Raw genomic sequence first — 56492 nt, forward strand, 5'->3', positions numbered from 1 at the left:
GCGCAAGGAGCGGTGGTTGCGCGGCTTGGCGGCGACGAGTTTGGTCTGATCATCGACGGCGTGCAGCCGGCGGCGGGCAAGGCCCTCGCCGAGCGGCTGATCGAGACGATGCAGACGGAATTTGTCATCGACCAGAAGATCATCCACATCGGCGTTACGGCCGGTGTTGCGCTGTTTCCGCATAACGGGAGCGTCCCCGCAGCGCTGTTGGCGAATGCCGACGTCGCCTTGTTCCGTGCGAAGGCGCAAGCCCGCGGTTCGGTTTGCGTGTTCGAGGCGGAGATGGACCAGCAGATCCGCGACCGGCGTGCGATGCATCACGAACTGTCGCAGGCCATCAAGAACGGCGAACTGACGTTGAACTATCAGCCGCTGGCCAAGATCGGCAAGGACGTGGTCGGATTCGAGGCGCTGGTGCGATGGAATCATCCGACCCGAGGCATGGTATCTCCGGGTGTGTTCATTCCGCTGGCCGAGGAGAGCGGCCTGATCGTCGAGATGGGGCAGTGGATTTTGCAGGCGGCCTGCAGGGAAGCTGCATCTTGGCCGCGGCCGCTGCAGATCGCGGTGAATCTCTCGCCGGTGCAGTTCCTGCACGGCGACCTGGTTTCGCTGGTTCACTCGATCCTGCTCGAGACCGGCCTGTCGCCGGGGCGTCTCGAGCTCGAGATCACCGAAGGTGTCCTGATCGGCGATTTCGATCGCAGCCTGGCGCTGCTGCGTCGGCTGAAGGCGCTTGGCGTGCGTATCGCGATGGACGATTTCGGCTCGGGCTATTCCTCGCTGTCCTATCTGCAGTCGTTTCCATTCGACAAGATCAAGATCGACCGCGAGTTCGTCATGAATCTCGGCCGCAATGCGCAGTCGGCGGCAATCATTCGCGCGGTCATTGGCCTCGGTCACGGTCTCGACGTGCCGATCGTCGCCGAGGGCGTCGAGACCCAGGAGCAGCTCGCCTTCCTCGCAAGCGAATCCTGCGACCAGGTTCAGGGATATTTCATCGGCAAGCCGGCGCCGATCCAGCAGTATGCCGAGCTCGTCGGGCACAGCCGTGGTACAGGCGGCATACGCCGGATCAGCTGACACCGGTGCCGCCCCGGCGCCACTCCTGTGCCTGTCTACAGCGCATGCCGGACCGTTGCGTTGCGCAGCCGGCGGAAAGCATCGAGCAGCCGACAAGTTTGCCGGGCAAATCCTGTGGCCGCGCCGGTCGATGCGGTTGAGTGGCCGTTTATTCGCCGCTACCAATTGGCCGCGGCAGCAGCTGTCGTTGCCGTGCGGGACAGACAAGAATGGTTCAGGATTTGCCCTCGGCGGAGGCGCCGGCTGCAGACAAATCCGGCGGTGAAGACAAGCCGCTGTTGCGCATTGCGTCGGTGAGCAAGCGGTTCGGCGGCGTGCGCGCCGTCGACGACCTGTCCCTCGATATCCGCTCCGGCGAATTCTTCGCGCTGCTGGGGCCGTCGGGGTGCGGCAAGAGCACCCTGTTGCGGATGCTCGCCGGTTTCGAAACGCCCGACGCAGGCCGCATCCTTCTTGATGGCGCCGACATCGTAGCCGTCCCGCCGCATCAGCGGCCGATCAACATGATGTTTCAGAACTACGCGCTGTTCCCGCATCTCGACGTTGCGGGCAACATCGCCTTCGGTCTGAAGAGGGCGGGCATGCGGCGTGCCGACATCGGGACCCGTGTCGCCGAAATGCTGGCGTTGACGCAGCTGCAAGGGCTTGAGCGACGGCGGCCGGACCAGTTGTCCGGCGGCCAGCGCCAGCGCGTGGCGCTCGCACGCTCGTTGGCGCTTCGCCCGCGCATGCTGCTGCTCGACGAGCCGCTCGCTGCCCTCGACCGCAAGCTTCGCGCAAGCACGCAGGCAGAGCTGCAGGAGGTGCAGCGCAGGCTCGGCACCACCTTCATCATCGTCACGCACGATCAGGACGAGGCGATGACCGTGGCCGACCGCATTGGCGTGATGAACGGTGGCCGCCTCATCCAGGTTGCGAGCCCGCGCGAGCTCTATGAGACGCCGAATTCGTCCTGGGTCGCAAGCTTCGTCGGCGACGTCAATTTTATCGACGGTCTCGTAGTATCGCAGAAGGGCAGTCTTCTCACGCTGCGGACCGAGGAGGCCGGCACCGTCATCGTGACCAGCACGATCCGGCCGGTCGCCGGCATGACGGTGCAGATCGCGATCCGGCCGGAGAAGATCCGGATCTCGTCCGAGACCGCGTCGGGCGAAATCGCCAACGCGTTGCGCGGCGAGATCGTCGAGGTCAACTATCTCGGCGGCGTCTCGGTCTATTCGGTGCGGCTGTCGTCTGGCTCGCTGATGCGGGTGACAGCAGCCAATCTGGTTCGTTCGGAGACCGGCTTTTTCGCGCCGGGGCAGCGCGTGTCGCTGTCGTTTTCTCCTGACGCCTGCATCGTGCTGGACAAGTGAGCCATGAGCGCGAGCCGCAATTTCGCCCGCCCGGCGCGCATCGCCGCGATCGCCCCCTATCTCTGGATGGTGGTCTTCTTTCTGGTGCCGTTTGCGTTCATCCTGAAGATCAGCCTGTCGCAGACCGCGATCTCGCAGCCGCCCTACGAGCCCGTGTTCGAGCTTGCACACGGCTGGCAGGGCCTGAAGGCCGCCGTCGGCCAACTCTCGATCGAGAACTTCCGCCTGCTTGCGTCCGACAATCTCTATGTGCTGTCGTATCTGCGCAGCGTCGCCGTGGCGGCGGTCTCCGCGCTCATTCTCGTGGTGCTCGGCTATCCGCTCGCTTATGGCATGTCGCGGCTGCCGCGCGGCTGGCAGCGAGTGGCGATCCTGGCGGTGATCGTGCCGTTCTGGACTTCGTTCCTGATCCGCATCTACGCCTGGATCAACGTCCTGCAGCGCGACGGCTTGCTGAATGACGTGCTGGTCGCGCTGAAGATCGTCAGCGCGCCGGTCGCGTGGCTGTCGACCGACACCGCAATGTACATCGGCATCGTCTATTCGTACCTGCCGTTCATGGTACTGCCGCTCTATGCGACGCTGTCGAAGATGGACACGTCGTTGCTGGAAGCCGCCGCCGACCTCGGCTGCTCGCGCTCACGTGCGTTCTGGCTCGTGACCTTTCCGTTGTCGCTACCCGGCATCGGTGCAGGCGCATTGTTGTGCTTCATCCCGATCATCGGCGAATTCGTGATCCCCGATCTGCTCGGCGGTTCCGGCCAGATGATGATTGGACAGACCCTGTGGGCGGAGTTCTTCACCAACCGTGACTGGCCGGTGGCGTCGGCCATCGCGGTTGTGCTGCTGCTTGTGCTGCTGGCACCGCTCATCGTTTACGACCGGCTGCAGCGCAGGCAGCTCGAGGTGCAGTCATGAGCGGGCGTCCGCTCACGCGACTGTCGCCGTTCAACATGGTGTCGCTGGCGCTCGGCTTCGCCTTTCTCTACCTGCCGCTCGTCATTCTCGTCGTCTTTTCGTTCAACGCGTCGCGGCTGGTGAGCGTTTGGGGAGGATGGTCGCTCCGCTGGTATGCGGAACTCCTGAACGACCAGGCGATGCTCGAGGCGGCGTGGATGAGCCTGCGTGTCGGCGTCAGCTCGGCGACGCTCGCCACCGTTCTCGGCACGATGGCGGCCGTCGCCCTGTCGCGCGGCAGCGATTTTCGCGGACGAACGCTGTTCTCAGGCATGCTGCATGCACCGCTGGTGATGCCCGAGGTCATTACCGGCCTGTCCTTGCTGCTGCTGTTCATTGCCGCCGGGGCCGAGCGCGGCTTCTGGACGGTCACGGCTGCACACACCACGCTGACGATGTGCTTCGTCGCAGTCATCGTGCAGTCCCGGCTCAATGGCCTTGACCGCAGTCTCGAAGAAGCTGCGATGGACCTTGGCTGCTCGCCCCTGCGCGCGTTTTTCGCCGTCACATTGCCGATGATCATGCCAGCGATCGCGGCAGCGTGGATGCTGGCGTTTACCCTGTCGCTCGATGACCTGGTGATCGCGAGCTTCACCACCGGTCCTGGTGCTTCGACGTTGCCGATCCGGATCTATTCGGAAGTGCGGCTCGGCGTGAAGCCGCAGATCAACGCCATCTGCACGCTCATGGTCGCGTTCGTCGCGCTCGTGATCGTCGTTGCCTCGCTTGTGTCGAAACTGTCGGAGGCGAAGAGCGGCAGCGCCGCGCCACTGTAGACCAGACGATGGCGGTGACTGCGCGCCGTTCGACGAGCTATTCCGTGCTCTTCTCAGCCGGCGCTGTGCCGGAACGCTGGCCGCCTGTGAGCCGCTCGATCGCCGATTTGACGGCGTCCCGCGCGCGCCGGTCGCGCACCGCATCCAGCAGCGGAGCAGAGGCGGGCGAGCGCCGCAGCAGGCTTTCGGAGTCGGGCAGGATCAGCGGATCGTCCCACGGCCCCTGGATGACAAACGGCAGTTCGAACGGGCGCGCAGCGCCAGCGGCGGAGACCAGGGTTGCGACCCCCTTCAGATCGAACTCACGCGAGGGGATCGATGCCGCGCCGGTCAGTGCCAACTGCACGGTCGGGCCGTCGAGGCGCACGTCTTCGGTGGTCGCTATGCCGTCGTTGAGCCGCAAGGCAACGTTGAGCGTGTCAAACGGTGTTCGGCCGGAGCGGAAATCGCCGGCACCGGACAGCGGTCGCCGTTCGAGCCGCTTGAGCAGCTGTTCGACGTTGAAGCCGGTGAGGGCGCCGTCCCTGCCGGTCAGGGTTGCCCGCCCGTCGAGCGACTGGGCGAGCCCGAACGGATTGGCGCCCACGGCCTCCAGCGTAACACCGAGCGTTCCTTTGCCCGCAATGCGGCGCATGCCGAACAGTTCGCCAAGGCAGGTTTCGAGGTCGACGTCGAGCAGTTGAAACTGGGCCCTGACGCCGGCATTGGCGTCGGCGCGGGTGACGTTGAACGAACCTTTGGCGACGCCGCCGAACACCTGCGCCTCGCCGACGCTCAGCATCAAGGCGCCATCGCGAACGTTGAGGCCGAGCGCGGTACGGCCGATCCTGGTCTTGCCGACCGTCATCCGCGCGGCCGAGAGCCGCAAGTCGAGATCGTTGCCGGACAGGCCGCTCAAATCGAACGGCTGCCTGTTCCAGTCGCGTGAGCCGCCGGTCACCATGCGGATCGTCGAAATGTAAGGCGTGATATCGAGCGTATCGGCCGCGAGCGTCCCGTGCAGCGTCTGCCGCCCGTTGCTACCATAGCTCATCACCCCTTCGGCGACATTGCCGTCGAGTTCGACATTGACGTTGGCGAGCGCGATCGACGTCTCAGTTGCGTTGGCGCGTGCCTTCAGCGAGAAGCGGCCAAATCCTGCGCCGGCAGGCAGATCGTGTCCGGCCCATCGCAGTGCGTCGCGCAGCGACGCCGAATCGACCGTCAGGTTGCCGTCCAGCGCAAGGTTCGTGCGATTGGTGATAGTGCCATCGAATGCGATCTTGACGGGCGCGCTTGAGAAACGGGCGCGCAAGCCAGAACGCTCGCCGGACAGCGCCGAGGCGAAGTTGGCGATGCTCATGCTGCCATCGATCCGTTCGCCGCGCCAATTGAAGTCGCCCGTCGCTGCGAACGAGCGCGAAATCGACGGCCACGCGAGCGACACGTCGATGTCGGCGATGACCTCGCTCAGGCCGCGCACATCGTCCTGATAGGTCAGGATTCCGTTCTTGATGCGGACTTCCGAAAACGAGACCGCACTTACGCCAGCCTTCGATTGCCCCTCCAGCCGCTCGATCAACGGCTCCCAATTCGACAAGCCGTCCGCTCCACGTCGGACAGTGATGCGCGGGTCGGTCAGAACGAGGTCGGCGATTTCGAATCGGCGCAGCACCAGCGCCAGCATTCGCAGGTTCGCGGTCAGCTCTTGGATGCTCAGCACCGCCTCGCCTGGGCCGCCGAGCCTGACGTCGCGATATGTGACGGTTGGCGTGGGAAAAAGCGAGACGGAGGTCTGGCCGGCAGTCAACTCCATGCCCGTGGCGGCGCGCACCTGCGCTTCCACCGCAGCCCGCACGGCGTCGCGATCGAGCAGCAGCGTGACCGATCCTGCGGCGAGCAGTGCCACGGCGACGAAGGCTGTGATCGACACTCCCAGACGTTTCAGTCCATGGGGTATTGGCAAAGGGTATCCTGAAAGATCACTGAGAAATGAGCGGCGCGAGATTCCAGAAGCGCGTCGATTTTCCAGCAACTTGGTCGCTTTTCTTGACGCTTTCAAGGCCGGCAGCCGCAAGCCCTAGCGATCATTGACGCCCATTTGGAAAACCGCCTAATAGAGCGGATCAGGGCATCGCCATCGCCCGACGGCAGTTGGGTTTTTCCGTCTTGCTTACAGTCTTGGGTTTCCAGCCATGAACAAGGTTTATCCGGACGCCAAATCGGCGCTCGCAGGCTTGCTGAAGGACGGCATGATGATCATGTCCGGCGGGTTCGGACTTTGCGGGATCGCGGAAGCGCTTTCCGACGCGATTCGCGAATCCGGCGTTAAGAATTTGACCGTGGTCTCCAACAACGCGGGCGTGGACGGGATAGGCCTCAGCCGGCTCCTGGAGACGCGGCAGATCAAGAAAATGATCGCGTCATATGTCGGCGAGAACAAGCTGTTCGCCCAGCAGTATCTGTCCGGAGAGCTGGAATTGGAGTTCAACCCGCAAGGCACGCTCGCTGAACGCATCCGTGCCGGTGGCGCGGGAATTCCGGCCTTCTTCACCAAGACGGGCGTCGGCACGCTGATCGCCGAGGGCAAGGAGGTGCGTGAGTTCGACGGCGAAAAGTACGTGATGGAGCGCGGGCTGTTCGCCGATCTCGCGATCGTCCACGCATGGAAGGGGGATACGGCCGGAAATCTCGTCTTCCGCAAGACCGCGCGAAACTTCAATCCGATGATGGCGACGGCCGCCAAGGTCACCGTCGCTGAGGTCGAGCACCTCGTGCCGGCCGGCGAGATCAATCCCGATCATATCCACACGCCCGGCGTGTTCGTGAAGCGCATGATCGAGGTCGGCACCGCCAACAAGCGCATCGAGTTCCGCAACACGCGCCCGCGGCCTGCGGCATAACGAACGATCTTTAAGGAGGTCATGATGGCCTGGACTCGCGAACAGATGGCGGCCCGCGCGGCCAAGGAATTGCGCGACGGCTACTATGTCAACCTCGGCATCGGCATTCCGACGCTGGTGTCGAACTACATCCCGAACGGTATCGATGTTCAGCTTCAGAGCGAGAACGGTATGCTCGGCATGGGCCCGTTCCCCTATGAGGGCGAAGAAGACGCGGACCTGATCAACGCCGGCAAGCAGACGGTCAGCGAACTGCCGTCGACCAGCTACTTCTCCAGCGCCGATTCGTTCGCGATGATCCGCGGCGGCCACATCGACCTGTCGATCCTCGGCGGTATGCAGGTTGCCGAAAACGGCGATCTCGCCAACTGGATGGTGCCCGGCAAGATGGTCAAGGGCATGGGCGGCGCGATGGATCTCGTCGCCGGCGTCAAGCGCGTGCTGGTGGTCATGGAGCACGTCGCCAAGGACGGACCGAAGCTGCTGCATCGCTGCACGCTGCCGCTGACCGGTGCGAATGTGGTGGACATGGTGGTGACCGACCTCGGCGTGTTCACCATCGACAAGCACGGCGACGGTGGCATGGCACTGATCGAGCTTGCCGATGGCGTGACGCTCGACCAGGTGAAATCGAACACCGAGGCGTCGTTCCGCGTCGCATTGTCGAATACCTGAGGTGTCGATGCCTGCTCCCGTAGGAGCTGCGAGCTTCGAGCCGCTTCAGCGGGTGCTGACCGCCTTTCTCTAGGCGGGCCCGTTCGGCACGTCGGCAAAGCGCGTGAGCCAGATCACCGGCACGATGCTGGCCGCCACGATCATGAGCGCGGCAAGCGATCCCTGCTCGAAGCTGCCGCGGCTTGCGAACTGATAGATCGAGGTCGAGAGCGTTTCCACGTTCAAAGGGCGCAACAGCAGTGTCGCCGGCAGCTCTTTCAGGCAATCGACGAACACCAGAATAGCCGCCCCCCACAGCGCCGGCCGCAGCAGCGGCAGATAGATCGCCCGCACACACGTCCATTCGGATGCGCCTGCGACCTTGGCACTGTCATCGTAGTCGCGGGGAATGCGTTCAAATCCGGCCTGGGTCAGTCCGGTGGCGACGGCCATGAAGCGGATGGCATAGGCGATGACGACCGCGGCGCTCGATCCGGCAAGCAGCAGGCCCGGCGCCGCGGCGCCCAGTCCGCGAGCGGCAGCGTTGATCGCATTGTCGAACGCTACAAGCGGCGCCAGCAATCCAAGCGCCAGGATCAGGCCGGGCACGGCATATCCTGCTTGCGAAGCGCCGATGCTCGCCAGCGTTGCCGTGCTGTCCCGCCAGCGGTTGGCGACGTTTGCTGTCAGGCCAAGCAGCAACACGATTACTGTCGCCGTCAGGGCAAGCACGACCGAATTGCCCATCGCCTCCGCAAGGCCGGCGTCAATGCCGCCGATCAGGCTGCGCTCGATGCTTTCGCGCAGCAGATAGGCGAACGGAAGGATGAATCCGAACAGCGGGGGGATGACACACGAGGCGCAGGCGAGCCATCCGGCGGCGCCTGACAGCCGCTTCCGCTCGGCAATGCGCGGGCTTTCGGCGGCGGCCGTGAATGCCCGCTGCCTGCGACCGTAACGCTCCAGCAGCACCAGCGCCGCGACCACGAACAGCATCAGGCAGGATATCTGCGCGGCGCCCGCAAGGCTCCCCTGGTTGAGCCATGTGGTGAAGATCGACACCGTCATGGTACGCACGCCGAGATACTCGGACGCGCCGATGTCATTCAGCGTTTCGAGCAGAACCAGTGCGAGCCCGACGGCGAGCGCGGGGCGGGCCATCGGCAGGGAAACGCGGCAGAACTCCTGCCACCGTCGCGCGCCGAGCAGCCGCGCCGCCTCGGCGAATTCGGCGCTCTGGGTCTGAAACATGGCGCGCGCAGACAGGTAGACGTAAGGGTAGAGCACGAGGCCGATGATGACGATGGCGCCGGGGAGCGACCGCATGGACGGGAGCAGCGTCAGCGCCTGCTGCGGCGGCAGCCACGCCGACAATACGTTGTGGGCGACGCCAAGCGGTTCGAAGATGTCGACGTAGACGTACGCGCCGATATACGTCGGTATGGCCAGCGGCAACGGTAGCAGCCAGATGAGATATGATCGGCCCGGAAAGTCGAACGACGAAATGATCCACGCGGCTCCGACGCCAAGTGCTGCGGCGATAGCACCGACGCCAAGCAGCAGCAGCATGGTGTCGAGCGCGGCGCGCGGCAGCACATAGGCGAGCAGGTGCGGCCAGAGGTCCGCCGCAGGCTGCATCGCCGTGAGCGCGATGCTGATGACCGGAACGATGACGGCAATTCCCGTCAGGACCGCAAGCAAAGAGGCGAACTGCTCGGCAGCGCGCGACGCGATCGGACGGGTTTGATAACTCACAAGACGTTCCGGCAGCCGGTGCGGTCCGGCTCAAGCGACCGCACCTCGTTAGCGAAGAATGACGCGGCGCATGGTGCCCGCCGCGCGACAGCAATCAATTATCGAAGCCGACCTTGTCGACCAGCGTCGAAGCGGCCTTGCGGTGCTCGGCGATCTTGGCGATCGGCATCGGATCCGGATTGAGGGTGCCGTAGCCCGCGATCGTCGGATTGACCGCCACACCCGCGCGCACCGGATACTCGTAGTTCATGTCGGCGTAGATCTGCTGTGCCTTGCCTTCCGCGAGCCACTCGATCAGCTTCATCGCGTTGGCCTTGTTGGGCGCATGCTTGGCGAGCACCACGCCGGAAAGGTTCACATGAGTGCCGCCGCCGGCGAAGGTCGGCAGCATGACCTTGGTCGCTTCCGCCCAAGGCTTCTTGTCGGCCTCGACGTTGTTCATCAGCGCCCAATAGTAGGTGTTGCCGATGCCGATATCGCACTTGCCGGCCGCGACATCGCGCGCGGTCTCGCGGTCGCCGCCGGAGGGCTTCTGCGCAAGGTTCGCCTTCACGCCCTTGAGCCATTCTTCGGCTTTCGCCTCGCCGTACTTGGCGACAAAGGCTGCAAAGAGCGCGTTGTTGTAGATGTGCTGTCCCGAACGGATGCAGATCTTGCCCTTCCATTTCGGGTCGGCGAGCTCTTCGTAAGAGATCGTGTTCTGCTTCACGCGATCCTTCGACGCGTAGACGACGCGTGCGCGCATCGAGACGCCATACCAGTGCCCGTTCGGGTCGCGAAAGTGCGCGGGGACGATCTCATCGAGCTTGTCCGACTTGATGGGCTGCGAGACCTCCGCCTTCACGGCGTCATCCAGCCGGCCGATATCGACCGTCAGCAGCACGTCGGCGGGGCTGTTGGCGCCTTCGGACTTGATGCGCTGCTCGAGGCCCGAACTCGCAGAGATCACGTTCACCTTGATGCCAGTGTCCTTGGTGAAGGCGTCGAACAACGGCTGGATCAGTTTGGTTTCGCGATATGTGTAGACGTTGACTTCGCCGGATTGTGCGAGCGCCGAAGCGGAACTGAGGGCGATGATGCTGGCGACGCCAGCGGCGGCGACGGAAATATCGCGAATGCGGGACATGCAGATGCTCCGGAATGTGAAAGTCTCGGGGCTTGCTTCCAGGCCGATCGGAAGCAAGTCATTGTTTGCGTTCTGTAGCCCAGAAAGGGCGTGAAAGGCTGCGTTGGAAGGTCGCGACGCGAGCTCTTTTAGATCGATTCCAGTTTAGGATGATTCCAAATTGGGTCGGAGGCGATCCCTTTCCCGGAATCGTGCCCGCGGATCGTCGAGCGCTGGAGTCTGATCCAGCCGCGCCGGCCCAGACCTAGCCGGCAAGGGCGCGAACGTTGGCGAACACGACCTCGATCAGCGTGCCGGAATTCTCCGTCGACTTGATCTGAAACTGCGCCCGGTTGGCCTCAGCGAGTGCGCGCGCCAGCGACAGATCAATGGCGCTCCGATCGGTCGCGCCTGCGCGGTGCGAACCCATCGCTGACGCCAGCTCGGTCTCGCTCAATCCGCGTCCGGTGTCCCGCACGCGCAGGATCGCGCCGCCATTATCGGCAGGTGCCGTCGACACGATCACTTGTCCACCGGCTTTTGAGCAGCGGATCGAACTGGTGACGATGTTCATCGTGATCTGGCGCAGCGCCTGCGTATCGGCGGTCACCGGCGGCAACCCATGCGCGAGCGAGGTGCGGATGATGACGCGCTCGCGGTTGGCCTGCGGCTGCAGCACGCCGACACATTGCTCCACCATCTCGTTCAGGTTCTGGCTGACGAGCTTGAGGTCGACATTGCCGGTCTCGATGCTCGAAATATTCACGATATCGTCGAGGATCGCGATCGCGCGCTCGGCAGACGCGCGAATGTCTTTCAGGTACTCGATGTAGCGTTCGTTGCCCACCGGTCCAAAGCGTTCCTCGATCATCACGTTCGCAAAGCCGAGGACGGTGTTCAAAGGGCCGCGAATTTCGTGGCTGATGCTCGTAAGGGCGTCGGACTTGGATGCGGTCGCGCGCTCCGCCTTACGCCGGGCGTTCAGCAGGTCCTGTTCGTTCTTCTTCAGCTGCGACAGGTCGCGGAACACGGCGAAGTAACGTTCGCTGTCGGCGCCGATTCGCCCCATCGTCATGGACAGAGGGATGAAGCCGCCGGCGCGCTCGCGGCCAAGCACCTCCCGCCCGTGATCGAGCGGACTTGCGCTGCTCGGCCGCTCGAGGCTCTCGAAATATTCGAGCACGACCGCTTGGCTTTCGGCCGCAAACAGATCGGCGAAGTTGAGGGCGCGGAGATCAGCGGCAGGCGTTCGGAACAGCGTCTCCGCGCTGCGGTTGCAGGAAATGATGGCGCCCGAGCGGTCGAACAGCACGATGCCGTCGGTGGCGGTCTCAACCATCGCTTCAAAGGCATCGTCGGCCTGCGCCGGCGCTGCTGCGAAGGGTTGCGGGGCAGGCTCGGGTGCTGCAGCCGGCAGAGCCTGTGCCGTGACCGGCGCCGTTTGCAGAATCAGCGCGTGCGCGGTCTCACCGCTCCAGGAAATCGAAAACAGCTTGGCATCGGCGGGCGAGCGATCCTCTGCAGACGGCGCGATCTTCAACGGAACGCCTTCGTCGGCAGCGCCGCGGGAGGCGGCAGGTGGTGGCTCCACATAGAGGGCGTCGAGACCACCGGCCTCCTGCAAGGCAGCGAGGCTCTCGAATCCGATGCGATCGAGAAAAGCGCGGTTGGCGTAGAGCAGGCGGTCGAGCCGATAGACCAGCACACCGGCTGGTACGAGGTCGAGCAGCACGCGGTCCCTGGCGCTGTCTGCGCGCGGCAGTACCGGCTCTGCCTTGAGCCAAGCCGGCTGCTCCGGCTTGGCTGAGTTTGCCTTGTCCCCGTCAAGCGAGTCACGCTTGTCCGCGGCCTCCGGCTTGGCCGGCTCAGGTGTCTCCGGCAGCTTCTTGCTGTCTTCCAGTCCTTGCGTCAGGCGGCGGGCGATCTCATCGAAAGCGTGGTTCTCAACCGCGCTCAGCGACGGTCCCCGCGTATCGTTCGCCAGCGGAAACAGCACGACATTCTGTGGAGGTTCCACGATCTTGGCCTCTCCTTGGGAAGGGCTTTCCGGCGCAACAGGCGTCGCGGCGGTGGATGTCGAATTCTCGGATGGTGTGGAGACCGGCTGCGCGACCGGATCATTCGCAGCGGGTGCATCGACGTTGTCGGCCGGCAGGGCGGCCGGGCGGTAGATGCCGAAGCCGCGAAAGCCCGCAAAGTTGCGCGCGCCGTCGAAGACAGGCATGCCGGAAAGCTCGATCGGGCCGTGCCTGCCCAGCCCTGCGAGCGGCCATTGCACCGCCACGCCACTGAAGGTCTCTCGTTTGGCGATCGCTTGGGCGATGCGCCCGTTCGGATCGAGCGCAAGCATTTGCGCCATGTCGTTCCAGGCCAGCCCCTGGGCCAGCGCCGAGCGCTCGCCGGCAATGCGAAGGAATTCGTCGGAGATCAGCGAAAATCGGCCCGCGGCATCGATCTGCCAGACGAACCGGAGCGGATCGGGCGCGTCTGCCGGATCACTCGCCGATGCGGGTCCTTCGTCGTTCCCGTCGGCGTGTCCGCTCGGCGCCGACGCGATCAGTTCGGCGGCTTTGTCTCGGTCAATCTCGCCTGCCGAAGGAGCAGACGTCTCCGCCGGCAAATCCGTGTCGGGACTTTTGCTAACTCTGTCCGCGCCGGCTGTTTGTGGCGCGGGCGAAGACGTCTGCGCGAGGGGCTCGTCAGTCGAAGGCTCGTTCGGCATGCGGTCGCTGGTCTCGATCGGGTTTGCCATGATCGGCGGCGGCGCGGCGGTCACGGCCATCCGGGTGGACGACTCCATGGCGATGAGAAGAAGCGCGGTCTCGCCATCCGGCATCTCGAACCGCGAGCAGGCGCACGTCATCAACTGGCCCAGCCGTGCACCGAAGCCGCGTAACCGCTCGAGTCGCGGCGCGCCGTTGGGGGCAAGCCGCTTTACGAGCTGAGCGACCTGACGGCGATGCAAATCGGCGGGGCTGCGCTCCTTTTCGAGCAGGCGCGGGTCTGCAATGCCGAGCGCCGCCGCGGCGCTGGCGTTGCACCACAGGATGCGACCGCCGTCGCTGGACCATAGCCAGGCCGGTTGCGGACTCGCGACGTACGGCGCCAGCCGCGGGTCGCGAAGTGGCATCGGCTGGAACTTGCGGTCATCCATCGGCATTGAGGAATGATTGAAGCATCCCGATCTTCATAAATGCCTGTCTGGCCGGTGCAAACAGGCCAGAGCCCGTAAGTTGTTAGTAGTCGCCTTGTTGTGGTTGCCGACGGCGGCGAGCGGCATGGATTGTGCAAGGCAGCGTTCCTTTCGCATTATGCATTCGGTCCGTGAATCGATCGCGAATCGCATGTCGGCGTCACGATGCGATCAAGAGACGCACGTAGGTTTTCGGGGTAGGGCATCGACAGCGGCCGTGAAGGGCCGGACGATGGCCAGGGACAGTGAAACGCCAGCAGAGGAGCTTGGCTCATGAACCAGCATGATGGGCGCGATCGTTTCGAGAGTCCAAAGAACTTCGACATTCCTCAGAACATGAAGGAATTCGCCGAAGCGGGTTTCGACCAGGCCCGCAAGGCGTTCGAGAACTTCATGAGCGCGGCGCAAAAGACCGCCAGCACGTTCGAGGATCAGGGTGCGGCCGCGCAGGCGAACGCGAAAGAGATCAGCGGCAAGGCGGTCGCTTACGCCGAAGCCAACATCAAGGCCTCGCTCGACTATGCCGAGCGACTGCTCAAGGCGAAGGATATGCCGGAAGTGCTCAAGCTGCATGCTGAGCACGTGCAGAACCAGATGCGGGCACTCGCTGACCAGGCAAGCGATATGGGACAGACGGTGGCCCGGGCCGCCATGGACGCGACGAAGCCGAGATAGGCTGGACACCGGCCCGGGCGCGCGGACCTTGGGCTAACGGACCCCTCCGGTCCCTTGCAACGCGAGTGGGGGGTCGAGCGCAGGGTTCTGCGGCGCAATATTAATATTGCGTCGCACAAGAATTCGGGTATAATTCAAGCGGAATTGAAGTAACTCTGGGCCGTCGCCGCCGTCGGCTTGGTTGAACGTCTTACGCAGTCCCCGTTCCACTCCAGATGTGAAAAGTGATCCGCTATGGCCCAGTCGCAAGACCCGTTTTCCACTGTCGTCCCGTTCGAAGTGCCCGGCTCCATCCGCGAATTCGCTGAGAAAGGCGTCTCGCAGGCCCGCGAGACCTATGAAAAATTCAAGGACGTCGCCCAGTCGAGCAACGAAACCATCGAAGCCGTTTATGCATCCGCAGCCAAGGGCGCTTCGGACTATTCCAGCAAGTTGATCGATATCGCGCGTGCGAATACCAACGCCGCCTTCGACCTTACCGAAAAGCTCGTTGCGGTGAAATCGCCGTCCGACGTGTTCTCGATCTGGACGGATTACGCGCGCAGCCAGTACGAGGCGATGACGTCGCAGGCCAGGGAGTTGACCGAACTCAGCCAGCGGGTTGCGAACGAGACCGTGGAGCCGATCAAGACGGCGTCCTCGAAGGTGTTCAACAAGGTCGCCTGATCCGCCGCACCGGCCCAGAAATTCTCGACCAGGCCCGGCTGTCGCCGGGCCTTTTGGTGTCGGGCTCCGAACAAACAGCCTCGATTTGGCGTCTTGCCAAAGCGGGGCGTTGCTCATAGTTTCCGGCCGCTTGCAGCCTTTGATCGGCTCAATTGTGCAGTTGTAGCTCAGTTGGTTAGAGCGCCTGTCTGTGGAACAGGAGGTCGGTGGTTCGAGCCCACCCAACTGTACCACTCCTTTCCTCTTCGTCTGCCCTTCGTCCGCGGTTGCGCGCGCCTGACGCCAAAGTGATTGCCGCGGGTTGAAATTCTCGTCGAATCCGCCGACTAAGCGATGGGACGGTTCGTATCTGCCTCGGTTGGATCGAGGCTGAAAAGGAATGAATCATGCGCAAGTCGATCGTCACCCTGAGCCTGCTCGGAGCCGTCCTGGGCCTCGCAAGTGTCTCCGCTGAAGCCGCGCCCCGTGGCCCCGCCAGATTCTATGACCAGCATGGCGGCTTCCGGGGCTATGCTTGGTGCCTGCAGCAGGGCCTGGAAATCTTCGACTGCAACTATTTCAACAAAGCCCAGTGCGACATGTCGGCGTCGACCCGGCGTGTGTGGTGCGTGCAGAATCCGTTCGCGGTGGTGCAGGGTTTCCAGGGCGGCTACGGCCAGACCATAGCGCCAATCGCAAGGAAGAAGGTGCGGCGTCAGGTTTACTGACGGACTGCCCGGTCCGTCGCTTCGCCGTCCCGTCTGCTGCCAGCCAGCTTGAATGGCCGTCCGGCTGCATGTTGCGGCCGGACGCGCGCTTTACCGATCCGCACGGCTGACGACCGCCATCAGCTCGGCGATCTTCCTGCGCTGCTCTTCAGCGTCACCTGATGCGATCGCGTGGTCCACGCAGTGCGCGACGTGATCCCGCAGGATTTCCTCCTCGACGCGGCGAAGCGCCGTTCGCGCGGCCGCAATCTGCGTGACAATGTCGATGCAATAGCGATCCTCATCGACCATGCGCGTCAGTCCGCGCACCTGGCCTTCGATCCGCTTCAGCCGTTTCAGGCATGACGCCTTGATGTCTTTGCGCATGCCGCCTATATACCCCCACAGGGTATCATATGCAAGTGCGAGAGACAGGGATGAAGGATCAAACGACACCAGGTCACTGTGCGCACTCTGCGCATGATCATCCCCACTGCGGACATTCGGCGCCTCCGAAGGCGATCGATCCCGTCTGCGGTATGACTGTCGATCCGGTGAGTGCGAAGCACCGCTTCGCCTATCGCGGCGAGGACCATGTCTTCTGCAGCGCCGGCTGCCGGACGAAGTTCGAGGCAGATCCCGAGAGGTATCTCGCGCGGAATAAGGCAGGGAGCGCGCCGAAGACACATCCGTCCCCGGAGCAAGCGGACGCCATCTATACCTGTCCGATGCATCCCGAGGTGCGGCAGGTCGGCCCCGGCAATTGTCCGATTTGCGGCATGGCGCTCGAGCCTGAGACCGTCACCCTCGACGACAGGCCGGATCCCGAACTCATCGATATGACGCGGCGCTTCTGGGTTTCGCTGGTGCTGACGCTGCCGCTGTTCGTACTGGAAATGGGACAGCATCTCAGCGGGAGCCACTGGCTCGACCCGCAACTGTCCAATCTGATCCAGCTGGCGCTCGCGACTCCGGTCGTCATTTGGGCTGGCTGGCCGTTCTTCGTGCGTGGTTGGCAATCCCTTGTTTCGCGCAATCTCAACATGTTCACGCTGATCGCGCTCGGCACCGGCGTCGCCTGGGTTTACAGCGTGGTTGCGGTCGCTGCTCCGCAGTTGTTTCCGCCCGCTTTCCGCGACGCGCACGGCGCAGTCGCGGTTTACTTCGAGGCGGCGGCCGTGATCACCACCCTGGTACTGCTCGGCCAGGTGCTCGAGTTGCGCGCGCGGGCGAAGACGTCGGGCGCGATCAAGGCGCTGCTCGGCCTTGCGCCGGTGATCGCGCGACGCGTGACCGATCACGGCGATGAGGATATCCCGCTCAAGAGCGTCAACGTCGGCGATCGTCTGCGCGTGCGCCCCGGCGAGAAGGTCGCGGTCGACGGCGTCATCACTGAAGGCCGTTCGTCGATCGACGAGTCGCTGGTCACTGGCGAATCCATGCCGCTGACCAAGGCGGCGGGCGACAAGGTGATCGGCGGCACCCTCAATCTCAGTGGCGGTTTCGTCATGCGCGCCGAGAAAGTGGGCTCGGATACCTTATTGGCGCGCATCGTCGGTATGGTCGCCCGCGCGCAACGGTCGCGCGCACCGATCCAGCGCCTGGCCGACCAGGTCGCTGGCTGGTTCGTGCCGGCGGTGATCGCCGTCGCCCTTGCTGCGTTCGCCGCGTGGGCGATTTTCGGGCCGGAGCCTCGCTTCACCTACGCGCTCGTTGCCGCCGTCACCGTTCTGATCATTGCTTGCCCCTGCGCGCTTGGTCTGGCGACGCCAATGTCGATCATGGTCGGAGTCGGGCGTGGTGCGCGCCTCGGAATCTTGATTCGCGATGCCGACGCGCTGCAGCGTCTCGAGACGGTCGATACGCTCGTTATCGACAAGACCGGCACCCTGACCGAAGGCAAGCCGAAAGTTGTCGCGATCGATGCGATCGGTGAGTTTGACGAGGCGCGCTTGCTCGCGTGGGCCGCAAGCGTCGAGCGCGCGAGCGAGCATCCGCTGGCGGCGGCGATTGTCGCGGCAGCCAAGGAGCGAGGTCTTGTGCTGACCGACGTTCGCGACTTTGATTCGCCCACGGGCAGGGGAGCGCGTGGTTTCGTCGACGGCCATGACGTGATCGTCGGCAATGCGTCGTATCTCGGCGAGAATGGTGTTGAGGTGGACAGCCTGCGCGATGCGACCCAGACGCAGCGCGCGACCGGCGCGACCGTCGTCTTCGTTGCTGTCGATCGGCAACTGGTCGGGCTGATCGCGATTGCTGATCCCATCAAACCGACCACGGCGGACGCGCTGAAGGCCCTGTCCGCGGACGGTATCCGTCTCGTCATGCTGACAGGCGACAATGCGGTGACGGCGCAGGCGGTGGCGCGACGGCTCGGTATCGACGAAGTTGAGGCCGACGCTTTACCGGAACAGAAGAGCCTGATCGTCGAACGATTGCGTGCGTCCGGCCGCAAGGTCGCGATGGCAGGGGACGGCGTCAACGACGCGCCGGCGCTGGCGGCGGCCGATGTGGGCATCGCCATGGGCGGCGGCACTGACGCTGCGATCGAAAGTGCCGGTGTGACACTTTTGCGCGGGGACCTGAGAGCGATCGTCGCGGCGCGCAATCTGTCGCGCGCGACCATGCGCAACATCCGCCAGAACCTTGCTTTCGCCTTCGCCTACAACGCGGCCGGAGTTCCGGTTGCCGCTGGCGTTCTCTATCCGCTGCTTGGCATTCTGCTGTCGCCAATGATTGGTGCAGCGGCGATGGCGCTGTCGTCCGTCAGCGTAATCGCGAATGCGTTGCGGCTGGCGCGCGTACGACTTTAGGATCGGGCCGGATATTGGAACAATTAAAAAAAAGCCGGGCAAAGGCCCGGCTTTTGCAGTTGTGGCCACGAGAGGCCGACACAATCACCTTCCAAGAGGGATAACTGAATTGTTGAAGCTGCAGGAGGAGGGGGACAATGCGCAGCTTCAACCGCTCAGCTTCTGAGCACTATGGCTGAAGCGAGCCATGTGCAGCAAGCAGGGCCGCCGCATGTCAGAGGCCCGTAAAATGCAAGCTATTACTCTTTAGGGGGCCAGCGTTGCGCCTTGCTCACGATGAAGTCGCGGAAGACCTGAACGCGCGCGACTGATTTCAACTCTTCCGGATAGACGAAATAGGTATCGATCTGGATCGAGTCCTTTTCCTCGAACAGTTGAACCAGCCCGTGGCGCTCTTCAACGAGGTAGTCCGGTAGCGCGGCGACACCGAGGCCTTGCTGGCACGCACGTGCAAGTCCCAGCATGTGATTGACCTTGAAGTAAGCTTCGCGAGGCCCCTTGCCGTTGCGGCCGGCCTCGATCAGCCAATAGCGATTCTGCATGTGCGCGGGTGCGTGAAGGTCGCTCAGCACGATCAGCCGATGATTGTCGAGATCCTCAAGCGTGCGCGGCGTTCCCATCCGCTTGATGTATTCCGGCGAGCAATAGGCGTGATAACCGATCGAGAACAGTTTGCGCTGGATCAGATCCGGTTGCGTCGGCTTGCGCACGCGGATCGCCACGTCGGCCTCGCGCATCGACAGATCCAGTTCCTGGTCCGTCACCATCAGCTGGATGCGAATGTCCGGATAAAGCTGAGTGAATTCACCGAGCCGCGGGATCAGCCAGTGAATGCCGACGCCAGGAGTTGTCGTTACCTTCAGTTCTCCGCTTGGCCGTTCACGGCTGTCGGTCAGCTTCGCGCGCGCAGCTTGCAGCTGCATAAAGACATCGTGGGCGGTGCGGAACAGCAGGTCACCCTGTTCGGTGAGGATCAGTCCACGCGCGTGCCGATGAAACAGCGAAACCGAGAGTTCCTGCTCGAGCGCACTGACCTGACGCGACACCGCCGATTGCGACAGGCCGAGCTGCTCGCCGGCATGCGTAAAGCTGCCGGCCTCCGCGGCTGCGTGAAAGACTTTTAGCTTGTCCCAATCCATATCCGAAAATCCGTTTCGTGCCCTGATCATGATCACTCCGCCGCCGCCCGTTCCGTGGCATGGAGTGCGAGAAACCGCTCTGCCTCCAGCGCCGCCATGCAACCCAATCCCGCAGCCGTCACCGCTTGGCGATAGGTCTCGTCGGCCACGTCGCCGGCTGCGAACAATCCTGCGACCGATGTCGCCGTCGAGTGCGGAGCGATCTCGACATACCCGGACGACTTCATCTTGACCTGGCCGACCACCAGTTCGGTCGACGGCGCGTGACCGATCGCAATGAACACGCCATCGGATGGAAGCGTAGTGATCGCGCCGGTTTTGACATTGCGGACGCGGACGTTGGTTACTTTGCGCGGATTCTCGTCGCCACGGATCTCTTCGATCGCGCTGTTCCAGATCACGTTGATCTTCGGATTCTTGAACAACCGATCCTGCAGGATGCGCTCGGCGCGGAAGCTCTCGCGGCGGTGGATCAGCGTGACCTTGGTGGCGAAGTTCGTCAGGAACAAAGCCTCTTCGACCGCCGTGTTGCCGCCGCCGACCACCACGACCTGCTTGCCGCGATAGAAGAAGCCGTCGCAGGTTGCACAGGCGGAGACGCCGAAGCCTTTGAATGCTTCTTCGGAAGGAAGGCCGAGCCAGCGCGCCTGCGCGCCGGTTGCGAGGATCACGGTGTCGGCGAGATAGACGTCGCCGCTGTCGCAGGTCAGGCGGAAGGGACGGCTGCCGAGTTCGAGTTTCGTCACCAGATCGGTGACGATCTTGGTGCCGACATGAGCCGCCTGCTTCTCCATCTGCTCCATCAGCCACGGCCCCTGGATCACATCGGCGAATCCTGGGTAGTTCTCCACATCCGTGGTGATGGTGAGCTGGCCGCCAGGCTGAATACCCTGGATCAGTACGGGCTCGAGCATCGCGCGTGCTGCATAGATCGCCGCCGTATATCCGGCGGGCCCGGATCCGATGATAACGACCTTGGCATGAATTGATTGGGCCATTTCCGGACAATTCCCTGAGCTGGCCTCGATGCGAATTGCGCGGGTTATGCGGCCCGTACAGGCCCAGCCGCTTACGGCGCATGGAGGGGTATCTGAATTATTCTAAGTGATCTGGCGAGCCATGCAAGTTTCGCAACTCACATTCTTGGGAATAGAATTTCGTATTTGGTTTCGGTAATAAAATTGCTTCATCCCTGCGATTTTGGGGTATGAGGGGCGGGACTTCGTTGCAAATATTGCAACGCACCCGCCGGAATCGGCGCGCAACTAAGCCTAAAGCGACGGCAATGAGCAGGGACCTCGACGACATCGACCTGAAGATCCTGGCGGAAATCCAGGCAGACGGCCGAATCACCAACGTGGAACTGGCGCGACGGGTCGGCATCTCGCCGCCACCCTGCCTGCGCCGTGTCCGAGCCTTGGAAGAGGCTGGCTACATCTCCGGGTATCGCGGTCTGCTCGACCCGCGAAAGCTCGGTTTCGACGTGACCGTGTTTGCGTCAGTTCACCTGTCGAGCCAGGCGGACGCCGACCTGCGGGCATTCGAGGCCTTCGTGCGCGCCGAACCGCTGGTGCGCGAATGCTGGATGCTGTCAGGCGATGTGGACTTCATCCTGAAGTGCGTCGCGCCCGACATGAACACCTTCCAGGAGTTCGTCACGCGCCTCACCGCAGCCCCCCACGTTCGCAACGTGCGGACCTCGCTGGTGCTGCACAATTCCAAGGACGCCGCAGCCGTTCCGATGGAAATGGCCGCCCGTCGCTAGCCATGTGAATTTCGCCAACCTCTGATGGTCGTTCTCATAGCCGTTCGAAGAACGGCGTCGCTTCGCTCGCCCATAGCCGTTCGAAGAACGGCGTCGCTTCGCTCGCCCATAGCTGTTCGAAGAACGGCGTCGCTTCGCTCGCCTATGGACAACGGGCATGACGTTGGAAATTTCCTGCTCAAGCAATTGAAACTATGACCTCCCTCCAACTCGTCCTTCTCGTTCTGGCAGGCTTCGGCGCCGGCATGGTGAATGCAGTCGCCGGCGGCGGCTCGTTCTTCACCTTCGCCGCGCTGGTATTCAGCGGGCTGCCGACACTCGACGCGAACGCGACCAGCGCGGCCGCGTTGACGCCGGCGAATTTCGCGAGCGTGGTCGGTTATCGCGCGGAGGTCCGCAAACACTTTGCCGAGATGCTGCCGTTCATGGTGCTGGGGATGATCGGCGCCGCGGTCGGGGCGTGGCTCTTGATCGCCATCGGCGACGCGGGTTTTCGGCCGACGGTGCCATGGCTGCTGCTCGCCGCGACGGTGTTGTTTGCCGCGTCGTCACAAATCAATCGTCTGATCGCGCCATTTGCAGCATCGAGTACGAAGGCAACAAGATGGCTTGCCTTCCTGCTGATCGGCATCGTCACCGTCTATGGCGGGTTCTTCGGCGCCGGCATGGGCATCATGATGCTGGCCGCACTGACAATCATTGAAAGCGGCAACTTCCACAAGTCGAACGCGATCAAGAACGTCGTCGCGCTCCTGGTCCAGGTCGTCTCATCTGCGCTTCTGATCGCCGGCGGCCTGGTTCACTGGCCGCATGCGCTGATCACCACGGCCGCGTCCATCGCCGGGGGGTATCTCGGCGTCAGCGTCGCGCGTCGCGTGCCGGAAAGAATTATCCGCGCTGTCGTCGTGACCGTCGGTGCAATGCTGACACTGGTGTTCTTTCTGCGCTGAGCGTCACGGTCGGAGGACCGTAGCCCGGATGAGCGCAGCGAAATCCGGGGCTAACTCCGTGACAGATATCCTGGATGTCGCTGCGCTCATCCGGCTACTGGCTGGGATTATTTCCGTCGTAACATTGCATCCGCACTCCACGCGCCGCCGCCGGCGCAGGCGAAATACAGAAATACGAAGCAGAACAGCACGGCGAGGGTGCCGCCGTTGGTCAGCGGATAGAAGCCTTTTGGCGCATGGCCAAGGAAATAAGCGAATGCCATCAAGCCGGACAGGATGAAGGCGACGGGGCTCGTGAACAAGCCGATCAGCAACAGCGCTCCGCCGAACAGCTCCAGCAGGCCAGCGACCCAGGGAAGCGAAAACCGCGGAACGTTGTTCAGATATTCGAATACCGGAAACCCGACGAGCTTCGCCATGCCGTACTGAAGCAGCAGCAGCGCAGTCATGATTCGCAAGATGCTCAGAAGGCGCGGCGACCACGCGGCGCGAAGACTGTCGAGGTGCATGAGTCAAGTTGCTCCGGTTTTGGACGAAATGAGGCCGGAGGCATATCGCGAGAATCGAACGAGAAGTAAATTCCGCGGACGATAACAAACGCGTCAGCTTACGCCCGATCTATCGTCGCTATGACGTCGGTGCGAGCACCTTGGTCATGAGAATCTCGTTGTAATAGATGCCATTGTGCTTCAGCGCATTCACTTCGAGTCCATATGCGACAAAGCCGAAATTTTCGTACAGACGACGGGCGGCGTGGTTATCTTGCCAGACCACGAGCTGAAGGAGCTCGACCCGCGGCTTCGCCGCTTCGATAATCGATCCAACCAACAGCTTGCCGACACCGGCCCGGCGAACATGCGGCCGCACATACATTCCCCAGAGCAGGCCCTTGTGCGCCTCCTTCAGGCCGGGCTGGATACGCAGCCCGACCACGCCGACGAGATCGGTGCCCTGAAACGCGCCGAGCACTTCCGAACCGGCGAGACGTTCCGCGAACCACGTGTCGGTCTGAGCGTTCTCGGTTTCAAACGAGCTCCCGAAAGCTTCCGGATGGTTCTGCAAACCTTCGAGCCGAATGCTTCGGTAGACCGGGGCATCGCTCGGCGCGACGCGGCGGATGCTGATGTCGGCGGGCATCACTTGAGGTGCTCTCATTAAAAGGGGGCCTGATCCGATCAGGCCCCGCGCATTGTCCTCGTTCGTGGAAGTGGCAGACGAGCGCGCTACTTCCACTCGATCTTGGTGACCTCGTAGGCTTTCGCGCCACCGGGTGCGACGACCTCCACCGATGCGCCTTTCTTCTTGCCGATCAGCGCGCGCGCCAAGGGCGAAGTGACGGAGATCCGTCCTTTCTTGGCGTCGGCCTCGGGCTCGCCGACGATCTGCCAGACCTTCTTCTGGTCGGTGTCTTCGTCAACCAGCGTGACGGTTGCGCCGAACATGATCGTGTCGCCGGACAATTTCGATACGTCGATAACGTCGGCGCGCGCGAGCTTGTCTTCCAGCTCGGCGATCACGCCCTCGTTGTGCGACTGCTGTTCCTTTGCCGCATGGTATTCCGCGTTCTCCGACAGGTCGCCATGCGAACGCGCTTCAGCGATCTGCTGAATGATCCGCGGCCGCTCAACCTGCTGGCGATGCTTCAGCTCGCCCTCGAGCGCGACATAGCCCCCATGCGTCATCGGAATTTTGTCAACCATTCTCTATCGTCCTTCGATCCCGCGCGCGGGGCTTCCAGCCCGGCGGTGCAAAACCCATTATACGGTTCACCCATTGTACGGTTCGGGCCCTTGCGCCGAAGGGCCCCGATTTCGATTCATCGATGCCGGAACAAAACAGCGCAGCCGCGCCACGGTTCCCCATTATACACCGGAAGTTCCGAAATTTCACGCGGCCGGGAAGTAGCTTTGCAGGGTCCTCACCTCGAGATCGCCTCCGAGGTAGCCCTTAATCCCCTGCGCAGCAGCAACAGCACCCGAGAGAGTGGTGTAATAAGGCACTTTATGCAAGAGGGCGGCGCGCCGAAGCGAACGGCTGTCGGCCAGCGCCTGCGGTCCCTCCGTGGTATTGAATACCAGTTGTATTTCGCCGTTGGTGATCGCATCGACGATGTGCGGACGGCCTTCGAGTACCTTATTGACCTTCTCGGTCGGAACGCCGTGGTCGATGAGAAACCGCTGCGTGCCGGAGGTGGCGATGACCTTGAAGCCGACGGAAACGAGCAGCCGCACGGCGTCGAGTATGCGGATCTTGTCTTCGTCGCGGACCGACACGAACACCGTGCCCTTGCGCGGTACGCGCGTCCCACCGCCGAGCTGGCTCTTGGCAAACGCAATGGCGAACGACTTGTCGAGGCCCATGACTTCGCCGGTGGATTTCATTTCCGGTCCCAGCACGGTGTCGACGCCCGGAAAGCGCGCAAACGGAAATACCGATTCTTTCACGCCGATGTGTGTGAGCTTATGCGGCGTCAGGTTGAACGACGCGAGACTCTCGCCCGCCATGATCCGCGCGGCAATCTTGGCGACCGGCTTGCCGATCACCTTGGCGACGAACGGCACGGTGCGCGATGCGCGCGGGTTGACTTCGAGAACATAGATCTCGCTGTCCTTGATCGCGTATTGCACGTTCATCAATCCGACGACGTTCAGGCCGAGAGCAAGCGCGTAGGTCTGGCGTTCGAGTTCGGCGACGGTCGAAGCGTCGAGCGAATGCGGCGGCAATGCGCAGGCCGAGTCGCCTGAATGGATGCCGGCTTCCTCGATGTGCTCCATGATACCGACGACAAACGTATCCTTGCCGTCGGCCAGGCAGTCGACGTCGACTTCCACCGCGTCCGACAGGTAGCGATCGAACAGCAGCGGATTCTTGCCGAGCACCGTGTTGATCTGTCCGGTCTTGTCGTTTGGATAGCGCGCCTTCACGTCGGCAGGGACGAGCTCCGGCAGCGTGCCGAGCAGATAGTCGCCGAGCTGGCCTTCCTCGCGGATGATCTGCATCGCGCGGCCGCCGAGCACGTAGGACGGACGCACCACCAGCGGGTAACCGAGTTCGCTTGCGATCAGTCGCGCCTGCTCAACAGAATAGGCGATGCCGTTCTTCGGCTGTTTCAATTCCAGTTTGTCGAGCACGCGTTTGAAGCGGTCGCGGTCTTCGGCAAGGTCGATCGCTTCCGGCGAGGTACCGAGAATCGGCACCTTCGCCTCCTCCAGCGCATGCGCAAGCTTGAGCGGCGTCTGGCCGCCAAACTGCACGATCACGCCGTGCAGCGTACCGCTGGAGCGCTCGGTGTCGATGATTTCGAGCACGTCTTCGGCGGTCAGCGGCTCGAAATAGAGCCGATCGGCCGTATCATAGTCGGTCGAGACCGTCTCCGGGTTGCAGTTGATCATGATCGTTTCATAGCCGACCTCGTCCAACGCGAAGCAGGCATGGCAGCAGCAGTAGTCGAACTCGATGCCCTGGCCGATGCGGTTCGGCCCGCCACCGAGAATGACGACCTTCTTGCGTGCAGACGGCGCGCTTTCGTCCGCTGCGTGACCCGCGAACGGCATCTCGTAGGTCGAGTACATGTAAGCGGTCGGAGAGGCGAACTCGGCTGCGCAGGTATCGATGCGCTTGAATACAGGGCGGACGCCGAGCGCGCGCCGCTGCGCCTTGACTTCGGCCTCGGTCTTCTTCGCCAGCACCGCAAGGCGCGCGTCGGAAAAGCCCATTGCCTTCAATGCACGCATGCCATGCGCGTGCGGCGGCAGGCCGTGCGCTGCGACCTTTGCTTCGGTGTCGATCAGGTCGCGGATCTGCGCCAGGAACCACGGATCGATCTTGCAGGATGCGAAGATCTCGTCGTCGCTGAAGCCGAGCCGCATCGCCTGCGCCACCTGCAGCAGGCGGTTGGGTGTCGGCGTGCCGAGCGCCGCGCGCACCGCGTTCTTGTCGTCCGAGTGGCCGAGACCTTCGATCTCGATGTTGTCGAGGCCGGTGAGCCCGGTTTCGAGGCCGCGCAGCGCCTTCTGCAGGCTCTCCTGGAACGTACGGCCGATCGCCATCACTTCGCCGACCGACTTCATCGATGTGGTCAGCGTCGGACTTGCGCCCGGGAATTTCTCGAAGGCGAACCGCGGAATCTTCGTAACGACGTAGTCGATGGTCGGCTCGAAGGACGCCGGCGTCGCGCCGCCGGTGATGTCGTTGGCGATTTCGTCCAGCGTATAGCCAACCGCGAGCTTGGCCGCGACCTTGGCGATCGGAAAGCCGGTGGCCTTCGAGGCCAGTGCCGAGGAGCGTGACACGCGCGGATTCATCTCGATAACGACGAGCCGCCCGTCGACCGGATTGACGCCGAACTGTACGTTCGAGCCGCCGGTCTCGACACCGATCTCGCGCAACACCGCCAGCGAGGCGTCGCGCATGATCTGGTATTCCTTGTCGGTCAGCGTCAATGCCGGCGCCACTGTGATCGAATCGCCGGTGTGCACGCCCATCGGATCGACGTTTTCGATCGAGCAGACGATGATGCAATTGTCCTTCTTGTCGCGGACGACCTCCATCTCGTACTCTTTCCAGCCGAGTACGCTCTCCTCGATCAGGACTTCGTTGGTCGGTGAAGCGTCGATGCCGCGCTCGACGATCTCGATGAACTCCGCCTTGGTATAGGCAATGCCGCCGCCCGTGCCGCCCATGGTGAAGGACGGCCGGATGATCGCCGGCAAGCCGATTTCGTCGAGCGTGCGCAGTGCGTCCGGCAAGGTCTTGATCTGCCGCGAGCGTGGCGTTTCGAGACCGATCTTGGTCATCGCATCGCGGAAGCGCTGGCGGTCCTCGGCCTTGTCGATCGCGTCGGCCGTCGCGCCAATCATCTCAACATCGAACTTGTCGAGAGTCCCCTGCTTGCGCAGCGACAGCGCGCAGTTCAGCGCCGTCTGGCCGCCCATGGTCGGCAACAAGGCGAAGCCGCCGGTGATGACGTTGCGTTCCTTCTCGATGATCTTTGCGACGATTTCCGGCGTGATGGGCTCGATATAGGTCGCGTCCGCCAGTTCCGGATCGGTCATGATGGTCGCGGGATTGGAGTTGACCAGGACGACGCGATAGCCTTCGGCCTTCAGCGTTTTCACCGCCTGCGTGCCGGAATAGTCGAATTCGCAGGCCTGGCCGATGACGATCGGGCCGGCGCCGATGATCAGGATGGTGGATATGTCAGTTCGTTTCGGCATCGCGTCCCGTCTGCGAGGCGGCAAAAGCACACAAAAAAAGGGCGCGCTCGCCGCGCGTCCCTTGAGCCCGTGCGGGTCATGTTTCCCGCGCGCGCCGTGTCTAGACCAGATTTCGGGGCCGGGGAAGTGAATAAAGCGGCCAATCCACCAGCCGAATTGCCTTTATTCTCAAAGGGATGGTGATTCGGGCCACGGACTGGAGGCCCGGCCTGGGCTTGAACCAGGATAAGGAGCTTTGCACAGCTCCCGCGTCACTTCCGCCTCCGGGCCGTCTGTACGGCTATTTAGCCGCACTACGCTGGGGAAGTCCCTAGCAGTCAGTTGTCGTGGTTAATCGGCCGTTCGAAGGCGGACGGGCCCGAGTCAGCGCGGCGTCGCCACAAACGAAAGCCGGGCCGGCTGGTGTTCGAAATTGAACGGCAGCCGCGCTGCTTTGAATCCCGCCGCGTCGATGCGTTCGGTGATTTCCCGTTCGGTATAGGTCGTGATGCCAAGGCTCGCGCGGATGCGCCGATAGGGGGAAAGCACGGTACGCACGAGCCCTGCGATCGCGGCACCGAGAAAGTCGTTTCGCCAAGCGTACCTTAACAGCGCCAGCGCGTCGGAGACGGGGCTCACGCCGGGCGGCACCACATCGGCCAGCACCAGCCGGCCGTCTGGCGTCAGCAATCTGCGCCAGGTGCGCAGCAGTGCGTCGAGCTCGTCGCGCGTCAGATACTGGGCGACCGAATTGGCAACGACCAGATCCAGCGTTCCGGCCGGAATGGCCTGAAGCTCGTCCGGGCCGATCACCTTGATGTTCGGCTGCCCTCCGAAACGGGTCCGCAGATGATCGCGAACGCGCGCCGCGGCCTCGCATAGCCAGAGCTGTCCGACGCTTGCCGCGACCCGGTCCGCATGCGTGGCCTCGCCGCAACCGAAATCGAGGACCTGCGCACCGGGCGCCGGCCCCAACTGCAGAATACGGTCAGCGACTTCACGATAATGCTGGTCGAGATGCCGTGCATTCACATAGATCGAATGTTCGGAATTCCAGAAACTGATCCAGTTGTCTTGCGACATGACGAAGCTACCGCGCGTTGCCGTTTGGCGGCACGAACCAGACCGGCGATATCTCCGACTGCATCGTGCTGTGAATAAACTGCCACACCAGCGTGATCTTACTTGTATGCAGGATGTGCTCGCTTGCGCGTATCGTCATCATCGCCGGCTCGTTGCCCTCTCATTATGCGCGGCAAGGATGAGGGAAATCTGGCAAGGGCCGGTTTGATTGAACTGAAGGAGTTGTCGTTCGGCGGGTGGAACCTATATTCGGATGGGGACGTTAGTGGGTCTGAAAGCCCCTGTCCATTGCGGCGGGCCGCCGCCGCTTGTCACAAAGGATTTAGCCGTGAACAAGCCCGTCAAGTTCGATCCCAAACAGAAAGTTGCGCCTGCTCTCGATACGCCGACTGATTTGTCACAGGAGGGCGTCGACAAGATCTCGGCGGCGATGAACGTGATCCTCGCCGATTCATTCGCGCTTTACTTGAAGACCAAGAACTTCCACTGGCACGTCTCCGGACCGCATTTTCGCGACTATCACTTGCTGCTCGACGAACAGTCGGCCGCGATCCTTGCGACGACCGATGAGATTGCCGAGCGCGTCCGCAAGATAGGCGGTGCGACGCTGCGTTCGATCGGTCACATCAGCAAGCTGCAGACCATCGACGACAATGACGAGCCGTTCGTGCCGGCGCGCGACATGCTGCGCGAACTCATGAATGACAATAAGGCGGTGGTGAAGACCATGCGCGAAGCGCACGAGATCGCCGACAAATACAATGACAGCGCCACCGCAAGTTTGCTCGAGAACTTCATTGACGAGGCGGAGAAGCGGACCTGGTTCCTGTTCGAAGCGAGCCGCGACGCGGGTGACAACGCCCGCTGAATTGTACGGATCCACGGCCGACGGGTTTCAGCCAGGATCGATTTTATCGGCAGCGACCGAATGGAGCGGCCGGCGGCGGCTCCATTCGCGGTTTCACCTTGCTTTCGAAGGGGCCATCCGGAGAATCCCGACGTGACCATCGTGAATGGTTGCGGGATTGTCGCGGGCCTGGAGCATGGCTGGGTCATCGCTTTGTGCTCGGCAATTTCACGCTGAGCTTTTATCCTTGCGCCGGCGCTGTTTCTTTTGGAGGGCTGCCGGCGGCCACATCTACCAGATGGTCACGGCTCAAAACTTCGCCCCGGTAACGCCGGCATGATCTGCATCCTCGTGCCGGTGTTCGGTTTTGTATTCCTCTGTCTTCAATACCGCTATCAGCGTGAAGGCCGTTCCGCCGCGCCGGCGAGTGTCACAGCTGCATAGTCGCGCGCGATGGATGGAGCTCATTCCGTCCGCCTGCCGCGGATTCCTTCGACCGAACGCTGCGGCCGATCAAATTTAGGAAAGTCTGATGAACTTGCAGCAGTGAAGGTACATGAATCCTCGGTTTGATCAGCGCGATCGCAATGAAGCTGGGCAAGACGAGCATCGAAGGATGAGGATGGGAGCGGGACGCAAGACAGCCCTTGCCGCGCTGGTGGCCGGAGTCCTCACGGGAGCCGTTGTTGCGCAAGAGTCGGCTTCGAAAGATGATCCGATCTGGACCGTTCCTGAAGTTGGCGCGTTGCCGAACGACAAGCATGGTCGGCTGGTGCGGCGAGGTCGGGATTTGATCACTGCCACTTACGCGCATATCGGACCGTTCGCTGCGCCGGCGAAGCGTTATGCGGGCAATAATCTGGCTTGCAGCAACTGTCATCTCGAGGCCGGCACGAAGAAGTTTGCGGTGCCAATTTTCGGGCTGTTCGAGGAATTTCCGCAATATAGCGCGCGGACCGGCGCCGAGATCAGCATCGAGGATCGCATCAATGGTTGCATGACGCGCAGCATGAACGGGCGTCCTCTGCCGCTGAACTCGCCGGAAATGAAGGCCATCGTTGCCTATATCAAATTCCTGTCGACTGGCGTGCCGCCGGGCCGGAAAGTGCCGGGCCTCGGTGTGGGCCGGATGCCGGAGCTCCAGCGGGCCGCTGATCCAGTGCGCGGCAAATCGATCTACGCCAAGGCCTGCGTCGCGTGCCACAACATCAACGGCGAGGGCGTGCCCATAACCCATCCCATGACCAAACTCGGCTACATGGTGCCGCCGTTGTGGGGGCCGGACACGTTTAACGACGGCGCCGGCATGAATCGGCTCATCACCATCGCGAACTTCGTTCACTTCAACATGCCGCATGGCGCCGATTATCTGGACCCGCAGCTCTCGGCGGAAGATGCGTGGGATGTCGCAGCCTATGTCGTTTCACAGCCGCGGCAGCACAAGGATGGCCTTGACCGCGATTATCCGGACCTGCTGACGAAGCCGGTCGATGCGTCCTATGGCCCCTATGCCGACAGCTTCAGCCAACAACAGCACAAGTACGGTCCATTCGCGCCCATTCGAGACGAACTGAAACGCCTCAAGTCCGAGAAGGGGAGCGGGCAGGGACCACAAAGTCCGCGCTAAGTGGGGGCAAGCCTCACGCGGCCTTCGGCAACGGAATCTCGAACACCAGGCACGTCGTCGTCGCGTGCGCCAGGAGCTTCCCGCTCGCGTCCCTTAGATGTGCCTCGGCGGTTGCTGCGCGGCGGCCCGCACTCAGGACGCGTCCCTCGGCGCGGACCGGACCGGTGTCCTTGGTGATCGCCTTGATGAAGCTGATCTTGAATTCCAGTGTCGTGTAACCCTGGCCCTTGTCCATCATGGTGTGCACAGACACGCCAAGCACCGTATCCATCAAGGTCGCGGCATAGCCGCCGTGCACCGTGCCGATCGGATTGTAGTAGTCGAACGAGGGAATGGCCTCGGCCAGGGCGTAGCCCTTCTCGACCTTCGTCACCAGAAATTCCATGGCGCGTGTGATCGGCGGAGCCGGCATCTTCCCATCGACGACGGCTTGCATGAATTCGAGCCCGGTCATCGACGCCATCACTTGCGGCGGGACGACGTCGTAGGTGCGCTCTTCCTTCAGCAGCGCGGCAATGTCCTTGGGGGCGGCGGCGTTCATCACTTGAAAATCTCCAGCATGCACTTTATGATTACGATCGTAATTATTAATTCAATGCCTGTCCAGAACGGCGATGGGAAGGCTGCCATGCCCGGAGTTCGTCGCCGCGCTTGGGGAGATCGATGATGCGGATCTCGAAGGAAAAGGCGGCTGCGAACCGTGATGAGGTCGTCGTCGCCGCGGCACGATTGTTTCGCGCCCGCGGCCTCGACGGTGTCGGCGTCGACGCGGTGGCGGAGGCGGCTGGCCTGACCCACGGCGCGGTCTACAGCCATTTCAAATCCAAGAATGCGCTTGCTGCCCAGGCCGTCCGTCAAGCACTGCATCAATCCATGCGCGAATGGCTTTCGCTGACGGAGGGCCCATCGGCAACGGATGCTTTCGAGAAGCTGCTGAAGACCTACGTATCGCGCTCCCATCGCGATCATCCCGAAGCCGGCTGCTCGGTCGCCGCAATCGGTGCCGATGCGAACCGCGGCGATGACGATCTACGCGAGGTCTTTCGCGACGGGGTGACCCAGTTCATCGAGGTGCTGGCGGCTGTATCCCCTGATGCCACCGAGGTAGACAGGCGCCGCACAGCCATCCTACGCGCGGCGGCGATGGTCGGTGCGCTTGTGATGTCGCGCGCCGCCGCGGCCGACAAGGCTCTGTCGGACGAGATCCTCGCGGTGGTCCGTCGCCGGTTGATCGACGTTGGCGTGGGCGGCCCGTTGGCGGGGTGAGTTGAGCGCTCACACCGGTCTCTTTGGTGCCTTCCTGGTCTCCTGTTTCCGGCGCTTGCACCAACTCGCCGCAAGCCTGCGTGCGAGAAACAAAGGACACTGGCAAGTTGTAACTTTAGTGCGGGTTGGTGCCGACGTTCCGGTGAATAGGCTTGCAGCCAGGCTGATCGGGACGTCAGAAATACCGCACGAGCCTGATTGTTCGGGCAACGTCTCTTCATCGAGGCGCAGGGGAGCTTTCCGTGACGACCTTCGAATGGATCATCGGTCTCCTGTTGGGGGCCATTCTGCTTTCGGCCATAGCGCGCAGGCTGAACGTGCCGTATCCGACGTTCCTCGCACTCGGTGGCGCGGGGCTGGCGTTTCTGCCGGTGGCTCCGGAATGGACGCTTGAACCGGAGCTCGCGCTTGCGCTGTTCGTTGCGCCCGTGCTGCTTGATGCCGCGTATGATACGTCGCTGCGCGATCTCCGGGACAATTGGCTTGCCGTCTCCACCCTCGTCGTGATCGCCGTCGGCGTGACGACCGCGAGCGTGGCCGTCGTCGTTCACTGGCTGGTGCCAGCAATGCCCTGGGCTGCAGCGGTTGCGCTCGGAGCGATCGTGGCGCCGCCCGATGCGGCGGCTGCGACCGCAATCCTGCGGCAGGTCAGGATTCCTCATCGCCTCCTGAAAATTCTGGAAGGCGAGAGCCTTCTGAACGACGCCAGCGCGCTGCTGATCTATCGCGTCGCCGTGGGAGCGGTCGCGGTGCAATCGCTGGAGGTGAGCGAGATCGCGCCGTCGGTGCTGATCGCGCTGGTCGGAAGCCCTGTCGCCGGCTACCTGTTCGCAAAGCTGACGGCGCGGATCAGTGCGCGCATCGAGGATCCGCCGAGCGCGGTCATCATGCAGTTCGCCAACACGTTTCTTGTCTGGATCGTTGCCGAGAACCTCGGCCTCTCCGCCATTCTTACCATCGTCGTCTATGCGGTGACGATTGCGCGCACGGCGCCGGGTAGCACGCCCGCGCGGATTCGCGTTCCATCGTATGCGGTGTGGGAAACCGCGGTGTTTGTCCTCAATGTGCTGGCGTTCGTGCTGATCGGCATGCAGCTTCGCCCCATTCTCGGCAACCTCCCGCAAGAATTGCGGATGGACTATCTCGCCGTCGCAGGTGCCGTGCTGCTCACGGTGATCGCCGTCCGGCTCGTGTGGGTGATGGCGTTCAATACCGGTTTGCGCATGTACATTGCGCGCTACGGGTTTCATCCGCGTCGGCCGGTGATGCGACCGAGTGCGCAGGGCGGCTTCCTCGTTGCATGGTGCGGCATGCGCGGAATCGTTACGCTCGCGGCCGCGTTCGCGCTGCCTGACGGGTCCGCGGGCAGCACAATGTTTCCTTATCGCGACCTCATCCTTCTGACCGCGTTCGTCGTCGTGCTCGGATCGTTGCTGATCCAGGGGCTGACGCTCGGTCCATTGGTAAGGCTCTTGAAGATGGACACGGCCGATCCGGTCGCGCGCGAGGTCGGCTTTGCCCGCGGCGTTGCGTATCGCGCCGCGCTCGCCGCCATCGATGGGGACGACAGCGAGGCCGCGCGCCTCGTGCGAAAGGAATATCAGGCGGTGCTCAGTCGCAGCGGTGCTGATCAAGGGGAATTCGCCGAAAGCGAGCTGCCGGCTGATCCGCTGCGACGGCGAGGTCTCGCAGCGGCGCGCCAGGCGATCCTTGCGCTGAGGGATGCCGACGACATCGGCGATGATGCTTTCCATCGTCTGGAGGAAGAACTCGACTTCGCCGAGCTCAATGCTGGCGGCAGAGCAGCATAGCGCAGGGAGTTGTTCGCGCCGTCGCCGGAATATTGACACGGTGCATATTTCCTCTACGAGCCCTCTCGGGAGGAAATCACATGTATACGCGACGTGCTCTAACCGGTGCCTTACTTGCCTGTGCGGCACTTCCCCGTTTCGCATCGGCGCAGTCGGCCTGGCCAGCATCGCGGTCGATCGAGGTCATCGTGCCGTATCCACCCGCGGGCGGCATCGACATCATGGCTCGTCTGTTGACGAAACACCTGCCGAGCCAGCTGACCGGCGCGAACTTCATCGTAACCAACCGCGCCGGCGCAGGGGGGCAGATCGGCAACGAAGCGATCTTCGCCGCCCGTCCTGACGGCTTCACGCTGGGGGCTGTCGCAACCCAGGGCTTCATCACCAAGGCGCTGGATAAGCCCGTCCGCTACAAGACCGCCGAGTACACCTTCCTCGCGAATGTGGTGGACGATCCTGGCGCGTTCTGGGTCAGGCAGGATTCTCCGCTTCGTACCCTGAGCGATCTGCGTACCGCCATGTCGAAGGGGCACGAGACCGTGTCGGTCGGCACCGCCGCCGGCACCTCCTCGGATGATCATCTGCTGCTGCTGGCCTTCGAGGCCGCTGCCGGGGCGAAGGCGCTGCACGTGCCCTACAACGGGACCGCCGTCGCAGTCCGTGATCTGATGGGCGGGCAAGTCGACGTTGCCTCCTACAATGTCAGTGAGGGACTGGCTCTGGCACGGGAGGGCCGCACGCGTTGCCTCGGTCAGGCGGGCTCGGCACGCTGGTCTCCGCTGGCCGACGTTCCGACCTTCCGCGAGGAGGGCCTGGATGTGCTCGGCGGATCCGCGCGTGGCTTCGTCGGCCCGCCCGGCCTGCCGGCTGAAATCACCGACCGGCTCCTGACAGCATTCCATGCGACTCTCGCCGATCCCACGTTCCTGGCCGATGCGGAGCGGGCGAACCTGCCGCTGCGGCCGCTTGTGGGCGATGCCTATCGAGCCGCGGTTCTGGCGGAAGAGGTCGCCGTGAAGCGGCTCTATGAACGTGCGCCCTGGTCCACCCAGCCCTGATCCGAAAACCTTTCAAGCAGATCGCCAGTCCATGCCCCACGTGGTCATCGCCGACCCGATTCACCCTGATGGCGTCCAGCGCCTGATCGATGCCTCAGGGCTGACCTTGAACTACGCCGGGCAAGCCGGATGCCCCGCGCTTGCGGAGCAACTCCGGACAGCGGAGGCGGTCATCGTGCGCGGCACGAGGGTGGACTCCGCCTTCCTGGCCATGGCGCCGCGGTTGCGCATGGTCTGCCGCCACGGCGTCGGCTACGACTTGGTGGACGTCCCCGCGGCGACACGCGCAGGTGTCGCGGTGATGATCACGCCTGAAGCCAATGCGGCTTCGGTGGCTGAGCACGCGCTGATGCTGATGCTGGCGGTGTCGCGTCGCGTGCTGCCGGTCGCTGCGGGGGTGCGCGCTGGGCAATGGCGGGTGCAGGGCCAATCGCACACCTTCGAACTCGGTGGGCGCCGGGTGCTGGTGGTGGGATTCGGTCGGATCGGCACGCGCGTCGCACGGCTCTGTGCAACCTTCGGAATGCAGGTCCTGGTGCATGATCCATTCATTCCCGCCGGCACCATTCGCGGCGCAGGTTATGAGGTGGTGAAGGATCGAGATGCCGGCCTGGCCGTCGCCGACGTGGTCACGCTGCACCTGCCGGCCAGCGAGGCCACGCGCGGAATGGTCGAAGTCGGCTTCCTCGCCGCGATGAAGCCCGGCGCCGTGCTGATCAACACCGCCCGCGGCACGCTGGTGGACGAGGCGGCTCTGGAGGCCGCTTTGCGCTCAGGCCATCTCGGCGGGGCCGGGCTGGATGTGCTGCGCGTGGAGCCGATGCGTGAGCCGCCCGGCTTTCTGTCGTTGGAGAATGTCGTGGTCACGCCTCACGTCGCTGCCAGCACCGCCGAGGGACTACGACGGATGGCCTGGGACGCGGCCGGCAACGTTATCGACTTTCTGGAAGGGCGTCCGGACCGGGATGCCGTCGTGAACCTCGAAGCCTTGGACGACAAAGCCTTGGACGACAAAGCCTTGGACGACAAAGCCTTGGACGACCGATAAGCCGTCGCACGCCGTAGCCTGGTCGGCGTTCGTCAGAGGTTACGTCAAGAAACGCGGGCCGGCTTGCGCTTGCGCATCAGCTCGGCAAAGCGCTTGAAGAGATAGTGGGAATCGCGCGGCCCGGGCGAGGCTTCGGGGTGATACTGCACCGAGAATACCGGCTTGTCGGACAGCGCGATGCCGCAGTTGGAGTCGTCGAACAGCGAAACATGGGTCTGCTCGACATTCTTCGGCAGCGTGGTCTTGTCGACGGCGAAGCCGTGATTCATTGAGGTGATTTCGACCTTGCCGGTGGTCATGTCCTTCACCGGATGGTTCGCGCCGTGGTGACCCTGATGCATCTTCACGGTCTTGCCGCCGAGCGCGAGGCCGAGCATCTGGTGGCCAAGGCAGATGCCGAAGGTCGGCACGCCCTTCTCGACAATCTCCTTGATCACCGGCACCGCATACTTGCCGGTCTCGGCCGGATCGCCCGGGCCGTTCGACAAGAACACGCCGTCCGGTTTCATCGCCAGAATATCTTCAGCCGTCGTCGTTGCCGGCACGACCGTCACCTTGCAGCCTTCGCCCGCGAGCAGTCGCAGGATGTTGCGCTTGATGCCGTAATCGATGGCAACGACGTTGAACTCGTGCTGGTCCTGCCTGCCAAAGCCCTCGCCCCAGACCCACGGCGTTTCGTCCCAGACGAAGCGCTGTGCGCTCGTCACCATCGGCACAAGGTCCATGCCTTCCAGGCCAGGCCAGTCCGCCGCTTCCTTCTTCAGCGCGTCCAGGTCGAATTTGGCTGTCGCAGCGTGGGCAATCACCGCGTTCGGCATGCCCTTGGTGCGGATCAGCGCGGTCAGCGCGCGCGTGTCGATGCCGGCCAGGCCGATGATGCCGCGCGCCTTCAGCCACTGGTCGAGGTGGCGCGTCGCGCGGTAGTTTGAGGGATCGGTGATGTCGGCGCGCAGGATCACACCGCAGGCGCCCGGCCGTGCCGCCATGTTCAGCGCCTCGATGTCTTCCTCGTTGGTGCCGACGTTACCGACATGCGGAAAGGTGAAGGTGATGATCTGTCCGGCGTAAGACGGGTCGGTGAGGATCTCCTCATAGCCGGTCATCGCCGTGTTGAAGCAGACTTCGCCGACGGCCTTGCCTTCGGCGCCGAGGCCGAAGCCCTCCAGCACAGTGCCATCCGCGAGCACGAGGAGCGCGGTCGGTTTCGGTTCCGGCCAGGCGGCTGCAGCGTCCATTTGGGTCATGAGCGCACGAAATAGTCTTGGTCCGTTGGACAGTCAACGCCTATGACGGACTGTCAACGGCAAGCAGGCTGGCGTGCCGGATTGGACGGGGACACCGGGCCGGCGGGCCTGAACCGTTGTGAATCGGTCCTGAAGGTCCTAAATCATCGCGCAACGTAAGGAGACTGCCATGCTGCGCGACGCGATCAATACCGCCGTCAAGGAGGCCATGAAGGCCAAGGAGGAGCGCAAGCTCTCCACGCTGCGCATGATGAACTCGACCATCAAGAATGCCGATATCGAGGCGCGCGGCCAGGGCAAGCCGCAGCTGCCCGACGAGGAACTGCTCAGCCTGTTCCAGAAAATGATCAAGCAGCGCCAGGAGTCGGTCGAGCTTTACGACAAAGGCGGCCGCGCCGAGCTTGCCGCGCAGGAGCGCGAGGAGATCGCGGTGATCTCTACCTACTTGCCGAAGCAGCTTTCCGAGGACGACGTGAAGGCCGCGATCGCCGCCGCCATCAAGGAGACGGGCGCAGCCAGCATGAAGGACATGGGCAAGGTGGTCGCCTCGCTCAAGGCGAAGTACGCCGGGCAGATGGACTTCGGCAAGGCCTCCGGCCTGGTGAAGGCCGCGCTCTCCGGCTGAGGCCGGCCGAGGTCCCCCTCGTAGAGGGTTTCTTCAGGCGATGGCGGGCGCTACTCTGCCCGCCATGCTCACCGAAACCTCTGACTACGAGAAGCTCCGCCGCGACTTCCGCTGGAACGTACCGGAGCATGTCAATATCGGCACTGCAACCGTCGACAAGCATGCGGACGGCTCAGGCAGGCTCGCGCTGATCGACGTCGGCGCGGATGGCCGTACGGTCCATTATTCGTTCGACGACATGCTGAGAGCTTCGAACCGCTTCGCCAATGTGCTGCAGGCGGACGGGTTGACGCGCGGCGACCGCGTCGCCGTGTTCCTGTCCCAGTCGGTCGAGCTGCCGGTGGCGCATCTCGCCGCGTTCCGCTCCGCCCTGATCTCTGTGCCGCTGTTCACCTTGTTCGGTGAGGACGCGCTCGAGTTTCGTCTGGCGAACTCGGAAGCGAAGGCCATCGTCACCGACGAGAGCGGGCTCGAAAAGCTCGCGCGCATCAGCGACCGGCTGCCGGCTTTGAAGCGCATCTATGTGGTCGGCGAGCATGCGCCCGCGGGCACCATCTCGTTTCGCAAGGCGATGGATGGCGCGTCCGATGCCTTCACGCCGGCCATCACCCGCGCCGATGATCCGGCGATCATCATCTACACCTCGGGCACCACCGGAAATCCAAAAGGCGCGCTGCACGCGCATCGCGTGCTGCTCGGCCATCTGCCGAACATCCAGATGTGCCACGACTTCTTTCCGAAACCGAACGACGTCTACTGGACGCCGGCCGACTGGGCCTGGATCGGCGGCCTGTTCAATGCGCTGTTTCCGGCCTGGTACTTCGGCGTGCCGATCGTCGCCAGCCGGGCGCGAAAGTTCGAGCCGCAGGCGGCCATCAAGCTGATGGCGGATCACAAGATCCGCAACGTGTTCTTCCCGCCGACCGCGCTGAAGCTGATGCGTCAGGCAGGCGTGAGGGCCGACGGCGTCAACCTGCGCAGCATCATTTCCGGCGGCGAGTCGCTCGGCGCGGAATTGCTCGACTGGGTCCGCTTAACGTTCGGCATCGACGTGCACGAAATTTTCGGCCAGACCGAGTGCAACCTTTGCGTCGGCAATAACGCAAAGCTGTTTCCGATCCGGCCCGGCTCCATGGGCCGCGCCGTTCCGGGCTTTGATGTGCGCGTGCTCGACGAGGCCGGCGAAGAGGTGCCGAACGGCACGACCGGTGGCATTGGCATTCATCGCGGAACAGCCTCGACCATGCTCGAATACTGGAAGAACCCCGAGGCGACGGCGAACAAGTTCACCAAGGACTTCCTGATGACCGGCGACCTCGGTCGCAGAGATGACGACGGCTACTTCTGGTACATCAGCCGCGAGGACGACGTGATCACCTCGGCCGGTTACCGCATCGGTCCTGCGGAGATCGAGAACACGCTGATCAAGCATGCCGCAGTGGCGATCGCTGCTGTCGTCGGCATTCCCGATCCGATCCGCACCGAAGCGATCAAGGCCTGGATCGTGCTGCGCCCGGGCTTCCCGCCGAGCAACGAGCTCGCGCAGGAAATCCAGGAGTTCGTCAAGGTGCGGCTCTCGGCGCACGAATATCCGCGCCACGTCGCCTTCACCGACTCGCTGCCGATGACCGCAACCAGCAAGGTGATCCGGCGCGAATTGCGGGCGAGGGGATAAAGGTCACTCCCCCGGCAGCTTGATGCCGAGCTTCTTCAGCGCTTCGAGCATCTCACGCGGCGGCTGCATCGCAATGCTCGGCGCCTTTCCCGTCTCCAGCAGACTCTTCAGGCTGGACAGGATCGCCGGCCAGCCCTGCCGGCCGCCCGAGAGAATTTCGTCGCTGATCGGCCGGTCGTGCAGCTGCGACATCGTCAGCCGCACCGTGTCGCCTGCGACCTCGAGGTCGTAGCGCACGAGTTCGACGCCGAGCGCCTCGACCAGGCCCGGCCAGTTGACGTTGAAGGTGACGGTCAGCTTTCGCGGCCGTTCGCACTCGACGACTTCGCCCGAGATGTGCACCGAGCCGTCCGGCGCACGCAGCACGAAGGCGCCGCCGATCCGTTCGTCCACCTCGACAGCGAGGCCGTGGAAGTATTGTCGGCTGAACTCCGCAGAGGTCAGCGCCTCCCAGACCTTTTCAGGCGTGGACGCGATGTAGATCGAGTAGACGATGCCGGGTTTGTACTTGCTGATGTCCATTTCGAAGTCCCGTGATGATTTGAAGTTGGCAACTTGCGCGTCAGCGCACCGCGGCGATTTCCATGGCCTCGAACGGGATGACGAGCGGTTCATTCCGCTCCAGCAAGCTCTTCAGGCTCGCAAGGATGGCCGGCCATCCCTTCGAAATGCCATCGATCACGACGCTGTCGGGGGCGAAGTCGTCATGCGTCAGGGTCAGCTTCACGAGCTTCCCGTAAGCCTCCAGCACGAACGTCACGCGCGACGGTCTTTCCTTCCGGGCTTTCTCGTTGAGCTCGTGGTGGAACGTATAGGACAACCGCTTCGGTGGATCGCATTCGAGCACGGTGCCCGTATCGGTGACTTGGCCGTCCATCACCAGGGCGAGGGGCGATCCGACGGACCAGTCGCTCCTGAGCTCCGTATTGAACCAGTAGCGTTTGGTGAATTCGCTTCCGGTCAGCGCCTGCCAGAGCTTCTCTCGCGTGGTCTCGATGTAGGTGACATAGACGAATTCCGGCCTACTCATCACGCTTCTCCAGTTGCCGTTTCAATTCGCTCAGCGCATCGAGCCGTGTGCGCTCGAATTTCCTGATCCAGCGATCGCCGATCTGATGAATCGGCACCGGATTGAGATAGTGCAGCTTCTCCCGCCCGTGCTTGAGCGTGACGACGAGGTTGGCGTCCTCCAGGAGCTTCAAGTGCTTGGTGACCGCCTGCCGCGTCATCGCAAGCCCTTCACAAAGCTCGTTCAGCGTCTGCCCGTTCCGCGCGTGCAGCCGGTCAAGCAACTGCCTCCGGGAAGCATCCGCGAGCGCCCTGAAGACATCGTCCATGGATGGATAATAGGCAACCAAATGGTTGCATGTCAAGTGGCCAATATTGGCCACGAGTGTCGTGCAGGCTGTAAACTCGCCCGGCATCACGGAAGGAAATCAAACATGTCCCTCGAACTCTATCTCGCCTATGTCGTTGCCTGCATCGTGCTGGCGATGGTGCCCGGGCCGAACGTCACGGTGCTGATCGCCAACGGCTTGAAGCACGGCACGCGAGCGGCGCTGATCTGCCTTCTGGGCACCCAGGTCGGTCTCGCGATCGTCATCGCCATCGTCGGCGCCGGGCTGACGACGCTGATGGCCACCATGGGCTACTGGTTCGACTGGGTGCGGCTCGCAGGTGCTGCCTACCTGATCTGGATCGGCATCGGCATGCTGCGCGCCAAAGGCGGGCTGTCGCTCGATAGCGCCTCGGCGCCGCCGCGCGGCGGTTTCTTCCTGCAAGGTTTCCTTGTGCTGTTGAGCAATCCGAAAGTGCTGGTGTTCTTCGGCGCGTTCATTCCGCAGTTCGTCGACATGAAGGGCGACCACTTCGCGCAGGTGGCGCTGCTCGGCGTCACGTTCATGGCCGTCGCCGCCATCACCGATGCGGTCTATGCGGTGCTGGCCGGACGCGCGCGAGCATTCCTGTCGGCGCATCGGGCGCGCCTGCTGTCGCGCCTTTCCGGCGTGTTCATGATCGGCGGCGGCGTCTGGCTGGCCTTTACGCGGGCGAGATAGGCTTATCCCGTGATCACGCCGAGCTGCCGCTCCGCTTGGTGAAAGATGCGTGTCAGCCGTTCCGCCCACGCGCGCTGGCCTGCTTCGTCGCCGATCAGATCCTGGCGGATCTCGATGCCGGTGTGGACGAGCCCGCGCGGCTCTGCATGCACCGGGATCGCATAATCCGTTGCGTCGCTCGCCGCATAGGGTTGATTGTCGCCGACGACCAGATCGCCCTCGGCATGCAGCAGCGCCATCAGGATCTTCGCCAGCCGCGCGTCGCGATTGTAGAGCATGCCGATATGCCACGGCCGTTCGACGCCCGCATAGACCGGCGTGAAGGAATGCATTGCGACGAAAACCGTGGTGCGGTTGTCGCGTGCGCGTTCGTCGAGGATGTCGGCGATGCGATCGTGATACGGCTGGAAGATCTCCTTGCGCCGTGCCGCGGCGCTCTCATCGGAGATGTTTTCGTTGCCCGGAATCGGCGTCGCTTCGCTCAACACCGGGATCGACGACGACACGCCCGGCGGCCGGTTGCAGTCGATCACGAGGCGCGAATAGCGCTGCGCGATCATGTGCGCGTCGAGCGCTTTTGAAAGCAGCGCCGTCACACCGGCGATGCCGATATCCCAGGCGATGTGCCGCTCCCATTCCGCTGGCGGCACACCCAGATCGCCGAGTGCGCGTGGGACCAGCCGTCCGTAGTGATCGCAGGTGAAAAGAAAGGGGGATGGGCCGGAAACGTTGTTTTCGAGGACGGGAAAAGGTTCGTCGGCAGCAAGCAGCATTGACGTCGTTGTCTCCGTTCGATTGTGTGCGTCCTTGCGAGCCGCGAGAATGCAGTCTTAGCATCCGCAACGGCGAAGGAAAGAGGCTGCAAGTTGAGCACCGACCATCTCTTTGTCTTCGGCACATTGCTGAGCGGCTACGATCATCCGATGGCGCGGCTGTTGTCGCGCGAGGCGGATTTGATCGGCGAAGCGAGCTGCCGGGGACGTCTCTATCTCGTCAAGCATTATCCCGGCATGGTGATTTCCGCCGACCAGGCCGAACAGGTGTTCGGCGAGCTCTACCGTCTGCGGCAGCCGCGCGAGCTGCTGCGCACGCTGGACGATTATGAAGGCTGCGGCGAGAACGACGTCAGGCCGCACGAGTTCGTCCGGCAGCATGTCGCCGTCGCGATGCGCGATCGCACGTTGCAGGCCTGGACCTATCTCTACAACCGTCCCGTGGCGCATCTTCCGCGCATCGCGTCGGGGCGGTTCCTGCAGCATTAGGGCTCGGTCGCATGTGAATGCCGGGGACAAGCCTAGGCCCGGTCCCAACGAAACCCTATAATGATCAGTCAGTCCTGACTTAGGTCCCCATGCGTTTCACGCCCCAGTTTCTCGATGAGCTGCGTGCGCGGCTTCCGGTGTCGGAAGTCGTGGGCCGGCGCGTGAAGCTGAAGAAGGCGGGGCGCGAGTTCAAGGGCCTGTCGCCGTTCCAGCAGGAGAAGACGCCCTCGTTCTTCGTCAACGACCAGAAGCAGGCGTGGTTCGATTTTTCCTCGGGCCGGAACGGCAACATCTTCGACTTCGTCATGCATACCGAAGGCTGCTCGTTCCCGGAGGCGGTCGAACGGCTCGCGGCGATGGCCGGCCTCGCGATTCCGCAAAGCTCTCCTGATGCGGATCGCAAGGAGCAGCGGCGAAAAACGCTGCACGACGTGATGGAACTCGCGACGACGTTCTTTGCTGAAACGCTGGCGTCGAAAAACGGCGCCAAGGCGCGCGGCTATCTCGCCGACCGTGGCATCGATCCGACAACCCAGCTCAAGTTCCGCATGGGCTACGCCCCGCCGGAGCGCTTCGCGCTGAAGGAGCATCTCGGCAAGGCCGGCGTTCCGGTCGAGGACATGGTCGAGGCCGGGCTCCTGATCGGCGGCGACGACATTCCCGTGCCTTACGACCGGTTCCGCGACCGTGTGATGTTTCCGATTACCGACATGCGCGGCCGCGTCATCGCCTTCGGCGGTCGCGCGCTGGATAAGGACGCGCCGGCGAAATACCTGAATTCGCCGGAGACGCCGCTGTTTCACAAGGGCGACAATCTCTACAACATCGCTGCGGCCCGCCAGGCCGCGCACGAAGGCGCCACTCCGATCGTCGTCGAAGGCTATGTCGACGTGATCGCCATGGTGACGTCAGGCTTTCCGGCGGCGGTGGCGCCGCTCGGCACCGCGCTCACCGAGAATCAGCTCGCGCTGCTCTGGCGCATGGCGGATGAGCCGATCCTCTGCTTCGACGGCGACCGGGCCGGGCAGAAAGCGGCGTTCCGCGCCGCCGATCTCGCGCTTCCGCATCTGAAGCCCGGCAAGAGCCTGCGCTTCGCGCTTCTGCCTGAAGGACAGGATCCCGACGACCTCGCGCGCTCCGGCGGGCGTGCTGCGATCGAGGAGGTCGTCGCTGCCACGCGTCCGCTCGCCGAAATCATCTGGCAGCGGGAGGTCGAGGGCGGAACGTATGCGACGCCCGAACAGCGGGCGGCGCTGGAGGCGCGGATCAACGAGCTGGCGCAGAGCGTCCGCGACGAGGTGGTCCGCAAATATTATCGGCAGGATCTGCAGGAGCGGTTGCAACGACTGTTTCAGCCGGCAGGCGCCGATGGCGGCTACCGCAGCCACCGCGCCGGGCCGGGACAGGGCGGGTTCCCGCGGCAGCGGAACGAATCGGCATCGCGTTTTCCGCGCCCCGGCACAGGTTTCGGCGGCCGGGGTGGTAACGGACGAGGTTTTGCACAGGCAGGCGCTGCCGCGTTTCGGCAGGGGCCGTATCAGCCGGCGAGCGCGCAGCTCGCAGCGAGCCCGCTGGTGCGCGGTCAGCGTTCGGTGCTGTCCCGGCGCGAGGCGTTGATCCTGCTCATGCTGATCAACCACCCTTGGTTGTTGCACGATCATCTCGAAGAAGTCGCTGCGCTCGAGCTCGCGCATCCGCAAGCGCATCGCCTGCGAGCTGCGATCATCGCCGCATGGGCCGGCGACCATCATCATTCCGGCGAGCCGGATGAGCAAAGCGAGAAGCTGCGTGCGGACCTGGTCAAGGCCGGATTTTCGGAGCTACTTCAAAGGGTTGAACGATCGATTACAACCGCAGCGGTGTGGGGTGCGCAAGCGGGAGCAGCGATCGATGATGTTTTGGCGACTTGGAAGCAACTCGTTGCCTTGCATCATCAATGGCATTCCCTACTTAGGGAATTGAGGGACGCCGAACTGGCCCTGGGTCAGGACGCGACCGAATCCAATTATGGCTGGTTGCGGGACGTGAAGACGAGACTCGCTGCCATGGAAGGCACCGAAGCCCTGATCGAGGGCTTTGGGGAATTGTCCGGACGGGCCCAGAAGGGCATGTAGCGAAACCCGTTTGTCCCGTCGGGAACCAGAAAAAGACTCGCCAAAACGGATGTTTGGCCGCAGATACAGGGTTAATCGAGGTTTAACGAGACTCCGCCCTATTAGTAGAGGGCAACGAATCGGGTGGCGCCCTCAAGGCACCGCCCCTTTTCTGCGTAGGGCGCATGCGGTCAGCCGCAAGGCGGGGATGAACAAATCGGAGGCGGGGTTATTGCCTCCAAGCGATTGAGACGAGTTGAGCGCGCAAGCGGCAAGGCGCGTTGCAGGAGCGGATGAATGGCCACGAAGGCGAAAGCAGCGGTACAAGTGAAGGAAGTCGCCAAGGCGGAGAGGCCGGCCGAGGCGCCCGAAAAGGAAGCGGCCGACGCTCCTTCCGGTCCTTTGCTCGATCTGTCTGACGCCGCCGTCAAGAAAATGATCAAGCAGGCGAAGAAGCGCGGCTTCGTCACTTTCGATCAGCTCAATGAAGTGCTTCCGTCGGAATCGACCTCGCCCGAGCAGATCGAGGACGTGATGGCGATGCTCTCGGACATGGGCATCAACGTCTCCGAGAACGACGACGAGAACGAGGACGAGGACAAGGAAGACGACGACGAGCCCGATACCGAGCTCGTCGAGGTCACGCAGAAGGCCGTCACCGAAACCAAGAAGTCCGAGCCGGGCGAACGCACCGACGATCCCGTGCGCATGTATCTGCGCGAGATGGGTTCGGTCGAGCTGCTCTCGCGCGAGGGCGAAATCGCCATCGCCAAGCGCATCGAGGCTGGTCGCGAGGCGATGATCGCCGGGCTCTGCGAAAGCCCGCTGACGTTCCAGGCCATCATCATCTGGCGCGACGAACTGAACGAAGGAAAGATCTTCCTCCGCGACATCATCGATCTCGAGGCGACCTACGCCGGTCCCGAGGCCAAGGGCGGCGCTGCCCCCATGACCGGTGAGGACGGCCAGCCGCTCGCAGCCAATTCCGGCAACGGCGCGTCTGCGCCGCAGGCGCTGTCGTCAGCCGCGGTTGCGACGGTCGCGCCGCCTGCAGCTCCGCCGTCGGCGACGCCGTTCCGCGCTGCTCCGGCCGACGCCGAGGAGAAGGACCCGGGCGAGTCCGCAGCGGAAGCGGACATGGACGACGACGAGTTCGAGAACGCGATGTCGCTTGCCGCCATCGAGGCCGAACTGAAGCCGCGCGTGGTCGAGACCTTCGACAAGATCGCCAACGAGTACAAGAAGCTGCGGCGCCTGCAGGAGCAGGACATCCAGAACCGGCTGCAGAACGAGACGCTGTCGCCGTCGCAGGAACGCAAGTACAAGAAGCTGAAGGACGAGATCATCCTCGAGGTGAAGTCGCTGCGGCTGAACCAGCTGCGCATCGACTCGCTTGTCGAGCAGCTCTACGACATCAACAAGAAGCTCGTCTCCTATGAAGGCCGGCTGTTCCGGCTGGGCGACGGCCACGGCGTCTCGCGCGAAGACTTCCTGCGCAACTACACCGGCTCGGAGCTTGATCCGCGCTGGCTCAACCGCGTCTCGAAGCTCTCCAGCAAGGGCTGGAAGAATTTCGTCGCGCACGAGAAGGATCGCATCAAGGATCTGCGCGGCGAGATCCATGCGCTCGCCGAACTGACCGGTCTCGAGATCGGTGAGTTCCGCAAGATCGTGCTCGGCGTGCAGAAGGGCGAGCGCGAGGCGCGGCAGGCGAAGAAGGAAATGGTCGAGGCGAACCTGCGTCTCGTCATCTCCATCGCCAAGAAATACACCAACCGCGGCCTGCAGTTCCTCGACTTGATCCAGGAAGGCAACATCGGCTTGATGAAGGCGGTCGACAAGTTCGAATACCGCCGCGGCTACAAGTTCTCGACCTACGCCACGTGGTGGATCCGGCAGGCGATCACGCGAAGCATCGCCGACCAGGCGCGCACTATCCGCATTCCGGTGCACATGATCGAGACGATCAACAAGATCGTCCGCACCTCGCGCCAGATGCTCAACGAGATCGGCCGCGAGCCGACCCCGGAAGAGCTCGCCGAGAAGCTCGGCATGCCGCTGGAGAAGGTGCGCAAGGTTCTGAAGATCGCCAAGGAGCCGTTGTCGCTGGAAACGCCGGTAGGCGATGAGGAAGACTCGCACCTCGGCGACTTCATCGAGGACAAGAACGCGATCCTGCCCATCGATGCTGCGATCCAGTCGAACCTGCGCGAGACCACCACGCGCGTGCTCGCCTCGCTCACGCCGCGCGAAGAGCGCGTGCTGCGCATGCGCTTCGGCATCGGCATGAACACCGACCACACGCTGGAAGAGGTCGGCCAGCAGTTCTCGGTCACCCGCGAACGCATCCGCCAGATCGAGGCGAAGGCGCTGCGCAAGCTGAAGCATCCGTCGAGGTCGCGCAAGCTGCGCAGCTTCCTGGACAACTGAGCGCAGACGGTCAGTCTGTGCTGACCAGAACGGCGGGCGGGAGCCCGCCGTTTTGTTTTGGCCAAACTGATAGCGCGGTCCGCAAGCGCTGCCCATCAATGGACGCCGGGACGTCCTGCAAAAGCCCTGATCCATACCTATCGGGCGGCGGCAGTGGCGCTCGGCTTCGACCGGCAGCGCCGGTTGCATCAGGTGAGACGTTGCAGGAATGACAGGTACGTTGAAGTCGGTTCAGTCCGCCGGGAGCGGCGCGCGACGCACCGATCTCGACGGGGTGCGTATTCTGATCTGTGCCGCCATCATCCTGGCCCATGCGCTGCTGATCTTTGCGGCCGAGCCGCGGTATCACCTGAAGAGCGAGCAGCCACTGGTGCTGGCGTCCGTCCTCTACGAGTTCATGCGCATCACGACTCTGCCGGTGTTCTTCGTGCTGGCTGGCTGGTCGGCGCTGACGTCGTTGCGCGGACGTGGTGCCGGCCGTTTCGTGCGGGAGAGGGTGACGCGCTTGCTGCCGCCGCTTGTCGCCGGGACACTGCTGTTCGGACCGGTCATCAAATACATCGAACTGAGCCACGGCCGTGACATGGGCCTGCACGGCTTCCGGCTGGTCGATGCGCTGCATATCGCTTTCCTTGATTTCCTTCCCGGCAGCCTGACGAAGGTGAAGCTGGTGAGCTGGTCGCACCTCTGGTTCCTCGCTTACCTGTTCCTGATCTCGTTGTTGCTGCTGCCTCTTTTGGTGCGGCTTGCGCGGCGTGTGCCGGTCGCGGCCTTGCCCGCAGCGCCCGTGGTCTATCTCCCCGCATTTGTCATGGCGGCGCTGTTGGTGGCGTTCGACGGCTACTGGCCATTCCTGCCGAACCTCGTCACCGACAAAAGCAATCTTGGCTATTTCACGCTGTGTTTTGCCGTGGGAGCTGGACTAGCCGCCTGGCCGGGCTTCGAGATGCGTCTGCGCATCGAGGCGCCATGTCTGTTGGCGCTCATGCTGCTGGCCTTTGCCGGCGTCGTTTTGTGCGGTGAATCCGCGGCCGGCCGCGTGTTCGTTGGCTTCACCGCATGGGGGGCCATTGGCGCCGGGCTCGGGTTTGCCGCGCGCGTCAGGCCGGCTGCGAGCCCGACATTGGCCTATCTGAGCGAGGCGACGCTTCCGGTCTACATCGTGCACCACGTGCCATTGCTGCTGCTCGGCGCGGCCGTGCTGCCACTCGCCATTCCGGCATGGATCAAGATCGCACTGATCGCTTCAGGAACGAGCGTGATCTCGCTGGCGGCCTTTCACTGGCTGATCAGGCCCTGGCGCTCCGTGCGCCTGCTGATGGGCATGGGCGCCCCAAAGGCCGCCATGCCTGTGCCGAATCCGACCGGCGCCCCGGCCTGAAGCGTCCTGCATCTACGCCGCATTCAGCGCCTGCGCGATGTCGGCGATCAGGTCGGACGGATTCTCGATGCCGATTGACAGGCGGATCGTCGAATCGAGAACGCCGATCTTCTGGCGGATGTCGGCCGGAACGCCCGAGTGGGTCATGCTTGCGGGCAGGCTCGCGAGCGACTCGGTGCCGCCGAGGCTGACCGCCAGCTTGATGATCTGCAGCGCGTTCAGGAATTTGAAGGCGGCGGCCTGACCGCCGACAATGTCGAACGAGAACGTGGAGCCTGCCCCGGTGCATTGGCGGGCGAATACGCGGCCGGTGGGCGAGGATTCGTCGTAGTGCGCCAGGTAGTGGACCTTCGCCACCTTCGGGTGATCGTGCAGATAATCCGCCACGAGGCGCGCGTTCTGGTCGGCCTTTTCCATGCGGAGGCTCAGCGTCTCGAGCGACCGGCTGATCATCCAGCAGGAGTGAGGGTCCAGCTGGGTGCCGATGGCGCCGCGCAGCGCCTTGATGTCCTTCATGATGGCCTTCGAGCCGAGTGCTGCGCCTGCGATCAGGTCGGAGTGACCGCCGACATATTTTGTCAGCGAATACAGCGACAGATCCGCACCGTGCTCGATCGGGCGCTGAAACACCGGACCGAGCAACGTGTTGTCGCACACGACGATCGGCGTATGTCCCTGCGCCTTGCCGATCATCTCGGCCGTGCGGCGGACAAGAGCGATATCGACCAGGCCATTGGTCGGATTGGCCGGGGTTTCGATGAAGATCATGGCCACGCGACCCGCGCGCATCGCGTCCTCTGCAGCCATCCTGACCGCGTCTTCGTCGATGCCGTCGGCGAATCCGACGGCGCCGATGGCGAGGCCTGCGAGCGTCTTTGCAAGCAGGGTTTCAGTCCCGCCATAGAGAGGTTGCGAGTGCAGAATGACATCGCCGGGACGGGCGAAGGCGAGGATCGTGGTGGCGATCGCCGCCATGCCGGATGAGAACAGCGCGCAATTCTCGGTGCGCTCGTAGATCGCGAGCCGGTCCTCGACGATCTCGCTGTTGGGGTGATTGAAGCGCGAATAGACCAGCCCCGCGCCCATCCCCTCGGGAGGTTCGCGCCGTCCCGCGACGAAGTCGAAGAAGTCCTGTCCGTCCTCGGCGGTCTTGAAGACGAAGGTCGAGGTCAAAAACACTGGCGGCTTGACGGCCCCTTCCGACAGTTGCGGATCGTAGCCGTAGTTCAGCATCAGCGTTTCGGGATGAAGCGTGTGATTGCCGATTTGGGTCTTCGACGGAAACGGTTTCACCATGGCCTGTCTCGCTGTCTGGTCTGCCGCTGATTTAAACGCGCGCGCAGAGCGCATCGTGGTGCCCGCGTTCGTCCGGCAAGATCACTTTTTCGTCACGGGTCGAATTGCGCGCACCTGTGCACAAGCCCTAAAGCATTTTCCGGAAAGGTGGATACCGGCTTTCCGCAAGAAAATGCGACCTCTAGGCCCCTTGGCCCTGTCGTCTCGCCCGCATCTCGTCGCTGGGCTTGATATCCTTTGACCTGCTGTAGATCGTGACCGCTGTGATCAACACCACGGTGAGGGTGGCGAACAATGCACGGTAGGCGCTCTCCGAGCGGGCGCCGTCGGCCAATGGCTCGAAGGCGCCGACGATCAGGCCGGAGAGCGTCTGCATGCAGGCGACGCCGAACATCACCGCGGTGTTGATCGTTGCCATGCCGCGCCCGATCAAGCGGTCGGGAAAGATGCCGCGACCGTGTGTCATCACCATGGTGCTGGCGGCAGAGAAGAAGCCGATGACGAGAATGGCGCCGACCGGCACCCAGATCGGCGGATGCGACACAAGCGCCAGCGTGGCGAGCATGGAGACCGTCACCATGCTGCCGCCGACGGCGATCCATTTGCGCGTGTCGAGGAGGCGGTCGAGCGGGCCGAACGCGAGCATGCCGAACTGATAGGCGATGACGGCGGCGAACAGCACGTTGCCTGCCTCGATCGGGCTCAGGCCATGCACCTCGCGCAAGTACGGCCCGCCCCACAGGCCTTGCACCGTGAACGTGCAGGCGTAATTGCAGAAGTTCAGAGCGAGGATCGGCCACAGGCGGCGGTTGCGCAGCACCTCCAACAGGCCTTGCAGCATTTCGCGTGGCGGTTCTGGGCTGCGGGCCAGGAAGGGATGGCCGGCTGGTGCATCGCGCACCACCAGCCAGACGGCTACAGTTGCAAGCGCAGTGAAGACGACAACGCCCGCGAATGCCGTGCGCCAGCCGACGGTTTCCGCCGCCCAGGCCAGCGGCGTGGTGGCGGCGAGATTGCCGAGCAGTCCGATCGACATGACCATGGCCACGAGGGTGGAGAAGCGATCCGGCGGAAACCAGCGGGAGATCACCACCATGCTGCCGATGAGCATGACGCCGAAGCCCGCGCCCATCAGCACGCGACCGGTCAGCAGCATCGGCCAGCTCTGCGCCAGCGTGAAGATGACGCCGCCGGTGGTGGCGAGAACGAGCATCCCGACGACCGTGCGGCGCGGGCCGAACCGGTCGAAGAAGAAGCCGCAAGGGATCTGCATTGCAGCAAAGCCGAAGAAGAACGCGCCGGTGAGCGTGCCGAGTGCCTCGGGCCCGATGCTCAAGTCGTGCATCAGCTCGAGGCCGATGGTGACGTTGGCGGCGCGGAAGAAGTGGCTCGCGACATAGGCCGTCGCCAATGTGGCGACGATGATCAAGCCCCGGCGGTGCGGGAAGGGCTGCCGCTCGCTGGACCGCTCAGGCGGGCGTTGTCCCGCTTCGTGTTGAAGTTGTTCGGCCGTCATTTTCGTCTGCGAGGCTAACATGCGTCCGCCGCAAGCAGAAGGCTGTCAGCCGACCTTCACCAGGTTCGTGTCCTCGGCAACCGGCCGCGGTTTTGGGAAAGCGGGCAGGATCGCAGCCTTGAGACGTCGCGCCGCGGGATGTTCGAACTCGAAGCCCTGCTTGACGGCCCGCTGTTCGACGATTCTGCCTTCGTCCAGAACGATCACGCGCGAGCAGAAGCGTTCTACGAGCCGCAGATCGTGCGTGATGAACAAGAAAGAGACCCTTGCCCGCGTCTGCAGCTCGCGAAGGAGGTCAAGCATCTGCATCTGCAGGAGCAGGTCGAGATTCGAAACCGCTTCGTCGAGCACGATCAGCTTCGGCTCGGGCGCAAGTGCGCGTGCGATGCAGACGCGTTGAAGCTGACCTCCGCTCATCTGCGCTGGCCGCTTGGTCGTATCCTGCGGTCGCAATCCGACGCTCGCGAGCAGCTCGGCCACTTTCGCCGAGCGTTCCTTCTCTCCCAATGCCGTCAGGTGGCGCAGCGGCTCGGCGATGATCGCCTCGATGCTGTGTCGCGGATTGACGGCGCTGATCGGATCCTGGAAGACCATCTGCACCACGCGCCGATAGGCGAACCAGTCCGCCCGCGAAAATGCCCGCAGCGACCGACCTTCGAAAAGCACGTCGCCCTCGTTCGGATGCTCAAGTCCTGCGAGCAGGCGTGCCAGCGTGCTCTTGCCGCAACCGCTTTGTCCGACCAGCGCGACAGTCTCGCCCTCGGCGATCTGAAGCGAGACGTTCTGCAAGGCGACGTGCGTCTTCGTCCCCGTCAGCGAGAAGCTTCGGTATACGCGCGAGACGTTTGTTGTGGACAGCAAACTCATGATGCAAGCTGCAGCCCATAAAGAGACAGGTGCGCAGTAACAAGCCGCCGCGTGACCGCGTGGCGCGGCTTGAGGAAGATCTGGGACACAGACCCGCGCTCGACGATTTTTCCGGCGTCTATCACCGCGACCTCATCGGCAAGGCGCGCGACGACGCTCATGTCATGCGTCACCAGCAGGACCCCGAGGCGGCGGCGGCGGACGACCTGCTCGATCAGATCCAGCATGCGTGCCTGCAGCACGAGGTCGAGGTCGGTGGTCGGCTCGTCCGCGAACAGGAACGGCGCGTCGCTGAGCAGGGCAACGGCGATCATCACGCGCTGAAGCATCCCGCCGCTCATCTCGAACGCATGCAGGTCGAGCACACGCTCCACATTCGAGAGGCCGACGTCGTCCATTGCGGAACGAACGCGTTCATGCGCGTCTTTTCCATATCGGCCGTTTGCCTTCAGGGTTTCGATCGCGTGGCTTCGCATTGTGCGCACGGGGTTGAAGGCGGTGCGCGGGTTCTGCATGATCGAGGCGACCTGGCGTCCTCGCAAATCGGCAAACGGTTGCGCCGTTCCATCGACAAGGACTTTGCCGGTGTTGCGCAAGACTCCGGGCGGCAGCACGTCGAGACTGGCGGCGCAGGTGAGCGATTTTCCGGAGCCGCTTGCGCCGACGAGCGCAACGACGCGGCCGCGGGTGATATCGAGCGACACGCCGTCGACCAGGGTCCGGAACCTGCCGTTCTGGTTGGTCACGACGCACAGATTCTCGATGCTCAGCTGCCCGGTCGTCAGCATGCATGCTCCCGCCGCTGGTGAGGATCGAGACGGTCGCGCACGGCATCGCCGATCAGGTTGAAAGCCATGACGCTGATAAACAGCGCCAGCCCGGGCCACAGCATCAACAGCGGCTCGGTCCAGGCATACTGCCGCGCGTCATTGATCATCACGCCCCATTCCGGGGTTGGCGGCGTCACGCCGAGGCCGAGAAAGGACAAGCCGGCGACGTGCAGCATGATGTGCCCGATGTCGAGGGTTGCGAGAACCAGCAACTGCGAGGCGGTGGACGGCAGGAGATGCTCGACGAACGTCCGTATCCTGCCTGCGCCTGAGAGGCGGGAGGCCAGAACGAACTCGCGCGTCTTCAACGAAAGGACGGTGCCGCGAACAATCCGTGCGTACCAGGCCCAGTGGGACAGAGCGATGGCGATGATGACGTTGATCAGCCCGGTTCCGAGGACGCCGATCATGAAAAGCGACAGGACGACGGTGGGAACTGTCAGGAACAGGTCGGTGAACCGCATCATCAGCTGATCGGTGCGGCCGCCGATGAGCCCGGCTGTGCCTCCGATGGCGACGCCGAGCACCAGAATGAGGGAGAGCGTCAGGCAGACCGAGCCGAGCGAGATGCGTGCCCCGACGATCAGTCGGGCGAGCATGTCACGGCCCAGGTGATCGGTGCCCAGCCAGTGAAGGCTGCTCGGCGGCAAGAGTCTGCTCTTGAGCTCCACCTGGTTCGGATCGAAGGGCGTCAGGTACGGACCGAGCACGGCCGCGGCAATCAAGGCGCAGACGATCATGATGGAGATGCGCACCGGCCAGGTGACGCTTGCGCGCGCGGCGGGCGCCTCGTCCGCCGCCACGACCTGGTCGAGCCCAGTCACTTTGCCTCTCCGGCGGCCAGTCTTATGCGCGGATCGACCCACGCATAGAGGATGTCCACGACAAGATTGCAGAGCACGAAGACGATCACCATCATCAGCGTAAAGCACTGGATGACGGGGTAATCCCGATTGAAGATCGCCGATACCGCATAGCGTCCAACGCCCGGCCAGCCGAATATGCTCTCGATGACAAGCGTGCCGCCGATCAGCTCGCCGATATGCATTCCTGTGGCCGTGATGATCGGCAGCAGCGCATTGCGCAGGATATGCGTGTGCTCGATGTTGCGCTCTGAAAGTCCGCGCAGGCGCGCATAATAGACGTGCCGCTGGCCGGCGACTTCCAGCATACTGGCCCGCAACAAGCGGGCGTTGATCGATAGCGACATGAAGGAGATGGCAAGCGCGGGCATGATGAGTTGCGTCCATGCTCCGCGTCCCATGGCAGGCAACCAGCCAAGCTGAACCGAGAACAGGAGAACGAGAAGAAACGCCAGCCAGAAATTCGGCATGGACACGCCGACGAAGGCGACAAGCCGAACGATCTGATCGGGGAGGCGATCGGGATGTCGCGCCGCCCACATGCCCAATGGGATCGATATTCCGAGCGTCAGAATGAGGGCTACGCTGGCGAGCTGCAGGGTTGCCGGAAGATAATGGAGCAGGTCGGGCAGCACCGGACGCTGGCTCGCATAGGATGTACCGAAGTCGAGTTGAAGCGCCTGCTTCAACCAGTCGACATATTGCACCAGGATCGGTCGATCGAGGCCGAGCATGGTCCGTGCATCGGCGAGGGCCTGCGGCGTCGGCGGCACATTTGAGAGCCGCAGGTAGTCCATGGCCGGATCACCCGGACCAATTCGCAGCATCAGAAAGATGACGAACGATGCGGCCAGCAGCGTCGGTACCAGAAAAAGCAGCCGCTTGAGGACAAAAGCTTGCATCGGTCACTTCGCGCCGGGCTTCAGCTTTTCGAAAGGGATCTCCGTCGCCATGGCGCCAAATTGTAATGGGCCGACTTCGGGTTTGGCGACGGCAAAGATGGTGGCGTAGGTGAGCGGCAGATAAACTGCCTGCTCATGCAGATACGTGAAAATGTTCTTGTAGAGCGCTTTGCGCGTCGCTTCATCGGTTGTTGTCAGCACCTTGCCGATCTCCGCGTCGATCTCGGCCTTCCGGGCCAATCCAAGCTGCGCCCGGTAATCGGCATGGGACGGTACGCGCATCGAGCTGACGAAGGCGTGCGGATCATAGGGCGCTCCCCATGTCCGATTGAAGATCATGCCGAAGCGGCCGTCTTTCTGCCGCGCATAGACGCTGCTCTCCTCCTCACCGACCAGGACGGTATCGATGCCGACCTTGCGCAGGTCCGCCTGGACGATCTCGGCAATGGATTTGCTGATTGCGTCGGTGCCGGCGAAGGAGAACTCGATCGTCAGCGGCTTGCCGTTCTTGCTGCGGATCGGGCCATCGCCCGTCAGCCGCCACCCGTCCTCATCGAGCAGCTTTGCCGCAAGCGCAGGATCATAGTTGTAGGGCTCAAGACCGATGTCGGCATAGGGAACGTTGGACGCAAACAGAGCGTCCGCCTTCTTCTGCGTGCCGTGGAAGACCGTCGCGATCATCATGTCCTTATCGACGGCGTGGTTGAGAGCCTTGCGCACCGCCAGATCGCTGGTGGGCTCGCGAGCCGAGTTGATGGCGAGCGCACGCGTCTGAATAGGATCGGAGAGCGCGGTAGCATAGCGGCGCATTTTCGCAAAACGGGCGAACATGTCCGGCGAGATAGGACCGTCGGCACCGTAGATCAGGTCGATCTGGCCGGTCTCGAACGCGACGGCACGCATGTTGGGGTCCGAAATCACCTTGACGGTGATCTTCTCATAGGCTGGCTTTGCGCCCCAATAACTGTCATTGCGCGTGAAGACGTCGTACTCGCCGAGCCGGGTCTCCGTCAGCTTCCATGGTCCCGTGCCGATCGGAGCCTTGATCCCACTCTTGGTGCC

General features: G+C 63.2%; 51 protein-coding genes and 1 tRNA gene (2 of these 52 only partly in view). 26 read left to right on the plus strand and 26 right to left on the minus strand.

The window, feature by feature from the left end:
- From RCO31_RS04320 to RCO31_RS04335, 4 genes are all read left to right on the plus strand, one after another.
- Positions 1-1083, plus strand: partial view of an EAL domain-containing protein gene (locus RCO31_RS04320; protein WP_308966992.1) — the 3' portion only. It extends 1557 nt beyond the left edge of the window; 1083 of the gene's 2640 nt are visible here — the last part of the coding sequence; the start codon falls outside the window, past its left edge; the stop codon is at positions 1081-1083.
- Between the two features lie 209 nt (positions 1084-1292).
- Positions 1293-2438, plus strand: coding sequence for an ABC transporter ATP-binding protein (locus RCO31_RS04325; protein ID WP_308966993.1), 1146 nt, complete (start codon positions 1293-1295; stop codon positions 2436-2438).
- A 3-nt stretch (positions 2439-2441) separates the two neighbouring features.
- Positions 2442-3356 (plus strand): ABC transporter permease, encoded by a 915-nt coding sequence (locus RCO31_RS04330; RefSeq protein ID WP_308966994.1) that lies wholly within the window; start codon positions 2442-2444, stop codon positions 3354-3356.
- On the plus strand, positions 3353-4171 hold the full coding sequence (locus tag RCO31_RS04335; RefSeq protein ID WP_308966995.1) for an ABC transporter permease subunit: 819 nt from the start codon (positions 3353-3355) through the stop codon (positions 4169-4171). Before RCO31_RS04330 ends, RCO31_RS04335 begins: the two co-directional genes overlap by 4 nt.
- A gap of 37 nt (positions 4172-4208) precedes the next feature.
- On the opposite strand, the gene RCO31_RS04340 is transcribed toward RCO31_RS04335, so the two are convergent.
- Complete coding sequence (locus RCO31_RS04340; protein WP_374991418.1) at positions 4209-6083, minus strand: AsmA family protein; 1875 nt, start codon at positions 6081-6083, stop codon at positions 4209-4211.
- 262 nt (positions 6084-6345) lie between these two features.
- Between RCO31_RS04340 and RCO31_RS04345 the strand changes: the two genes are divergently transcribed.
- Both RCO31_RS04345 and RCO31_RS04350 read left to right on the plus strand, forming a co-directional pair.
- Entirely contained in the window at positions 6346-7053 is a 708-nt protein-coding gene (locus tag RCO31_RS04345; protein WP_308966996.1) for a CoA transferase subunit A, read from the plus strand.
- Between the two features lie 24 nt (positions 7054-7077).
- Positions 7078-7728 carry a CoA transferase subunit B gene (locus tag RCO31_RS04350; protein ID WP_308966997.1) on the plus strand — a complete coding sequence of 217 codons (651 nt, stop codon included), beginning with the start codon at positions 7078-7080 and terminating at the stop codon, positions 7726-7728.
- A gap of 69 nt (positions 7729-7797) precedes the next feature.
- Here RCO31_RS04350 and RCO31_RS04355 read toward each other — a convergent pair whose 3' ends face one another.
- The 3 genes from RCO31_RS04355 to RCO31_RS04365 form a co-directional block, all read right to left on the minus strand.
- Complete coding sequence (locus tag RCO31_RS04355; protein WP_308966998.1) at positions 7798-9462, minus strand: iron ABC transporter permease; 1665 nt, start codon at positions 9460-9462, stop codon at positions 7798-7800.
- A gap of 94 nt (positions 9463-9556) precedes the next feature.
- The gene (locus tag RCO31_RS04360; protein WP_308966999.1) at positions 9557-10588 is read right to left on the minus strand and encodes a Fe(3+) ABC transporter substrate-binding protein; all 1032 of its coding nucleotides are present in this window, start codon (positions 10586-10588) and stop codon (positions 9557-9559) included.
- Positions 10589-10832: 244 nt separating this feature from the next.
- Positions 10833-13727, minus strand: coding sequence for a PAS domain-containing protein (locus RCO31_RS04365; RefSeq protein WP_308967000.1), 2895 nt, complete (start codon positions 13725-13727; stop codon positions 10833-10835).
- 306 nt (positions 13728-14033) lie between these two features.
- On the opposite strand from RCO31_RS04365, the gene RCO31_RS04370 reads away from it, so the two are divergent.
- From RCO31_RS04370 to RCO31_RS04385, 4 genes are all read left to right on the plus strand, one after another.
- Complete coding sequence (locus RCO31_RS04370; RefSeq protein ID WP_308967001.1) at positions 14034-14435, plus strand: phasin family protein; 402 nt, start codon at positions 14034-14036, stop codon at positions 14433-14435.
- Positions 14436-14669: 234 nt separating this feature from the next.
- On the plus strand, positions 14670-15101 hold the full coding sequence (locus RCO31_RS04375; RefSeq protein WP_308967002.1) for a phasin: 432 nt from the start codon (positions 14670-14672) through the stop codon (positions 15099-15101).
- A 156-nt stretch (positions 15102-15257) separates the two neighbouring features.
- Positions 15258-15334 (plus strand) — tRNA-His (locus tag RCO31_RS04380).
- Positions 15335-15487: 153 nt separating this feature from the next.
- Positions 15488-15808, plus strand: a complete 321-nt coding sequence (locus tag RCO31_RS04385; RefSeq protein ID WP_308967003.1) for a DUF3551 domain-containing protein — start codon at positions 15488-15490, stop codon at positions 15806-15808.
- A gap of 90 nt (positions 15809-15898) precedes the next feature.
- Here the strand turns inward: RCO31_RS04385 and RCO31_RS04390 are convergent, their stop codons facing one another.
- A complete protein-coding gene (locus RCO31_RS04390) occupies positions 15899-16174 on the minus strand; it encodes a metal-sensitive transcriptional regulator (protein ID WP_308967004.1) in 276 nt (91 codons plus the stop codon).
- A gap of 50 nt (positions 16175-16224) precedes the next feature.
- Here RCO31_RS04390 and RCO31_RS04395 point away from each other — a divergent pair, with 50 nt between their 5' ends.
- Positions 16225-18600 carry a heavy metal translocating P-type ATPase gene (locus RCO31_RS04395; protein WP_308967005.1) on the plus strand — a complete coding sequence of 792 codons (2376 nt, stop codon included), beginning with the start codon at positions 16225-16227 and terminating at the stop codon, positions 18598-18600.
- A gap of 239 nt (positions 18601-18839) precedes the next feature.
- Here RCO31_RS04395 and RCO31_RS04400 read toward each other — a convergent pair whose 3' ends face one another.
- Entirely contained in the window at positions 18840-19769 is a 930-nt protein-coding gene (locus tag RCO31_RS04400) for a LysR family transcriptional regulator (RefSeq protein ID WP_308967006.1), read from the minus strand.
- Positions 19770-19771: 2 nt separating this feature from the next.
- Complete coding sequence (gene trxB / locus RCO31_RS04405; RefSeq protein ID WP_308967007.1) at positions 19772-20737, minus strand: thioredoxin-disulfide reductase; 966 nt, start codon at positions 20735-20737, stop codon at positions 19772-19774.
- 287 nt (positions 20738-21024) lie between these two features.
- Between trxB and RCO31_RS04410 the strand changes: the two genes are divergently transcribed.
- Both RCO31_RS04410 and RCO31_RS04415 read left to right on the plus strand, forming a co-directional pair.
- The gene (locus RCO31_RS04410; protein WP_308967008.1) at positions 21025-21504 is read left to right on the plus strand and encodes an Lrp/AsnC family transcriptional regulator; all 480 of its coding nucleotides are present in this window, start codon (positions 21025-21027) and stop codon (positions 21502-21504) included.
- A gap of 194 nt (positions 21505-21698) precedes the next feature.
- Positions 21699-22454 carry a sulfite exporter TauE/SafE family protein gene (locus tag RCO31_RS04415; protein ID WP_308967009.1) on the plus strand — a complete coding sequence of 252 codons (756 nt, stop codon included), beginning with the start codon at positions 21699-21701 and terminating at the stop codon, positions 22452-22454.
- A gap of 107 nt (positions 22455-22561) precedes the next feature.
- Here RCO31_RS04415 and RCO31_RS04420 read toward each other — a convergent pair whose 3' ends face one another.
- The 6 genes from RCO31_RS04420 to RCO31_RS04445 form a co-directional block, all read right to left on the minus strand.
- Positions 22562-22963 carry a DoxX family protein gene (locus RCO31_RS04420; RefSeq protein ID WP_308967010.1) on the minus strand — a complete coding sequence of 134 codons (402 nt, stop codon included), beginning with the start codon at positions 22961-22963 and terminating at the stop codon, positions 22562-22564.
- A gap of 118 nt (positions 22964-23081) precedes the next feature.
- Complete coding sequence (locus RCO31_RS04425) at positions 23082-23609, minus strand: GNAT family N-acetyltransferase (protein ID WP_308967011.1); 528 nt, start codon at positions 23607-23609, stop codon at positions 23082-23084.
- A 68-nt stretch (positions 23610-23677) separates the two neighbouring features.
- Entirely contained in the window at positions 23678-24154 is a 477-nt protein-coding gene (gene greA, locus RCO31_RS04430) for a transcription elongation factor GreA (protein ID WP_308967012.1), read from the minus strand.
- Positions 24155-24340: 186 nt separating this feature from the next.
- Positions 24341-27670 carry a carbamoyl-phosphate synthase large subunit gene (gene carB / locus RCO31_RS04435; protein WP_308967013.1) on the minus strand — a complete coding sequence of 1110 codons (3330 nt, stop codon included), beginning with the start codon at positions 27668-27670 and terminating at the stop codon, positions 24341-24343.
- Positions 27671-28033: 363 nt separating this feature from the next.
- Entirely contained in the window at positions 28034-28732 is a 699-nt protein-coding gene (locus tag RCO31_RS04440; RefSeq protein ID WP_308967014.1) for a class I SAM-dependent methyltransferase, read from the minus strand.
- 7 nt (positions 28733-28739) lie between these two features.
- Positions 28740-28874 carry a hypothetical protein gene (locus RCO31_RS04445; RefSeq protein WP_308967015.1) on the minus strand — a complete coding sequence of 45 codons (135 nt, stop codon included), beginning with the start codon at positions 28872-28874 and terminating at the stop codon, positions 28740-28742.
- A gap of 186 nt (positions 28875-29060) precedes the next feature.
- Between RCO31_RS04445 and RCO31_RS04450 the strand changes: the two genes are divergently transcribed.
- Complete coding sequence (locus tag RCO31_RS04450) at positions 29061-29600, plus strand: DNA starvation/stationary phase protection protein (protein ID WP_308967016.1); 540 nt, start codon at positions 29061-29063, stop codon at positions 29598-29600.
- Between the two features lie 601 nt (positions 29601-30201).
- On the plus strand, positions 30202-31206 hold the full coding sequence (locus RCO31_RS04455; protein WP_308967017.1) for a c-type cytochrome: 1005 nt from the start codon (positions 30202-30204) through the stop codon (positions 31204-31206).
- Positions 31207-31219: 13 nt separating this feature from the next.
- On the opposite strand, the gene RCO31_RS04460 is transcribed toward RCO31_RS04455, so the two are convergent.
- Positions 31220-31747 carry a PaaI family thioesterase gene (locus RCO31_RS04460; RefSeq protein ID WP_308967018.1) on the minus strand — a complete coding sequence of 176 codons (528 nt, stop codon included), beginning with the start codon at positions 31745-31747 and terminating at the stop codon, positions 31220-31222.
- A gap of 125 nt (positions 31748-31872) precedes the next feature.
- On the opposite strand from RCO31_RS04460, the gene RCO31_RS04465 reads away from it, so the two are divergent.
- From RCO31_RS04465 to RCO31_RS04480, 4 genes are all read left to right on the plus strand, one after another.
- On the plus strand, positions 31873-32472 hold the full coding sequence (locus RCO31_RS04465) for a TetR/AcrR family transcriptional regulator (protein ID WP_308967019.1): 600 nt from the start codon (positions 31873-31875) through the stop codon (positions 32470-32472).
- Positions 32473-32714: 242 nt separating this feature from the next.
- A complete protein-coding gene (locus RCO31_RS04470; RefSeq protein WP_308967020.1) occupies positions 32715-34283 on the plus strand; it encodes a sodium:proton antiporter in 1569 nt (522 codons plus the stop codon).
- Positions 34284-34363: 80 nt separating this feature from the next.
- Positions 34364-35341 (plus strand): tripartite tricarboxylate transporter substrate binding protein, encoded by a 978-nt coding sequence (locus RCO31_RS04475; RefSeq protein ID WP_308967021.1) that lies wholly within the window; start codon positions 34364-34366, stop codon positions 35339-35341.
- A gap of 31 nt (positions 35342-35372) precedes the next feature.
- The gene (locus RCO31_RS04480; protein WP_308967022.1) at positions 35373-36389 is read left to right on the plus strand and encodes a hydroxyacid dehydrogenase; all 1017 of its coding nucleotides are present in this window, start codon (positions 35373-35375) and stop codon (positions 36387-36389) included.
- A gap of 44 nt (positions 36390-36433) precedes the next feature.
- Here the strand turns inward: RCO31_RS04480 and carA are convergent, their stop codons facing one another.
- On the minus strand, positions 36434-37633 hold the full coding sequence (gene carA, locus RCO31_RS04485) for a glutamine-hydrolyzing carbamoyl-phosphate synthase small subunit (protein WP_308967023.1): 1200 nt from the start codon (positions 37631-37633) through the stop codon (positions 36434-36436).
- Positions 37634-37802: 169 nt separating this feature from the next.
- On the opposite strand from carA, the gene RCO31_RS04490 reads away from it, so the two are divergent.
- Both RCO31_RS04490 and RCO31_RS04495 read left to right on the plus strand, forming a co-directional pair.
- Positions 37803-38258, plus strand: coding sequence for a GatB/YqeY domain-containing protein (locus RCO31_RS04490; protein ID WP_308967024.1), 456 nt, complete (start codon positions 37803-37805; stop codon positions 38256-38258).
- A 64-nt stretch (positions 38259-38322) separates the two neighbouring features.
- Positions 38323-39933 carry an acyl-CoA synthetase gene (locus RCO31_RS04495; protein ID WP_308967063.1) on the plus strand — a complete coding sequence of 537 codons (1611 nt, stop codon included), beginning with the start codon at positions 38323-38325 and terminating at the stop codon, positions 39931-39933.
- A gap of 3 nt (positions 39934-39936) precedes the next feature.
- On the opposite strand, the gene RCO31_RS04500 is transcribed toward RCO31_RS04495, so the two are convergent.
- The 3 genes from RCO31_RS04500 to RCO31_RS04510 are packed head-to-tail and all read right to left on the minus strand — an operon-like array spanning position 39937 to position 41270.
- Positions 39937-40455 (minus strand): SRPBCC family protein, encoded by a 519-nt coding sequence (locus RCO31_RS04500; protein ID WP_308967025.1) that lies wholly within the window; start codon positions 40453-40455, stop codon positions 39937-39939.
- A 40-nt stretch (positions 40456-40495) separates the two neighbouring features.
- Positions 40496-40963, minus strand: coding sequence for an SRPBCC family protein (locus RCO31_RS04505; RefSeq protein WP_308967026.1), 468 nt, complete (start codon positions 40961-40963; stop codon positions 40496-40498).
- On the minus strand, positions 40956-41270 hold the full coding sequence (locus tag RCO31_RS04510) for a metalloregulator ArsR/SmtB family transcription factor (RefSeq protein ID WP_308967027.1): 315 nt from the start codon (positions 41268-41270) through the stop codon (positions 40956-40958). The genes RCO31_RS04505 and RCO31_RS04510 overlap by 8 nt, the downstream gene beginning before the upstream one ends.
- A 105-nt stretch (positions 41271-41375) precedes the next feature.
- Between RCO31_RS04510 and RCO31_RS04515 the strand changes: the two genes are divergently transcribed.
- Entirely contained in the window at positions 41376-41990 is a 615-nt protein-coding gene (locus RCO31_RS04515; RefSeq protein WP_308967028.1) for a LysE family transporter, read from the plus strand.
- Positions 41991-41992: 2 nt separating this feature from the next.
- Here RCO31_RS04515 and RCO31_RS04520 read toward each other — a convergent pair whose 3' ends face one another.
- Positions 41993-42763 (minus strand): N-formylglutamate amidohydrolase, encoded by a 771-nt coding sequence (locus RCO31_RS04520; RefSeq protein ID WP_308967029.1) that lies wholly within the window; start codon positions 42761-42763, stop codon positions 41993-41995.
- 93 nt (positions 42764-42856) lie between these two features.
- Here RCO31_RS04520 and RCO31_RS04525 point away from each other — a divergent pair, with 93 nt between their 5' ends.
- The 4 genes from RCO31_RS04525 to RCO31_RS04540 all read left to right on the plus strand — a co-directional run bounded on the left by RCO31_RS04525 (position 42857) and on the right by RCO31_RS04540 (position 49156).
- Positions 42857-43252, plus strand: coding sequence for a gamma-glutamylcyclotransferase family protein (locus RCO31_RS04525; protein ID WP_308967030.1), 396 nt, complete (start codon positions 42857-42859; stop codon positions 43250-43252).
- A gap of 89 nt (positions 43253-43341) precedes the next feature.
- On the plus strand, positions 43342-45366 hold the full coding sequence (dnaG, locus tag RCO31_RS04530) for a DNA primase (protein ID WP_308967031.1): 2025 nt from the start codon (positions 43342-43344) through the stop codon (positions 45364-45366).
- Positions 45367-45642: 276 nt separating this feature from the next.
- Positions 45643-47775, plus strand: a complete 2133-nt coding sequence (rpoD, locus tag RCO31_RS04535) for an RNA polymerase sigma factor RpoD (protein ID WP_308967032.1) — start codon at positions 45643-45645, stop codon at positions 47773-47775.
- Between the two features lie 208 nt (positions 47776-47983).
- Complete coding sequence (locus RCO31_RS04540) at positions 47984-49156, plus strand: acyltransferase family protein (RefSeq protein ID WP_308967033.1); 1173 nt, start codon at positions 47984-47986, stop codon at positions 49154-49156.
- A 12-nt stretch (positions 49157-49168) separates the two neighbouring features.
- Here the strand turns inward: RCO31_RS04540 and RCO31_RS04545 are convergent, their stop codons facing one another.
- The 7 genes from RCO31_RS04545 to nikA form a co-directional block, all read right to left on the minus strand.
- The gene (locus RCO31_RS04545) at positions 49169-50452 is read right to left on the minus strand and encodes a cystathionine gamma-synthase family protein (RefSeq protein WP_308967034.1); all 1284 of its coding nucleotides are present in this window, start codon (positions 50450-50452) and stop codon (positions 49169-49171) included.
- A 181-nt stretch (positions 50453-50633) separates the two neighbouring features.
- Entirely contained in the window at positions 50634-51968 is a 1335-nt protein-coding gene (locus RCO31_RS04550; protein ID WP_308967035.1) for an MFS transporter, read from the minus strand.
- A gap of 45 nt (positions 51969-52013) precedes the next feature.
- Entirely contained in the window at positions 52014-52835 is an 822-nt protein-coding gene (gene nikE / locus RCO31_RS04555; RefSeq protein WP_308967036.1) for a nickel import ATP-binding protein NikE, read from the minus strand.
- On the minus strand, positions 52832-53620 hold the full coding sequence (locus RCO31_RS04560) for a nickel import ATP-binding protein NikD (RefSeq protein WP_308967064.1): 789 nt from the start codon (positions 53618-53620) through the stop codon (positions 52832-52834). Before RCO31_RS04560 ends, nikE begins: the two co-directional genes overlap by 4 nt.
- Entirely contained in the window at positions 53617-54468 is an 852-nt protein-coding gene (gene nikC, locus RCO31_RS04565) for a nickel ABC transporter permease subunit NikC (protein WP_308967065.1), read from the minus strand. Before nikC ends, RCO31_RS04560 begins: the two co-directional genes overlap by 4 nt.
- Positions 54469-54485: 17 nt before the next feature.
- Positions 54486-55430: a nickel ABC transporter permease subunit NikB gene (gene nikB, locus RCO31_RS04570; RefSeq protein WP_308967037.1), complete on the minus strand. Its 945-nt coding sequence runs from the start codon at positions 55428-55430 to the stop codon at positions 54486-54488.
- Between the two features lie 3 nt (positions 55431-55433).
- A protein-coding gene (gene nikA / locus RCO31_RS04575; protein ID WP_308967066.1) for a nickel ABC transporter substrate-binding protein crosses the window boundary here: on the minus strand, positions 55434-56492 show its 3' portion. It continues 492 nt past the right edge of the window; only the last 1059 of its 1551 coding nucleotides appear in the window; its start codon lies beyond the right edge, outside the window; the stop codon is at positions 55434-55436.

Origin of the sequence: Bradyrhizobium sp. LHD-71 (genome assembly GCF_031157255.1) — a bacterium.
Lineage (GTDB): Bacteria > Pseudomonadota > Alphaproteobacteria > Rhizobiales > Xanthobacteraceae > P52-10.

What these genes read in the sequence shown, in the direction of transcription:
- RCO31_RS04325 (WP_308966993.1), top strand. Translation starts at nt 1,293, where the DNA reads ATGGTTCAGGATTTGCCCTCGGCGGAGGCGCCGGCTGCAGACAAATCC.
- RCO31_RS04330 (WP_308966994.1), top strand. Translation starts at nt 2,442, where the DNA reads ATGAGCGCGAGCCGCAATTTCGCCCGCCCGGCGCGCATCGCCGCGATC.
- RCO31_RS04335 (WP_308966995.1), top strand. Translation starts at nt 3,353, where the DNA reads ATGAGCGGGCGTCCGCTCACGCGACTGTCGCCGTTCAACATGGTGTCG.
- RCO31_RS04345 (WP_308966996.1), top strand. Translation starts at nt 6,346, where the DNA reads ATGAACAAGGTTTATCCGGACGCCAAATCGGCGCTCGCAGGCTTGCTG.
- RCO31_RS04350 (WP_308966997.1), top strand. Translation starts at nt 7,078, where the DNA reads ATGGCCTGGACTCGCGAACAGATGGCGGCCCGCGCGGCCAAGGAATTG.
- RCO31_RS04360 (WP_308966999.1), bottom strand. Translation starts at nt 10,588, where the DNA reads ATGTCCCGCATTCGCGATATTTCCGTCGCCGCCGCTGGCGTCGCCAGC.
- RCO31_RS04365 (WP_308967000.1), bottom strand. Translation starts at nt 13,727, where the DNA reads ATGCCGATGGATGACCGCAAGTTCCAGCCGATGCCACTTCGCGACCCG.
- RCO31_RS04370 (WP_308967001.1), top strand. Translation starts at nt 14,034, where the DNA reads ATGAACCAGCATGATGGGCGCGATCGTTTCGAGAGTCCAAAGAACTTC.
- RCO31_RS04375 (WP_308967002.1), top strand. Translation starts at nt 14,670, where the DNA reads ATGGCCCAGTCGCAAGACCCGTTTTCCACTGTCGTCCCGTTCGAAGTG.
- RCO31_RS04385 (WP_308967003.1), top strand. Translation starts at nt 15,488, where the DNA reads ATGCGCAAGTCGATCGTCACCCTGAGCCTGCTCGGAGCCGTCCTGGGC.
- RCO31_RS04390 (WP_308967004.1), bottom strand. Translation starts at nt 16,174, where the DNA reads ATGCGCAAAGACATCAAGGCGTCATGCCTGAAACGGCTGAAGCGGATC.
- RCO31_RS04395 (WP_308967005.1), top strand. Translation starts at nt 16,225, where the DNA reads ATGAAGGATCAAACGACACCAGGTCACTGTGCGCACTCTGCGCATGAT.
- RCO31_RS04400 (WP_308967006.1), bottom strand. Translation starts at nt 19,769, where the DNA reads ATGATCAGGGCACGAAACGGATTTTCGGATATGGATTGGGACAAGCTA.
- trxB (WP_308967007.1), bottom strand. Translation starts at nt 20,737, where the DNA reads ATGGCCCAATCAATTCATGCCAAGGTCGTTATCATCGGATCCGGGCCC.
- RCO31_RS04410 (WP_308967008.1), top strand. Translation starts at nt 21,025, where the DNA reads ATGAGCAGGGACCTCGACGACATCGACCTGAAGATCCTGGCGGAAATC.
- RCO31_RS04415 (WP_308967009.1), top strand. Translation starts at nt 21,699, where the DNA reads ATGACCTCCCTCCAACTCGTCCTTCTCGTTCTGGCAGGCTTCGGCGCC.
- RCO31_RS04420 (WP_308967010.1), bottom strand. Translation starts at nt 22,963, where the DNA reads ATGCACCTCGACAGTCTTCGCGCCGCGTGGTCGCCGCGCCTTCTGAGC.
- RCO31_RS04425 (WP_308967011.1), bottom strand. Translation starts at nt 23,609, where the DNA reads ATGAGAGCACCTCAAGTGATGCCCGCCGACATCAGCATCCGCCGCGTC.
- greA (WP_308967012.1), bottom strand. Translation starts at nt 24,154, where the DNA reads ATGGTTGACAAAATTCCGATGACGCATGGGGGCTATGTCGCGCTCGAG.
- carB (WP_308967013.1), bottom strand. Translation starts at nt 27,670, where the DNA reads ATGCCGAAACGAACTGACATATCCACCATCCTGATCATCGGCGCCGGC.
- RCO31_RS04440 (WP_308967014.1), bottom strand. Translation starts at nt 28,732, where the DNA reads ATGTCGCAAGACAACTGGATCAGTTTCTGGAATTCCGAACATTCGATC.
- RCO31_RS04445 (WP_308967015.1), bottom strand. Translation starts at nt 28,874, where the DNA reads ATGATGACGATACGCGCAAGCGAGCACATCCTGCATACAAGTAAGATC.
- RCO31_RS04455 (WP_308967017.1), top strand. Translation starts at nt 30,202, where the DNA reads ATGGGAGCGGGACGCAAGACAGCCCTTGCCGCGCTGGTGGCCGGAGTC.
- RCO31_RS04460 (WP_308967018.1), bottom strand. Translation starts at nt 31,747, where the DNA reads ATGAACGCCGCCGCCCCCAAGGACATTGCCGCGCTGCTGAAGGAAGAG.
- RCO31_RS04465 (WP_308967019.1), top strand. Translation starts at nt 31,873, where the DNA reads ATGCGGATCTCGAAGGAAAAGGCGGCTGCGAACCGTGATGAGGTCGTC.
- RCO31_RS04475 (WP_308967021.1), top strand. Translation starts at nt 34,364, where the DNA reads ATGTATACGCGACGTGCTCTAACCGGTGCCTTACTTGCCTGTGCGGCA.
- RCO31_RS04480 (WP_308967022.1), top strand. Translation starts at nt 35,373, where the DNA reads ATGCCCCACGTGGTCATCGCCGACCCGATTCACCCTGATGGCGTCCAG.
- carA (WP_308967023.1), bottom strand. Translation starts at nt 37,633, where the DNA reads ATGACCCAAATGGACGCTGCAGCCGCCTGGCCGGAACCGAAACCGACC.
- RCO31_RS04490 (WP_308967024.1), top strand. Translation starts at nt 37,803, where the DNA reads ATGCTGCGCGACGCGATCAATACCGCCGTCAAGGAGGCCATGAAGGCC.
- RCO31_RS04495 (WP_308967063.1), top strand. Translation starts at nt 38,323, where the DNA reads ATGCTCACCGAAACCTCTGACTACGAGAAGCTCCGCCGCGACTTCCGC.
- RCO31_RS04500 (WP_308967025.1), bottom strand. Translation starts at nt 40,455, where the DNA reads ATGGACATCAGCAAGTACAAACCCGGCATCGTCTACTCGATCTACATC.
- RCO31_RS04505 (WP_308967026.1), bottom strand. Translation starts at nt 40,963, where the DNA reads ATGAGTAGGCCGGAATTCGTCTATGTCACCTACATCGAGACCACGCGA.
- RCO31_RS04510 (WP_308967027.1), bottom strand. Translation starts at nt 41,270, where the DNA reads ATGGACGATGTCTTCAGGGCGCTCGCGGATGCTTCCCGGAGGCAGTTG.
- RCO31_RS04515 (WP_308967028.1), top strand. Translation starts at nt 41,376, where the DNA reads ATGTCCCTCGAACTCTATCTCGCCTATGTCGTTGCCTGCATCGTGCTG.
- RCO31_RS04520 (WP_308967029.1), bottom strand. Translation starts at nt 42,763, where the DNA reads ATGCTGCTTGCTGCCGACGAACCTTTTCCCGTCCTCGAAAACAACGTT.
- dnaG (WP_308967031.1), top strand. Translation starts at nt 43,342, where the DNA reads ATGCGTTTCACGCCCCAGTTTCTCGATGAGCTGCGTGCGCGGCTTCCG.
- rpoD (WP_308967032.1), top strand. Translation starts at nt 45,643, where the DNA reads ATGGCCACGAAGGCGAAAGCAGCGGTACAAGTGAAGGAAGTCGCCAAG.
- RCO31_RS04540 (WP_308967033.1), top strand. Translation starts at nt 47,984, where the DNA reads ATGACAGGTACGTTGAAGTCGGTTCAGTCCGCCGGGAGCGGCGCGCGA.
- RCO31_RS04545 (WP_308967034.1), bottom strand. Translation starts at nt 50,452, where the DNA reads ATGGTGAAACCGTTTCCGTCGAAGACCCAAATCGGCAATCACACGCTT.
- RCO31_RS04550 (WP_308967035.1), bottom strand. Translation starts at nt 51,968, where the DNA reads ATGACGGCCGAACAACTTCAACACGAAGCGGGACAACGCCCGCCTGAG.
- nikE (WP_308967036.1), bottom strand. Translation starts at nt 52,835, where the DNA reads ATGAGTTTGCTGTCCACAACAAACGTCTCGCGCGTATACCGAAGCTTC.
- nikB (WP_308967037.1), bottom strand. Translation starts at nt 55,430, where the DNA reads ATGCAAGCTTTTGTCCTCAAGCGGCTGCTTTTTCTGGTACCGACGCTG.